Source organism: Aliidiomarina sp., from assembly GCF_047920995.1.
Classification (GTDB): Bacteria; Pseudomonadota; Gammaproteobacteria; order Enterobacterales; family Alteromonadaceae; genus Aliidiomarina.
Genome location: NZ_JBLRWZ010000009.1, coordinates 1 through 57187, shown reverse-complemented (window position 1 = coordinate 57187; position 57187 = coordinate 1). Strand labels below are relative to the sequence as shown.

Annotated in this window: 56 protein-coding genes (1 of these 56 cut by a window edge); 41 read left to right on the top strand and 15 right to left on the bottom strand. The window is 48.0% G+C overall.

What is annotated here, in order from left to right:
- From ACNA7P_RS03940 to ACNA7P_RS03930, 3 genes are all read right to left on the bottom strand, one after another.
- Positions 1 to 1130, bottom strand: partial view of a DUF294 nucleotidyltransferase-like domain-containing protein gene (locus ACNA7P_RS03940; RefSeq protein ID WP_416257312.1) — the 5' portion only. Its footprint begins 745 nt before the window's first position; the window shows 1130 of its 1875 coding nt (coding positions 1-1130); the start codon lies at positions 1128 to 1130; its stop codon lies beyond the left edge, outside the window.
- The gene (locus tag ACNA7P_RS03935; RefSeq protein WP_416257311.1) at positions 1130 to 2776 is read right to left on the bottom strand and encodes a BCCT family transporter; all 1647 of its coding nucleotides are present in this window, start codon (positions 2774 to 2776) and stop codon (positions 1130 to 1132) included. The genes ACNA7P_RS03940 and ACNA7P_RS03935 overlap by 1 nt, the downstream gene beginning before the upstream one ends.
- 150 nt (positions 2777 to 2926) lie before the next feature.
- On the bottom strand, positions 2927 to 4015 hold the full coding sequence (locus ACNA7P_RS03930) for a ketoacyl-ACP synthase III (protein WP_416257310.1): 1089 nt from the start codon (positions 4013 to 4015) through the stop codon (positions 2927 to 2929).
- A 130-nt stretch (positions 4016 to 4145) separates the two neighbouring features.
- Here ACNA7P_RS03930 and ACNA7P_RS03925 point away from each other — a divergent pair, with 130 nt between their 5' ends.
- From ACNA7P_RS03925 to ACNA7P_RS03805, 25 genes are all read left to right on the top strand, one after another.
- Positions 4146 to 4712: a YajG family lipoprotein gene (locus ACNA7P_RS03925; RefSeq protein WP_416257309.1), complete on the top strand. Its 567-nt coding sequence runs from the start codon at positions 4146 to 4148 to the stop codon at positions 4710 to 4712.
- A 109-nt stretch (positions 4713 to 4821) separates the two neighbouring features.
- A complete protein-coding gene (locus tag ACNA7P_RS03920) occupies positions 4822 to 5445 on the top strand; it encodes a peptidylprolyl isomerase (RefSeq protein ID WP_416257308.1) in 624 nt (207 codons plus the stop codon).
- A 5-nt stretch (positions 5446 to 5450) separates the two neighbouring features.
- Positions 5451 to 6872 carry an AmpG family muropeptide MFS transporter gene (locus ACNA7P_RS03915; protein WP_416257307.1) on the top strand — a complete coding sequence of 474 codons (1422 nt, stop codon included), beginning with the start codon at positions 5451 to 5453 and terminating at the stop codon, positions 6870 to 6872.
- The gene (locus tag ACNA7P_RS03910) at positions 6865 to 8127 is read left to right on the top strand and encodes a ketopantoate reductase family protein (RefSeq protein WP_416257306.1); all 1263 of its coding nucleotides are present in this window, start codon (positions 6865 to 6867) and stop codon (positions 8125 to 8127) included. Before ACNA7P_RS03915 ends, ACNA7P_RS03910 begins: the two co-directional genes overlap by 8 nt.
- A complete protein-coding gene (locus ACNA7P_RS03905; protein ID WP_416257305.1) occupies positions 8114 to 9199 on the top strand; it encodes a tryptophan 2,3-dioxygenase family protein in 1086 nt (361 codons plus the stop codon). Before ACNA7P_RS03910 ends, ACNA7P_RS03905 begins: the two co-directional genes overlap by 14 nt.
- Positions 9200 to 9496, top strand: coding sequence for a primosomal replication protein PriC (gene priC / locus ACNA7P_RS03900; protein ID WP_416257304.1), 297 nt, complete (start codon positions 9200 to 9202; stop codon positions 9494 to 9496).
- Between the two features lie 307 nt (positions 9497 to 9803).
- On the top strand, positions 9804 to 12575 hold the full coding sequence (locus ACNA7P_RS03895; RefSeq protein ID WP_416257303.1) for a TonB-dependent receptor domain-containing protein: 2772 nt from the start codon (positions 9804 to 9806) through the stop codon (positions 12573 to 12575).
- A gap of 109 nt (positions 12576 to 12684) precedes the next feature.
- Entirely contained in the window at positions 12685 to 13665 is a 981-nt protein-coding gene (locus ACNA7P_RS03890) for a class I SAM-dependent methyltransferase (protein WP_416257302.1), read from the top strand.
- A gap of 362 nt (positions 13666 to 14027) precedes the next feature.
- Positions 14028 to 14816 (top strand): DUF3450 domain-containing protein, encoded by a 789-nt coding sequence (locus ACNA7P_RS03885; RefSeq protein ID WP_416257301.1) that lies wholly within the window; start codon positions 14028 to 14030, stop codon positions 14814 to 14816.
- Complete coding sequence (locus tag ACNA7P_RS03880; RefSeq protein ID WP_416257300.1) at positions 14813 to 16186, top strand: MotA/TolQ/ExbB proton channel family protein; 1374 nt, start codon at positions 14813 to 14815, stop codon at positions 16184 to 16186. The genes ACNA7P_RS03885 and ACNA7P_RS03880 overlap by 4 nt, the downstream gene beginning before the upstream one ends.
- Before the next feature lie 3 nt (positions 16187 to 16189).
- The gene (locus tag ACNA7P_RS03875) at positions 16190 to 16717 is read left to right on the top strand and encodes a MotA/TolQ/ExbB proton channel family protein (RefSeq protein WP_416257299.1); all 528 of its coding nucleotides are present in this window, start codon (positions 16190 to 16192) and stop codon (positions 16715 to 16717) included.
- 12 nt (positions 16718 to 16729) lie between these two features.
- Positions 16730 to 17131 (top strand): ExbD/TolR family protein, encoded by a 402-nt coding sequence (locus ACNA7P_RS03870; RefSeq protein ID WP_416257298.1) that lies wholly within the window; start codon positions 16730 to 16732, stop codon positions 17129 to 17131.
- 1 nt (position 17132) lies between these two features.
- The gene (locus ACNA7P_RS03865; RefSeq protein ID WP_416257297.1) at positions 17133 to 17747 is read left to right on the top strand and encodes an energy transducer TonB; all 615 of its coding nucleotides are present in this window, start codon (positions 17133 to 17135) and stop codon (positions 17745 to 17747) included.
- Between the two features lie 3 nt (positions 17748 to 17750).
- Positions 17751 to 19058, top strand: a complete 1308-nt coding sequence (locus ACNA7P_RS03860) for a hypothetical protein (RefSeq protein ID WP_416257296.1) — start codon at positions 17751 to 17753, stop codon at positions 19056 to 19058.
- A 267-nt stretch (positions 19059 to 19325) separates the two neighbouring features.
- Entirely contained in the window at positions 19326 to 19451 is a 126-nt protein-coding gene (locus tag ACNA7P_RS03855) for a hypothetical protein (protein ID WP_416257295.1), read from the top strand.
- Between the two features lie 63 nt (positions 19452 to 19514).
- Positions 19515 to 19895 carry a response regulator gene (locus ACNA7P_RS03850; RefSeq protein WP_416257294.1) on the top strand — a complete coding sequence of 127 codons (381 nt, stop codon included), beginning with the start codon at positions 19515 to 19517 and terminating at the stop codon, positions 19893 to 19895.
- Positions 19896 to 19905: 10 nt separating this feature from the next.
- A complete protein-coding gene (locus ACNA7P_RS03845; RefSeq protein ID WP_416257293.1) occupies positions 19906 to 20463 on the top strand; it encodes an adenine phosphoribosyltransferase in 558 nt (185 codons plus the stop codon).
- A gap of 49 nt (positions 20464 to 20512) precedes the next feature.
- Entirely contained in the window at positions 20513 to 22531 is a 2019-nt protein-coding gene (dnaX, locus tag ACNA7P_RS03840) for a DNA polymerase III subunit gamma/tau (RefSeq protein ID WP_416257292.1), read from the top strand.
- 118 nt (positions 22532 to 22649) lie between these two features.
- Positions 22650 to 22982 carry a YbaB/EbfC family nucleoid-associated protein gene (locus ACNA7P_RS03835; protein ID WP_416257291.1) on the top strand — a complete coding sequence of 111 codons (333 nt, stop codon included), beginning with the start codon at positions 22650 to 22652 and terminating at the stop codon, positions 22980 to 22982.
- A 9-nt stretch (positions 22983 to 22991) separates the two neighbouring features.
- Positions 22992 to 23597 carry a recombination mediator RecR gene (recR, locus tag ACNA7P_RS03830; protein ID WP_416257290.1) on the top strand — a complete coding sequence of 202 codons (606 nt, stop codon included), beginning with the start codon at positions 22992 to 22994 and terminating at the stop codon, positions 23595 to 23597.
- Between the two features lie 96 nt (positions 23598 to 23693).
- Entirely contained in the window at positions 23694 to 25610 is a 1917-nt protein-coding gene (gene htpG / locus ACNA7P_RS03825) for a molecular chaperone HtpG (RefSeq protein WP_416257289.1), read from the top strand.
- 246 nt (positions 25611 to 25856) lie between these two features.
- On the top strand, positions 25857 to 26501 hold the full coding sequence (gene adk / locus ACNA7P_RS03820) for an adenylate kinase (RefSeq protein WP_416257288.1): 645 nt from the start codon (positions 25857 to 25859) through the stop codon (positions 26499 to 26501).
- Between the two features lie 5 nt (positions 26502 to 26506).
- Positions 26507 to 26899 carry an MAPEG family protein gene (locus ACNA7P_RS03815; protein WP_416257287.1) on the top strand — a complete coding sequence of 131 codons (393 nt, stop codon included), beginning with the start codon at positions 26507 to 26509 and terminating at the stop codon, positions 26897 to 26899.
- Positions 26900 to 26978: 79 nt separating this feature from the next.
- Positions 26979 to 27842: an alpha/beta fold hydrolase gene (locus tag ACNA7P_RS03810; RefSeq protein ID WP_416257286.1), complete on the top strand. Its 864-nt coding sequence runs from the start codon at positions 26979 to 26981 to the stop codon at positions 27840 to 27842.
- 85 nt (positions 27843 to 27927) lie between these two features.
- The gene (locus tag ACNA7P_RS03805) at positions 27928 to 29295 is read left to right on the top strand and encodes an MATE family efflux transporter (RefSeq protein WP_416257285.1); all 1368 of its coding nucleotides are present in this window, start codon (positions 27928 to 27930) and stop codon (positions 29293 to 29295) included.
- Between the two features lie 15 nt (positions 29296 to 29310).
- Here ACNA7P_RS03805 and hisIE read toward each other — a convergent pair whose 3' ends face one another.
- From hisIE to ACNA7P_RS03760, 9 genes are all read right to left on the bottom strand, one after another.
- A complete protein-coding gene (gene hisIE / locus ACNA7P_RS03800) occupies positions 29311 to 29940 on the bottom strand; it encodes a bifunctional phosphoribosyl-AMP cyclohydrolase/phosphoribosyl-ATP diphosphatase HisIE (RefSeq protein ID WP_416257284.1) in 630 nt (209 codons plus the stop codon).
- Positions 29941 to 29949: 9 nt separating this feature from the next.
- The gene (gene hisF / locus ACNA7P_RS03795; protein ID WP_416257283.1) at positions 29950 to 30723 is read right to left on the bottom strand and encodes an imidazole glycerol phosphate synthase subunit HisF; all 774 of its coding nucleotides are present in this window, start codon (positions 30721 to 30723) and stop codon (positions 29950 to 29952) included.
- On the bottom strand, positions 30705 to 31442 hold the full coding sequence (hisA, locus tag ACNA7P_RS03790; protein ID WP_416257282.1) for a 1-(5-phosphoribosyl)-5-[(5-phosphoribosylamino)methylideneamino]imidazole-4-carboxamide isomerase: 738 nt from the start codon (positions 31440 to 31442) through the stop codon (positions 30705 to 30707). The genes hisF and hisA overlap by 19 nt, the downstream gene beginning before the upstream one ends.
- Positions 31436 to 32113, bottom strand: coding sequence for a glutamine amidotransferase-related protein (locus ACNA7P_RS03785; RefSeq protein ID WP_416257281.1), 678 nt, complete (start codon positions 32111 to 32113; stop codon positions 31436 to 31438). The genes hisA and ACNA7P_RS03785 overlap by 7 nt, the downstream gene beginning before the upstream one ends.
- The gene (gene hisB, locus ACNA7P_RS03780; protein ID WP_416257280.1) at positions 32110 to 33183 is read right to left on the bottom strand and encodes a bifunctional histidinol-phosphatase/imidazoleglycerol-phosphate dehydratase HisB; all 1074 of its coding nucleotides are present in this window, start codon (positions 33181 to 33183) and stop codon (positions 32110 to 32112) included. The genes ACNA7P_RS03785 and hisB overlap by 4 nt, the downstream gene beginning before the upstream one ends.
- Entirely contained in the window at positions 33183 to 34388 is a 1206-nt protein-coding gene (gene hisC / locus ACNA7P_RS03775; RefSeq protein WP_416257279.1) for a histidinol-phosphate transaminase, read from the bottom strand. The genes hisB and hisC overlap by 1 nt, the downstream gene beginning before the upstream one ends.
- Entirely contained in the window at positions 34385 to 35755 is a 1371-nt protein-coding gene (gene hisD, locus ACNA7P_RS03770) for a histidinol dehydrogenase (protein WP_416257278.1), read from the bottom strand. The genes hisC and hisD overlap by 4 nt, the downstream gene beginning before the upstream one ends.
- A gap of 4 nt (positions 35756 to 35759) precedes the next feature.
- Positions 35760 to 36656: an ATP phosphoribosyltransferase gene (gene hisG, locus ACNA7P_RS03765; protein ID WP_416257277.1), complete on the bottom strand. Its 897-nt coding sequence runs from the start codon at positions 36654 to 36656 to the stop codon at positions 35760 to 35762.
- Between the two features lie 404 nt (positions 36657 to 37060).
- Complete coding sequence (locus tag ACNA7P_RS03760) at positions 37061 to 39070, bottom strand: YfiR/HmsC family protein (RefSeq protein WP_416257276.1); 2010 nt, start codon at positions 39068 to 39070, stop codon at positions 37061 to 37063.
- A 63-nt stretch (positions 39071 to 39133) separates the two neighbouring features.
- Here ACNA7P_RS03760 and ACNA7P_RS03755 point away from each other — a divergent pair, with 63 nt between their 5' ends.
- The 10 genes from ACNA7P_RS03755 (at position 39134) to ACNA7P_RS03710 (ending at position 49192) form a co-directional block, all read left to right on the top strand.
- Positions 39134 to 41173, top strand: coding sequence for an ATP-dependent DNA helicase (locus tag ACNA7P_RS03755; protein ID WP_416257275.1), 2040 nt, complete (start codon positions 39134 to 39136; stop codon positions 41171 to 41173).
- 18 nt (positions 41174 to 41191) lie between these two features.
- On the top strand, positions 41192 to 41926 hold the full coding sequence (gene tsaB, locus ACNA7P_RS03750; protein ID WP_416257274.1) for a tRNA (adenosine(37)-N6)-threonylcarbamoyltransferase complex dimerization subunit type 1 TsaB: 735 nt from the start codon (positions 41192 to 41194) through the stop codon (positions 41924 to 41926).
- A 59-nt stretch (positions 41927 to 41985) separates the two neighbouring features.
- Positions 41986 to 42678 carry a Slp family lipoprotein gene (locus ACNA7P_RS03745; RefSeq protein ID WP_416257273.1) on the top strand — a complete coding sequence of 231 codons (693 nt, stop codon included), beginning with the start codon at positions 41986 to 41988 and terminating at the stop codon, positions 42676 to 42678.
- The gene (locus ACNA7P_RS03740; protein WP_416257272.1) at positions 42671 to 43582 is read left to right on the top strand and encodes an alpha/beta fold hydrolase; all 912 of its coding nucleotides are present in this window, start codon (positions 42671 to 42673) and stop codon (positions 43580 to 43582) included. The genes ACNA7P_RS03745 and ACNA7P_RS03740 overlap by 8 nt, the downstream gene beginning before the upstream one ends.
- Before the next feature lie 146 nt (positions 43583 to 43728).
- Positions 43729 to 45387, top strand: coding sequence for a long-chain-fatty-acid--CoA ligase FadD (gene fadD, locus ACNA7P_RS03735; RefSeq protein ID WP_416257271.1), 1659 nt, complete (start codon positions 43729 to 43731; stop codon positions 45385 to 45387).
- A 2-nt stretch (positions 45388 to 45389) separates the two neighbouring features.
- A complete protein-coding gene (rnd, locus tag ACNA7P_RS03730) occupies positions 45390 to 46520 on the top strand; it encodes a ribonuclease D (RefSeq protein ID WP_416257270.1) in 1131 nt (376 codons plus the stop codon).
- Positions 46521 to 46538: 18 nt separating this feature from the next.
- Entirely contained in the window at positions 46539 to 46796 is a 258-nt protein-coding gene (locus tag ACNA7P_RS03725; RefSeq protein ID WP_416257269.1) for a YcgL domain-containing protein, read from the top strand.
- A gap of 147 nt (positions 46797 to 46943) precedes the next feature.
- A complete protein-coding gene (locus ACNA7P_RS03720) occupies positions 46944 to 47891 on the top strand; it encodes a lytic murein transglycosylase (protein WP_416257328.1) in 948 nt (315 codons plus the stop codon).
- Between the two features lies 1 nt (position 47892).
- Positions 47893 to 48666, top strand: a complete 774-nt coding sequence (locus ACNA7P_RS03715; RefSeq protein ID WP_416257268.1) for a fumarylacetoacetate hydrolase family protein — start codon at positions 47893 to 47895, stop codon at positions 48664 to 48666.
- Positions 48659 to 49192, top strand: a complete 534-nt coding sequence (locus tag ACNA7P_RS03710) for a YcgN family cysteine cluster protein (protein ID WP_416257267.1) — start codon at positions 48659 to 48661, stop codon at positions 49190 to 49192. Before ACNA7P_RS03715 ends, ACNA7P_RS03710 begins: the two co-directional genes overlap by 8 nt.
- Positions 49193 to 49218: 26 nt before the next feature.
- Here ACNA7P_RS03710 and ACNA7P_RS03705 read toward each other — a convergent pair whose 3' ends face one another.
- The gene (locus ACNA7P_RS03705) at positions 49219 to 49779 is read right to left on the bottom strand and encodes a disulfide bond formation protein B (protein WP_416257266.1); all 561 of its coding nucleotides are present in this window, start codon (positions 49777 to 49779) and stop codon (positions 49219 to 49221) included.
- Positions 49780 to 49915: 136 nt separating this feature from the next.
- On the opposite strand from ACNA7P_RS03705, the gene fadR reads away from it, so the two are divergent.
- The 4 genes from fadR (at position 49916) to ACNA7P_RS03685 (ending at position 54227) form a co-directional block, all read left to right on the top strand.
- Entirely contained in the window at positions 49916 to 50626 is a 711-nt protein-coding gene (gene fadR, locus ACNA7P_RS03700; RefSeq protein WP_416257265.1) for a fatty acid metabolism transcriptional regulator FadR, read from the top strand.
- Between the two features lie 51 nt (positions 50627 to 50677).
- Positions 50678 to 52738, top strand: a complete 2061-nt coding sequence (locus ACNA7P_RS03695) for a S9 family peptidase (RefSeq protein WP_416257327.1) — start codon at positions 50678 to 50680, stop codon at positions 52736 to 52738.
- Positions 52739 to 52825: 87 nt separating this feature from the next.
- Positions 52826 to 53170 carry a DUF6627 family protein gene (locus ACNA7P_RS03690; RefSeq protein WP_416257264.1) on the top strand — a complete coding sequence of 115 codons (345 nt, stop codon included), beginning with the start codon at positions 52826 to 52828 and terminating at the stop codon, positions 53168 to 53170.
- A gap of 196 nt (positions 53171 to 53366) precedes the next feature.
- Positions 53367 to 54227, top strand: a complete 861-nt coding sequence (locus tag ACNA7P_RS03685; RefSeq protein WP_416257263.1) for a PA2778 family cysteine peptidase — start codon at positions 53367 to 53369, stop codon at positions 54225 to 54227.
- A 143-nt stretch (positions 54228 to 54370) separates the two neighbouring features.
- Here ACNA7P_RS03685 and sodB read toward each other — a convergent pair whose 3' ends face one another.
- A complete protein-coding gene (sodB, locus tag ACNA7P_RS03680; protein WP_416257262.1) occupies positions 54371 to 54952 on the bottom strand; it encodes a superoxide dismutase [Fe] in 582 nt (193 codons plus the stop codon).
- A gap of 388 nt (positions 54953 to 55340) precedes the next feature.
- Here sodB and grxD point away from each other — a divergent pair, with 388 nt between their 5' ends.
- Positions 55341 to 55700 carry a Grx4 family monothiol glutaredoxin gene (gene grxD / locus ACNA7P_RS03675; protein WP_416257261.1) on the top strand — a complete coding sequence of 120 codons (360 nt, stop codon included), beginning with the start codon at positions 55341 to 55343 and terminating at the stop codon, positions 55698 to 55700.
- A 171-nt stretch (positions 55701 to 55871) separates the two neighbouring features.
- Positions 55872 to 56477, top strand: coding sequence for a peroxiredoxin (locus ACNA7P_RS03670; RefSeq protein ID WP_416257260.1), 606 nt, complete (start codon positions 55872 to 55874; stop codon positions 56475 to 56477).
- A gap of 121 nt (positions 56478 to 56598) precedes the next feature.
- Here the strand turns inward: ACNA7P_RS03670 and rnt are convergent.
- Positions 56599 to 57187: ribonuclease T (rnt, locus tag ACNA7P_RS03665; RefSeq protein ID WP_416257259.1), on the bottom strand; the 589-nt coding region annotated here is incomplete at its 5' end.

The following is a 57187-nucleotide window of genomic DNA, read 5'->3' as shown; positions in this document are numbered from 1 at the left end:
TCGTGCAATACCATGGCGTTATCTTGATCGGTAACAACGCTTTGCTCATCACGCGCCATAGAGCCCAGCGCGAGAAAACAATAAGGCACCGGTGGTGGGCCAAACTTCTCTTCCCCAAGCTCGAGCAGCCGCTGTTTAAAGCTGCGGCCAATAACGGCCATAGATGAACCGATCATGCGTGAATTGGCATCTTCATTTACCATGCGCACAAAACTGGCTTGTACATCGGGCACTAGGGTAGCGAGCTCTGCAATTGAGTTTTGCCGGAAGATGCTACTTACCACAAACAAGCTGTTCTTTGATTCGTGGCGCACCACATCGGATAACGAAAGTACGCCAATGGTGCGGTTTTTCTTCAGTACCGGCAAATGATGCAAGTTTCGCCTAAGCATAATAAGCATGGCTTCAAAAACGCGTTGGTTGTGCTCTACAAACACTAACCCGGTAGACATTACTTCACGCACTGGGGTGCTATCGGCCAAGCCTACGGCCAGCACGCGTTTGCGCAGATCCTTATCGGTAATAACACCGCTTGGTGGCGCATCTTCTGCTGTGGAAGCCTCTGTATCGAAAATAAGCAATGAGCTTACTTCTTCGTTGGTCATTTTCTCTGCTGCTTCGCGAATACTTGCATCGGCAGAGATACTTACAGGTTCTCGGCTAATGAGAGTTTCGATGGTTACCGACATTAAATCGTTGGCGTTTTGATTACGCCGCATGGCGCGCTTTAAGCGTTGGCGATCTTCGGTTTCTACCGCATCGGCAAACTCTTCGTATTCATCATAAAAACGATTGAACAGTTCGCCGGGTAGGAAATAGAGCAAAGTATCTTCAATGGCATGAGCCGGATAGCGAACCCTGCCGTTGCGAAGTAACCCTGCTTCGGCAAAAAAACCGCCATCACTGAGGCGGTTATAGAGCTCGCCGGTGCGGTGAAAAACTTCCACCGCACCGCTGCGAATAATATGTAGATCGGCTACTTGCTGATTGTGTTCAAGAATTTGGCTGCCAGCTTTAAAGTAACCTACTTCAATGCTTTGTGCCGCTGCAGCGAGCTCCTCTTCAGGGAGCTCGGTGAAGGGCGAATACTGGCGAATAAACTCCAGAACCTCAATGTGCTCAGCTTCCATTAAACCCCTCTAGGTTCGCTTAATAACCCCTTCACTAAGGCCACACAGGAAGCGAGTAGCACAATGGTGAACGGGAAGCCCGCTGATACCGCCATCGCTTGTAGCGCAATGAGGCCACCGCCAAGAATTAGTGCGATAGCCACTAAACCTTCGAAGGTACACCAGAACACACGTTGTGCAGTTGGTGCATTTACTTTACCGCCAGCGGCAATGGTATCAATTACCAAGGAACCAGAATCGGAAGAGGTTACGAAGAAGATGATTACTAAGAGAATACCAATGAACGAGGTAACTTGTGCCCACGGCAATATGCTCAACATCGAGAATAGCTGCACTGGCAATTCTGAATTCGCTGCATCGGTAAAGCCACCTACGAATTGGGTAATGGCGGTGCCACCGAATACCGTCATCCACAATACACAGGCGAGTGAAGGAATAATCAACACGGCAATTAAGAATTCACGTACGGTACGGCCACGTGATACACGGGCAATAAACATGCCTACGAACGGTGACCAGGAAATCCACCATGCCCAGTAGAAGGCTGTCCAGCCCTGCGAGAAGTTAGCATCTTCACGGCCCATGGGGTTTGCTAGTGCCGGTAAATTCTGCAGGTAAGCACCAAGGTTGGCGAAGAATCCGGTAAGAATACCGATGGTAGGGCCAACAATGATAACGAATAGCATGAGTAATGCGGCGAGGGTCATGTTAATTTGTGAAAGCCGTTTAACCCCAGCCTCTAATCCGGCAATTACGGATACCAATGCGATAATGGTAATGCCCACAATTAGCACTACCTCCATGGTAATGCCTTCTGGTGTGCCAAATAGATAACTTAAACCAGCAGCGGCTTGCGAGGCCCCTAACCCGAGTGATGTGGCGAGGCCGAATAAGGTAGCGAGTACGGCAAGAATATCAATTACGTGCCCAGGCCAGCCCCAAACGCGCTCACCTAGTAATGGATAGAAAATAGAGCGTACAGTAAGCGGCAGGCCTTTGTTGTATGAGAACAATGCCAAACCAAGCGCTAACACGGCATATATTGCCCATGGGTGCAGTGCCCAATGATAAATGGTAGCTGCCATGCCAAGCCTGCGCGCTGCTTCAACATCGCCTTCAGCACCACCTAACGGAGCCCAATCAACGCGCCCGGCATCGCCCATTTCGGTACCGCCGTAGGCCGCGGTAAAGTGGGAAAGTGGCTCGGAAACCCCGTAAAACATGAGGCCGATACCCATCCCGGCGGCAAACAACATGGAAAACCAACCAAAATAGGAGAAGTTGGCTTCTGCTTCTGTGCCACCAAGCCTTACTTTACCTAATGGCGAGAAAATCAGCACCAAACATAAGATAACGAAGATGTTTGCGGCACTGATAAAGAACCAATCCAAGTTGGCGGTAAGCCAATTTCTGATATTTGAGAAAACTGGTTCTGCGGAGGATTGAAACAATAAAGTAAAAAATACAAATAAAATGATACCAATACCGGAGATAGCAAATACGCGGTTATGAATATCAAGACCGATACCACCGAGTTTAAAGGCGATGTTATCTTGGCCTATTTTATAATCGGTATCGATAGGATTTACTTTGCCATCAGGTTTCATTGGATCTGGTTCATGGGAATCGTTGTGCTTGTCGCTCATCGGGGTACCCTTTTTTTGTGATTGTTTTTTATTAGACTAGTGGCAGAGAAGCCGAAGTGCAACCGTGAATAACAATAAAGCCGCTTCTTGTGGAAGCGGCTTTTTGGTACAGTAATTGCGGTGTGTAAGTGCTGGTGGGCGTTAGAGCATTCACTCGCTGCGATTTTTAGCGGCTCGTTGAGCACCTTCAAATAACGGCAAAATTAAATCGAGGGCACTTTGGTTACTGCTATCTTCGAGTTGCATTTGGTTGTTCTGCAGGGGTGTTACGCGCTCACCCCATTTAATTAAACCAGCGCCACAGGTGAGGCCACCACCAAATACCGCGCTAATAATTGAATCGCCTGGTTTTACCATGCCGGTTTCTAGCGCTTCGGTGTAGGCAATAGGCAGGGTAGCTGAAGAGGTATTACCATATTTTTGGATGTTCACCATGGTTTTTTCTTCCGGCACTTTGCACATTTTCGCCAGAAAATCGATCAGGCGCTTGTTCGCCTGATGCGGGATGAGCACATCGATATCATCAACGCTTAAACCGGTTTCTTGGAATACACCTTCTACCGCAGCGCTCATGCCTTTTACGGCGCGCTTGAATATTTCTTGGCCGATAAAGTTGAATGGCATTACGCCATCGAAGTTGTAGCGATCGAAGCTCATGCCGAAATCGAGTGAGAGCACATCACGGGCATCGGCATCACAACTTACTTTTGACGAGAGTAAGCCAGATTCAAGATCAGATGCTTGCAATACCATGGCTCCTGCACCATCACCGAATAACACGGCACTTTCGCGCTTGGTCCAATCGAGAATGCGGGTTAAGCGTTCGGCACCAATTACCAATACGTTTTTATGCATACCCATGCGAATGCTTGCGGTAGCAAAGTGCATCCCGTAGAAAAAGCTGCTGCAGGCGGCATTTAAATCGAACGCAGCAGCATTCTTAGCACCAATTTCTTGTTGTACTTTTGAAGCCACGTTAGGAATGATTTCGTCTGCTGTGCAGGTACCTACAATGATTAAATCGATTTCTCGTGGATCGAGATCAGCGGCAGCAAGGGCGTTGCGTGCTGCTATTGCGGCCATCGCTGAGGTACCCACGGCGCTTACGCGGCGCTCTTCAATGCCGGTACGGCTACGGATCCATTCATCAGAAGTATCCATAAACGTGGCCAAATCGTTATTGGTGAGGATTGCTGGCGGTACACACTTTCCCCAACCGGTAATTTCTGCAAATTTCATTCAACGAACCTTAATTTAATCTGTTTTGAACAGTATGCGCATCGCATGCGTGACTGATAACTAACAATCGTATACCTTTATTGGCGATAATTGAATTAAAACAGTTACTGCATTAAAAGGACAAAACATAATGCGCAATTTAATTGCTACGTTAATGCTAGGAAGCGTGTTGCTAACGGGCTGTATGAGCACGCCGAAAACCCCAGAACATTTAGTGATTCAGCAGCCAACTGCCGGCAGCTTGCAAGCACCTACCATGCAAGCAGTAAACTTGCAGGTACGAGATCAACGCACTCAAAACCACATATTACGTGTGGAACATACTGATGATAAAGCCGAGTTTGCCACGAGCACTGTGCCTCTGGCTACTCTGATCAGTAGAGCAATGGCAGATTTCTGGCCAAATGATGAATCTGCGGCAGTACAATTTACGGTGTATTTAGAAGAAGCATTGATTTTAGTGTACCCAGATGGTGGCAACTATCGAGCCGAGCATGAGATGGCCACTCGCTTGGTGGTGCGCAGCGGCGATCAATGGGTTTCTCGGCGTTACGTAACTCGGGTTGCAGGCGGTCCCTACAAGCGTTTAGATTACGGACATCTGAATGATACTTTTAACAAAGTTGTGCAAACGAACGTGCGCGATATGTTTAAAGATGTAATTCTGCAGGAATGGCTTGCGGAGCACGCGCATTGATTAATAGAGCGGCCAATAGAGCGGTAAGCAGCTCTCGTAGTTATTCGCTATTCATTATTTGTGAGCAATGAACAAAACATCATAGTTAGTAATGTTATTGGAGTGGAACATGAACGTAAAAGGGTTAACGGTAATCTGGGGTTTGGTGATAGCAGCTACGTTGGCCATTAGCCCGCTGGCTTCAGCAAGCAGTGCAGATGATGCTGCGATACAAAAACAAAATTTGTATCCAAGGGTAAAGTTTGTAACCAGCATGGGTGACATGGTGGTGGAGCTGAATCGCTGGCGCGCGCCGTTAACCGTAGATCATTTTTTGCGCCATGTGGTGAGTGGTAGCTACAACGATACCTTGTTTCATCGCGTGGTAGAGGATTTTGTAGTGCAGGGCGGGGGCTATAAAGCAGACGGCACGCCATTACCTGAGGGCGATATGGTAGTGAACGAATCGGGCAACGGTTTAACCAATAAATTCGGCACGATTGCGTTGGCACGCCAGAATGAGCCGCACTCGGCGCGGGGCCAATTTTATTTCAATGTGAAAGACAATGATACTTTGAACCCAAGCTCCCGCCGCTGGGGTTATGCTGTATTTGGTGAAATTGTTGAGAATGCGGAGTTATTGCACGAACTCTCTGCGGTAACAACTGAGGTAAGTGAACAGCTAGGGTTTCCTGATGTTCCGGTTGAACCGCTGCGCTTAATTTCGGTTGAATTATTGCCTGAAGCGCAATAATTGCCGTGGCAAAATTATTAAACCAAGCCCCGGTGGGTTTCGGCAATGTTGTGCGGTTTTATCTGCAACGGCGGCTGCTTACTATATTTTTACTCGGGATGGCGAGCGGCTATCCGTGGGTAATGATCGGTTCTTCAATGTCGGCTTGGCTGAACGAAATGGGGTTTACCCGCGCCACTATTGGCTTCTTTGGCGCTGTATTTGCCGTATATTCGGTTAACTTTTTGTGGTCGCCATTAGTGGATAGGGTGCGCATTCCTGTTCTTAGTAACTGGTTGGGGCATCGGCGTAGCTGGGTGTTATTTTGTCAGCTGGGTGTTGCTGCCAGCTGTTTCTTCCTTGCCCAAATCGATTTTACTACGCAGTTGCGCTTCGCTGGCATGGTGGCATTAACCATCGCCATATTCTCGGCAACCCAAGATATTTCTATTGATGCATATCGAATTGATTCAATTGGCGAGCATGAAGCACGCTTGCAATCCGCGGGTGCGGCGATGGCCACCGCAGGTTGGTGGACCGGTTTCGCTGGGCTAGGTGCAATTCCGTTTTTCTTATCCGATTTACCCGGCTGGGATTGGCCCCGCGTTTACCAAGTGCTGGCGGTAATGATGCTGTTTTTAAGTGCCGGGGTGTGGCTGGCGCGGGAGCCGAAAACTGATCGCCGTGTATTGCAGCGAGAAGCAGAGTTGCGTTATCAGCAAGTGTTGGCAGGTGCCGGTAATACTATTCGTATGGGCCATAAGCTTACCGCATGGCTAGGGGTTACCCTGGTAGAACCGTTAGCGGAGTTCTTCCGCCGCAATGGTGTGCGTTTTGCCTTGTCAATTTTGTTGTTCGTGCTGCTGTTCAAGGTTGGCGAAGCCTTCTTGGGGCGAATGTCGATTGTTTTCTACCAAGAAGTTGGTTTTACCAATTCAGAAATAGGTTTGTATTCGAAGCTGGTGAATTGGTGGATTACCATTATTTTCTCGCTGTTGGGCGCATACGTAACTATGCGCATTGGTATCTTGAAAGGCCTGTTTATTGGCGGCAGTGCCATGGCGTTGAGTAATTTACTGTTCTCGGCGTTGGCGGTTGTAGGGCCCAGTAAGCCCTTGCTATTGGCTGCGGTGATCTCCGATGGTTTCACCTCAGCTTGGTCTACTGTGGCCTTTGTGGCGCTGATTTCACTGTTGGCGAACCGCGCGTTTACCGCTACTCAATATGCGTTGATGGCCTCCGTGGCCACATTTGGCCGCACCGTACTTGCCGCGTATAGCGGTGTAGTGGTGGATTGGCTGGATGGCAACTGGGCGGTGTTCTTTCTGTTAACCACCTTGATGGTAATCCCTAGCTTGCTATTCTTATGGACAATTCGTAAGCCTATTCAAGCACTAGAAGATGAAGGCCGTGCCAAACAAGCGCGGTGGGATGAAGAGAATGGCTAGTTCTGCGGGAATTAAAGATTTACAAAGCAAGCTACAAAGCGATTTGCAAAAGAATGCACCAGATACGCAGCCAACTTGGGTAGTGGTTGGTACTGGTGCCTTAGGTTCACTATGGGCGCATGGTTTGCAGCAAGCTGGCGCGCCGGTAATGGTGTACTCCCGGCATGCTAGTGATGGGCCCGAGGTAGAGCTTAACGTTGTGCCTGCCGCAGGCGCAGCGCCGCAGGCCGCACAAACACCTAATTCCGCTGCAGCAAATATCACTCAGAAATCGATACGAGCACGTTTTCCGGTAATTCATTCAGCCGCCGCAGCGCCTTCTGGAGCGATTTGGCTGATTATGGTGAAAGCATGGCAACTAGAGCCCCTGTTGCGGCAAATATTGCAGCAGTTCTTCCCGGAACAGGGGGAGGAGCAGGGAGAGGAACAGGGAGCGGAGCAGGTTATAAGTAAGGGCGCAGCTAACTGTATAGGTAAAGCCCCTATGCAGCTGGTTTTAAGCCACAATGGCATGGGCGCGGCCGATACGATGTTGGCACAAGCAGCGCAAGCAGGCCACGTACAAGTATATGATTTAGTAACTACCCATGGTGCGTGGCGGCAATCGCGATTAAGCACAGTGCATGCGGGCTTGGGAGAGAGTTGGCTAGGGCTCCGCAGTGCAAAAGCCACAGGCGCTGAGCATGCAACCGATACTGCAGAAACTAGCACCGCTGCAATGAATTCGCTAATTGATGCAGAACGGAATGGCCCACAACACGCGCTTACCCGCTATGCGGCGCTTGCTGAATCGAACGATAAGCCACAACAGCCAGCTTGGTTTCACACCTTAGCGCAAGCATTACCGCCCTTACATTGGGAGGCAAATATTAGCGCTAGGCGTTGGCACAAACTTGCCATTAATTGCGTGATTAATCCGCTGGCAACCATTGCCGGTGATGTGAATGGTGTGTTAAGAAAGAACGAATACCAACCCAAAATCCGCGCCATTTGCGAAGAGATTGGTAACTTGAACCCGTACCTTGATGCAGATGTGTTAGTAGCTTCGGTACAACAAGTAATTCGTGCTACGGCAAACAATCGCTGCAGCATGTTGCAAGATAGTGAGGCCGGCAAGCCCACTGAAGTAGATTATTTAAACGGTTTTATCTGCCAAGAGGGCACGCTTTTACATGTGGCAACACGGGTAAACTGCGAACTTTGGCACCAGCTAGCGAGCTCGAATACGAGCAAGGACAAAAATGAAAAAGAATAAAGAACCAGTGTATTACGGCGATTACCTTGGTTTAGATAAATTACTGAGTGCGCAACAACCGGTTGCACCGAACTACGGTGCTGAAGCGCATGACGAGATGCTGTTTATTATTGTGCATCAGGCCTATGAGCTGTGGTTTAAGCAGATGATGCATGAGCTGCGCTCGGTGTTGGCTATTTTCCGAGAGCCGCATATTCCCGATGAACAACTGATGACCATTGTGCATCGGCTGAAGCGGGTAGTAACCATTCAAGAGCTGTTAAACCAGCAGATTAGTGTAATGGAAACCATGACGGCGCAAGATTTTCTCGAATTCCGTGATTATTTAGTGCCCGCTTCAGGCTTTCAAAGTATTCAGTTCAAAGAAATTGAAATTAGTTTAGGGGTGCGCCGTGATAAGCGTATCGCTTTTGATCAAGCCTCGTTTTATAACCGCATTAACCCGAGCGATCGAGCCTATCTAGAAGAGTTGGAGCAACAACCTGATTTATTTACTCGGGTGGATGCTTGGCTGGCGCGGATGCCTTTTTTAGAACAGGACGAGTTTACCTTTTGGCAACACTATCAACAGGCCATCGATCAGCAATTGTTGCATGATGAAGAGATTGTGCGCGCGAATACGCTGTTAAGCGAAGAAGAACTTACTACTGAGCTAGAGGAATTAGCAACAACACGCGATAACTTTTCGGCGCTGTTCGAAGCGGATAAATATGCCGCGATGCAGGCGGATGGCAGAGTGCGTTTATCGCAGCGAGCAATGCAGGCCGCGTTGTTTATCAATTTGTACCGTGAAGAACCAGTGTTTAACTTACCCTACCAGGTGTTAAGTGCCCTTACCGATATTGATGAGAACTTAACAATTTGGCGGTATCGGCATGCCATGATGGTGCAACGTATGTTAGGTTCGAAGATAGGTACGGGGGGCTCTTCTGGCCACGAATACCTTAAACGCACAACGGAGAAGAACCGGATCTTCACCGATTTTATGAATTTGGCCACGTATTTATTGCCAAAAGGGAGTTTGCCACCGTTACCGGCCTCTGTAAGGGCAAGTTTACGCCGGGAGTTATAAATGAGTGACATGGAATCTGTGGCTGCAAGTATTAGTGAATCTGAAGCCAAAACCGCCGCTGTGTTCCGCGCGTTGCGTGAGCGTGCCCAGCGGCGCAGCCCTGAATTAACCCGCGAGTGGTTCGCCCAATCGGTGTTCAAAACCCGCAGCGATAAGGTTGTAGCGTATTTGGATGAAGCTGAGAAGAATGCTCGTATGCTAGCGGAAATATCCCCGAGTTCGCCTACCTATCCATTTGTGCGCGATGTAGTAGAGCAACAACTGAACGCACTAGTGCAAGCTCTGTATAAAGATTAACCAGTGTGCGCGTTAGTTTGCGTAAAACACGAAAAGTTCACATTTGTTGCGTAAAATAGCCCTATAAGGCTTGCAACCCTTATACGTTTTGATATAGTCAGGGTGTTGGGCGTTAAAATCTAACAACATCTTGGGATAAAGTGCCCGTATATGTTGGGTGGGTTGTGTAGAGCGAACCACTAAGATTTCTCAACAGTTTGTTGATTTGTAAACAAAAAGTTTTAAACAAAACACTCAAGATAAAGCAGCAATTTTCTGCTGCATAATAAACCTAAAAATCACCACGAGTGATCCAGGGAGATACTACATGTACACAAATAGCAAAGTAGCTAAGTCCGTTCGCTTAGCATTGATGTTTGGTGCTTCAGCTACAGCATTCGCTGGAATTGCGCAAGCGCAAGAGCAGGAGCAAGAAGAAGAACAGGCGGAGCGCGTTGAGCGTATCCAAGTAACTGGTTCGCGTATTTCTCGTTCAGAGATGGAAGGCGCGCTGCCGGTAACAACTATTAGCCGTGAAGACATCGATCTTTCTGGTGAAACTTCAGTTGCCGATTTACTTCGTGGCACAACTTTTAACACTTCTGGTTCATTCCGTCCGCAATCTGGTAGCGCGGCGCAGGGTACTGCAACCGTAAGTTTACGTGGCTTAGGTGCTTCTCGTACGTTAGTTCTTTTAGATGGCCGTCGTTTACCAACGTCTCCATCAACTGGTTCTAGCCAAGATTTGAACATCGTGCCAATGGCAGCGGTAGAGCGGATTGAAATCCTTTCTGACGGTGCATCTGCAGTATATGGTTCAGATGCGATCGGTGGTGTAATCAACATCGTAACACGTCGTGATTTCAACGGCGTTGAAGCGCGTTATGGCCGTTCAACTGTAAGCTTGCCAAGTGATGGCGGTGATCGTGAAGAAGGTTCAATCGTATTCGGTTCTTCTAGCGATACTACCCGGGTAATCGGTGGTGTTTCATGGAACAACCGTGACATCATTTTTGAAAACGCCTATAAGTGGGTGCAACCAGGTACTTCAATTTACGGTAATAACGTAACTGAAACTGATAACTCTGGTGGTTTCCGTGCTGCAGATCCAAGCACTTGTGCGGATACAGTGAACTTCCGCTTAACGGGTGCAGCAAATACTTGTGCTTACAACTTTAACGCAACAAATGCGAACGAAGCATCTACTGGTAACCAAGGCTTGTTCTTGAAAGCTGACCACGATATCAACGATGATTGGAACGTGTTCATGAATGCTAGCTATGCGCGCGCCAAATCGTTTGGCCGTTATGCTCCTTCATTGAATGATCCAGGTTCAACGCTAAATGCAAGCAGCTTGAACAACCCAACCAACCCTGATAGCCCGTTCTATAACCCAGGATATGCTGCAGATGGCCGTAACATCGGTGTTGCTGCATACAACAGCTGGTTAGCTGGTGATACAGTGTTTGCTGGTGATAACGCAGTAACTCCGCGCTTCAATGATGAAGATGAGCTGATCGGTGGTACCGTTACGGGTAACCGTGACATGAAATACTGGCATCGCTTCGCTTCAATCGGTAACCGAGATAGTTATGTAGATAACACTTCTACAGATTTACTATTCGGCGCTCAAGGCCGTATCGGTGAAGTAGATGTAGATTTCGGTGCGCGTACCAGTAGTTCAAAAACCTTTGATATTGGTTACAACTACTTATTGCGTACCCAAGCTGACAACCTGGTGAACAATGCATCGTTCACGGGCATCTACTATGATTTACGCGATCCATTGGGTTCACGTTACACTTCTGAAGCTGATCAAAATGCTTATGCGCAATTGATTAACAGCATGAACGTAACCATTTCGCGAGTTTCGCAGTTTGATCAAAGAGAAATTTTTGGTTCTGCTAGCTTCGATGTAATGGATACGAATGCAGGTATGATTCAAGCGGCAGTAGGTTTCGAGTACCGCGAAGAAGATTATGTGGATCAGTACGATGCGCTTTCTGAAGCCGGTTCTGTAGGTGGTTCTGCGGGTAACTCTGCAGGTGGTGGTCGTGATGTAACTTCAGGTTATTTCGAAGTACTTGTGCCAGTAACCTACGATTTTGAATTGAACTTCGCAGGCCGTTTCGATGAGTATTCTGACTATGGTTCAGATTTCTCGCCAAAAGCAAGCTTCCGTTGGACCCCAACTGATACGCTATTGGTTCGTGGTTCGTGGGGTGAAGGTTTCCGTGCACCAAGCTTGGATATCATCACACAAGCACCGTCTTCTGGTAACCCATCAGTTTCTGATCCAGCAACTTGCTTGAACTTCTCGCAAGCTGCAAACTGTGCAGTGCAGGTTCGCCAAGAAACGCGTGCAAACCCAGATTTAGAATCTGAGCAATCAACGCAAATGTCATTGGGTGTTGCATATCAGCCAGCTGATTGGTTCAACTTCTCACTTGATTACTGGAAAGTTGAAATTACCAATCGGATCGCATCGTTTGGTGCAGGTAACTTGTTAACCCGTGAGCGTTTAGGCCAGAATATTCCAGCTGGTTTAGGTATTATTCGTAACACGAACGTTGATTTTACTGGCCAAGTACCAGCAGGTAGCCCAGTAAATCCAATCGTTCTTGTAAACGGTGGTTTCGGTAACGATGGTTCAATCGATATCGAAGGCTTTGATTTCAATGCACGTACTAACTTTGATTTCGGCCAGTACGGTCGTTTAAACCAGAACTTACAAGTAGCTTATACTCGTTCATTTAAAGTGGATGGTGGTACTAGCTTCGTAGGTGAAATTGGTGACCCGAAATACCGTGCAACTTTACAAAACGTGTACAGCATTAGCGATTTTGATATTGCTTGGAACATGAATGTAATCGGCGATCAACAAAGCACCACTAACCCAGATGATTATATTGCTACTTGGATCACTAACGATATCCAAGTAACTTATAACACTTCTTGGAATGGCCGCTTAACTGTTGGTGCTCAAAACGCGTTCGCTAAAGAGCCGCAACTGCGTGCATTCGGTGGCCGTAGCTACAACTTCAACCTTTACAATGCGTTTGGCCGTGTAACTTACTTCCGTTACACGCAAAAATTCTAAGTAATTGAGTTGAGTTAAATTTGGTTGTTAATAACCAACATAAAAACCGGCCTTAGGGCCGGTTTTTTTTCAGCCACTATTTTCAGCCACTAATAGAGATAAAGAAACTATGCAACATTGGAGTGATTATTGGCGCAATTCAGGCGCGTTAAACAGTTTTGCCGAATCAGGGGCGGCCTCAGGCTATGCCGGTGAAATAGCCGAGTTTTGGCAGCAGCACCTCAGTAAATGTGCGAAAGATGCTTGCGTGGTAGACGCTGGTACCGGTAATGGTGCTCTTGCAGTATTGATAACCGAGTACGGGGAAAAACATAAGCGTGCTTGGGAGGTTATCGGAGTTGATGCGGCGGCGATTAATCCAGAAGCGAGCTTGCAGGGCAAACCAGAGCTACAGAAAAAACTGCAGGGAATTAGCTTTCACGGTGAAACGCCTATCGAGAAAATGCCCTTTGCGGATGGTTCTATCGATTGTGTAACTAGCCAGTTTGCCTTTGAATATGCGGATACAAAACCGGCGCTGCAAGAGATTTTTCGAGTGTTGAAGCCAGGCGGTGAACTGGTGGTAATGGCGCATCATAGCGAATCGGCATTAGTGCAGGATTCCCAACGTGGTTTACAAATTTTCGATTATATCTTGAATAACTCGCCACTTTTTATGCAACTTGATTTGCTCTTTAATTTGGCCTCGGGAGCGCTAGATAACATGGATTACACGAGTTGGAATCGCACGCAAGAATGTATCGCGGTTACCAAATCAGTGCAGTGGACCATGACGATCATCAATGAGCGTTTTAACCAAGCAGGCGATGGAGAATGGGTGAATGATGTATTTGGCCAGGCCATTGGTTTAATTAAATCAGTGCAGGATGCACAAACTGCCAAGCAAGCTTTGCAGGGCTTGGGAGGGGTTTATAATGCGTTGCAGAATCACGTATTACGCATCCAAGAACAGGTTTCTGTGGCTTTGAATAAAGAAAAGTTAATGGCACTTCAAAGCATAGTTGAAGATTTGCAAGGCGAATTTTCGTATGCAGATTTTACAATTGAAGATGAGTTGTTCGCTTATACTTTCACGGCGAAAAAGCGTTAGCTTTAGCTAACTAATTAGTTTTCGAAGCCTTTTTTTTCTTGCTAAAAAATAATGCAGTAAATTTGCTACTAGCGAGGCATGGCGCATGATCTGGTCGGATGATTTGCTCTCATGTGCCTTTTGTATATGAACTTTTTGTGCACGCATACATTCTGAGAAGAAACCTCTATTTGCTCGGTTGACAGGCTCGCCGTGTTCGTGGGAGTATTCGAGGAATGCTATTTCTGCGAGATAGCTATTTTGGTGTAGAAAACTTTTTCATCACTCACACAACTGGGTCCCGAGCATTACCAGGTGACGTTCGCACTTCTGTTCACGCCTCGTAAGCGAAGGATAAAGTTAAGTCAAATTGGTTGGGAACTATGACCACAGTAATTAAACGAAGCAAAATCGCTGCCGCCGTGGTAGGTGTGATGGCGCTGACAGGAGTAAGCTTGGCCTCAGCTCAAGATACGTCCTTGTCACAGTTACAGGCTGAGCAAACGCAAACCAATCGCGCCAATGCTGCCTCTCAAGAGCGTATCGATTCGTTGTTCGAACAGAGCAGCGATCTTCTAGGTGAGTACCGTTCGGTAGTTGCCGAGTTCGAAGCGCTTAGACTATACAACAACCACGTTCAGCGTCTTGTAGACGATCAGAACGCGACGCTTGATTCGTTACAAAATCAAATTGATGGTATCGAAGAAACGCGCCAAGGTGTTGTGCCACTTATGTACAAAATGATCGATTCACTTGGTGAGTTCGTTCAGCTGGACATTCCAATTCACCGTGAACAGCGGGAACGTCGAGTTGAGCGTTTACGTGAGTTGATGGTTCGCTCAGAAGTTACTGATTCTGAGAAGTTCCGTCAGATCATCGAAGCATACCAAATTGAAATGGATTACGGCGTAGGCCTTATCTCTTATCAAGGTACGTTGAGCTTCGAAGGCCAAGACATTGCAGTAGATTACTTGCATGTAGGTCGTATCGCGTTCTTGGCACAATCGTTAGATATGCGTAATGCATGGGTATGGGATAACGAAACCCGTTCTTGGGGTCGTGTAGAAGACAACTTCTTAAGCCCGCTTACTCAAGCAATCCGTATGTCTCGCCGTCAGACCGCCTTTGATGTAGTGCGTCTGCCAATCTTTGCCGCGGAGAATGCAGAATGAAACAAGTAGTGAAAAACCTCATGGTAGCCGCGGCAGGTATTACCCTTGCGGCAACAGCTGCGTTTGCTGTGAATGCACAGGAAACTGAAGCTAGAACTCTTGACGAACTTTTACAGCAAGTTCAACAGCAACGCGCAGCTGCGCAGCGTATTGATCAGGCTCGTGAACGTCGTTTCCTAGATGATCGTGCTGACAAGCAACAATTGTTACGCCAAGCGCAGCAAGAACTGCGTAATGAGCAAGCACGTAGTACTCGTTTGCAAGAAGAGTACTCGCAAAACGAAATTAGCATCGCTAACAAAGAAACCGAACTTGACAACATGGTTGGTACTTTGGGTGAGATCTTCGGTGTAATTCGTGGTGCAGCATCAGACACTATCGGCCGTATTTCTACCTCGATCGTTAGTGCACAATATCCAGATCGTGAAAAAATCTTGGGTAGCCTTGCGGAAGCACGTGAACTTCCAAATATCGCTGAATTAGAAGAGCTTTGGTTAGCGCTTCTTACCGAAATGACTGAATCAGGTAAAGTTGCTCGTTATCAAGGCGAAGTAACCTTATTAGATGGTGGTTCTGAAGTTCGTGACGTAATCCGTATTGGTGCATTCAACCTGATTTCTGAAGGTGAATACTTAATCTACAATGATTCAACTCAGCAAATTCAGCCTATCGCTCGTCAGCCTTCTGGCCACATCTTGCGTGCAGCGGCTAACTTTGAAAATACAACTTCAGGGTATGCTGGATTGTTCATCGATCCGTCACGCGGGCAAATCTTGAGCTTGTTAACCCAGAAAGCAACACTTTCTGAGCGTTATCATCAAGGTCAAACCGTTGGTTATGCGATTACCTTTGTGTTGTTCCTCGGTTTCGCTATCGCGATTTACAAGCTGGTAACTCTTACTGCTGTAGGTGGAGCAATTCGTCGTCAGTTGAAAGATCCTCAGAACCCTTCAGATAAGAACCCATTGGGCCGTATCTTAAAGGTGTATCATGAGAATCCAAATACGGACATTGCCAACCTTGAGCTGAAACTTGATGAAGCGATACTTCGCGAAACACCGTCAATTGATTCGGGTGTGAATATTATCAAGATCTTGGCAGCTATTGCGCCGCTAATGGGTCTACTAGGTACGGTAGTTGGTATGATTGGTACCTTCCAATCAATCACACTATTCGGTACTGGTGATCCACGTATCATGGCTGGCGATATTTCAATGGCACTTGTAACCACGGCCTTGGGTTTGATTGCAGCACTGCCGCTTATCGTTATTCACTCAATTGTGGCTTCGAAGAGCAAATCAATTCTCCATATTCTCGATGAGCAGTCTGCCGGTATCGTAGCTACTCATGCAGAGAAGAAAGGAGCGTAAGCCATGCAATTGTACCTGATAGGACTATGGGAATCTGTCAGGGATTTTATTGGCACAGGTGGTGACGTTTTATACATGGTGTTCGCCGCGCTGTTAATCATGTGGATAGTTATGATTGAGCGTTGGTGGTATCTACTCGGCGTATTCCCAAAAGAACGGGAAAAGATAGTTGCCGAGTGGAACGCCCGTAAGGACACCACCTCCTGGTACGCACATAGAATCCGTGATGCATGGATTTCCGAAGCGTCCGATAAATTGACAGCGCGGATGCTCGTGCTGAAGACGATGATAGCCATTTGTCCGTTAATCGGATTACTTGGTACGGTTACGGGGATGATCACTGTTTTTGAAATTATGGCAGTGCAAGGAACCGGTAACCCTCGTTTGATGGCAAGCGGTATCTCGATGGCTACGATTCCGACTATGGCGGGAATGGTTGCAGCTCTGTCAGGTATGTTCTTTGCGCAGCGTTTAGACGCACGTGCTAAAGCTGCAAAAGAACGCCTTATTGACAGTCTGCCACATCATTAAGAGAGAAGAATTATGGCACGTAAACGTTTACGCGAAGAAGAAGAAGCAACACTAGACATGACTCCGATGCTCGACATCGTATTCATCATGTTGATCTTCTTCATCGTTACAACATCGTTTGTGAAAGAAGCTGGTATCGATGTAAATCGTCCAGAAGCTTCACAAGCGACTCAGAAGCCTTCGGCCAACATCTTTATTGCTATCCGTGAAAACGGTGAAGTATGGATGGACCGTCGCCAGGTTGATGTAGAGCGGGTTGCCGCGAACTTGGAACGTCTCCTTGCTGAACAACCTACCGATATGGTGGTTATTCAAGCAGACGAGGGCGCCCGTCACGGCGTTGTTGTTAGAGTGATGGACCAAATTAAAGAAGCCGGCATTGCCCAGATTTCAATAGCAGCGGAGAACGACTGATATGGTGCGCTTAATAGTATCGATATTACTAGGCGCTGCGGTCACCTTCTTACTGTTTGTCTTCATGGCATTCTTAATCAGTGGCGGTGAGGGGCGGAATGAACCACCTCCGCCTCCAACCACCATTGATATAGTGTCAACACCACCGGAATCAGATGAAGCGACGCGCAGAAGAACGCCGCCGCCTCCTCCGGAGCCGCCAGAGCAACCACCTGAATCGCCGCAAAGCGAACCAGATGCCTCTGACGACGCAGTGTCCTTTAACTTGGATATTGGCGGTGTAGATCTTGGCGGGGCCGATACTGGACTAGGTGATCCTAGTGCTGGTTTAGGTCGGGATGGCGATGCTCAACCGATAGTTCGGGTAGAGCCACGTTATCCTCCTGCTGCGGCACGAGACGGTATTGAAGGCTGGGTGCGGTTACGCTTTACAATTGACGAAACTGGTGGCGTTACTGATATTGAAGTAATGGAAGCGCAACCTCGTCGGGTGTTTGACCAAGAAGCACGACGTGCTTTAGCCCGGTGGCGTTATGCTCCGAAGATCGTTGATGGTCGCCCACAGCGTCAAGAAGGCCTTACGGTTCAACTCGACTTTACAATGGACGGGAGTTAATTCATGAAAGCTATCACATCTATAGTTTGTGCTGTGGTTGTAGCCATGGGTGTAGCTTTTGCTCCAGCTAATGCACAGCAAAACACTGATGTTGGATTCACGATTCCAACGGCAGAAGAGCTTCAGCGAGCGAAGGATAATCGTCGCTCGCAAGCTTTAGCTGAGCGGGTTGCCCGTCGTGTTATGTCTGCGTTTGAATTGTACGAAGAGAACGATATTCGTGGCGCAATCGCCGAGCTAAACGAAGCACCAGCTCGTACTGATTATGACCGCGCTTATGTTGCTCGCTTTAAAGGTTCGATGTACGCAGCACTCGAAGATGACGATACTGCAGCAAGACAAGCAATTCGCTATCTCGGCGAAGCAGTGGAAGCCAATTTATTAAGCTTCAACGACCATGCGGCATCGTTACAAGTGTTGGGTAATCTTTATTTGATAGAAGAAGATTACCAGCAGGCGCTTGTAACAATGCGCCGTTACCTGCAATTTAAGGGTGAATGGGAAGCTGATGTATTGGTTCGAATGGCTTCTGCACACATGGAATTAAAGCAGTATGATCGGGTAATTCCATTTGCGGAGAAAGCGCTTCAGGAAATGGGCGAACCGCATCGTAATCCTTACGTTTTAATGATTGCGGCAAACTACGAAGCCGGTAATATTCCAGAAACGTTGCGTGTTTTGGAACGTGGTTTGGAAGCTTTACCTGGTGAGCGTGGCTGGTGGGTGCAGTTAGGCATGATCTATATGCTTAACGAACAGTACGAAGAAGCCTTGGCTACACTTCGTATCGCCTACGATGCAGGTTACTTGCGTTCTTCGAATGATTACCGTGCATTAGTGCAGTTATACGCGAATAATTCAGTTCCGTATTATGCCGCTGATATCATGGCAAGCAACATCGAAGCAGGCAACATTGAGAGAACCGATCGTAACTTGGCTACTGCTGCACGCAGCTTTAACTCTGCGCGTGAGTTCGCTAGATCTGCGGAAATGTATGGTAAAGCGGTAGAATTCGCAGCAAGTGATGCGGACCGCCGTGATTACTATCGTCGGCAAGGGGAAGCATTGCTTCTGGCGCAGCAATATCGTAATGCTGTAGCACCTTTTCGTGCGGCTATTGATTTAGCCAGTGGTGAAGATCTTGGGCGTTTGTATATGTCTCTAGCGGAAGCTTACTTTTACAGTAATCAGTACCGCCAAGCATACCAAGCAGCACAAAGCGCAACGCGTTTTGCTGACACGCGCCGCAATGCAGAAGGCTGGTCAAGATTCATTAAAGATACAGCTGAACGCCGCGGTTCAAGCATCTAAAACATGTACTGTTTTAGTAAACAAAGCCCTGCTCTTGAGCGGGGCTTTTTGCTGTGTGCATGCTTGCATATGGGGGTACATGGTGGTGCATGGGTGTGCATGAGAGAGTAAGGATGCGCATAGTAAAGCGCCACTGCCAGCAAACTAATCGGGTAACTTTAGCGTAAATAGGATCGGTTTAGTCTGTTTCTAATGAATGGAACTTTCTAAACGTTTAGGGATCATATATGATCTGCACCCCTTTATTTGTTGTACTGAGGAACTCGCATGGCGAATAACGAATCATTTAAAGACCAATCATCAGTAATTCATTTAGTGTTAGCGGTACTTGCGTTTGTTGGTATTGCGTTGCTGATGCCGGTTTTACAGTTGATTAAATTGTTCACGGGCTAACGCGCACCGTTTTTACATTGGCACGCGGATCAGCATTCAAGTTGCTCTTTTGAGGTAGTTATTATGGCATTATCTTTGCTTTTGGTAGAAGATAACGAACGGACACGAACGCAGATATTGAATATTTTGCAAAAAAGCGAATTTCACATAACTGTTGCGATTGATGGATTAGATGCACTTAACCAAGCAAGAATGCGTTGCTTCGATGTGGTATTACTAGACCACAAGATGCCACTGATGGATGGCTTAACGCTATTGAAGAACTTGCGTGATGAACCACTGTACGCAAATACGCCTTTGCTGTTTATGACCACAGACGAACCAAAACAAATTAGCAAGAAAGCTGAACGTTTAGGTGCTAATGTAGTGCTCGGCAAGCCGTTAGACGCGGATCTTTTACTGACTAAATTACGCCACTTTGCGCGCGATCGTGTAGTGGCCTGAGTGAATACGAATGACCCATTATGTAGCTGCGGATATGCGCGGCAATTATATTTCTCGGTTAATTAAACCGGTTGCAGATTTCCCAAAGCCTGGCCTTACATTCCGCGATATTACCCCTGCGCTGCAAGATCCTAAAGCACTGCGTAATAGCATTGATTTGTTTGCTGAGCGTTATGCAAGCTCAGGGTTAACGCAAATTGTTGCAGTAGAAGCTCGAGGCTTTATTTTTGCAGCGGCGTTAGCTGATCGTCTCGGCATCGGCCTTACCTTAATGCGGAAAGCCGGTAAGTTGCCTAGAGAAGTGTTTTCAACCAGTTACACTCTTGAGTATGGTGATGATATTCTTGAGTTGCATAAAGATGCTCTGAAGCCACGTGATAAAGTAGTGGTAATGGATGATATGCTAGCCACTGGCGGTACTATGAGTGCGGCGATTCATCTTCTGCAGCGTACGCCAGCCACAGTGGTAGAAGCAGCCTTCGTATGCGAATTGCTGTATTTGAATGGCCGCAAGGCGATGGATAAATTAGGTGTGAATAGCTATGCCATCTGTGCGTTTGATGAGTGAGCGTAAGCCTAATTACTAAAGAATTTTAATAATAATTATTGGAGGTGGCATGAGCTATCAGGTGCTAGCAAGGAAATGGCGGCCGCGTAACTTTTCTGAAGTTGTTGGCCAGCAACATGTGTTGCAAGCACTTACCAACGCATTAACGCATCAGCGTTTGCATCATGCCTACCTGCTTACCGGCACCCGTGGTGTTGGTAAAACTACAATTGCCCGAATTTTATCGCGTAGCTTAAACTGTGATAAAGGGATTACCGCCACACCTTGTGGTGAGTGTTCTGCGTGTGTTGATATTGAAGCTGGCCGTTTTGTGGATTTAATGGAAATCGATGCCGCTTCTCGCACCAAAGTAGAAGACACTCGGGAAATTCTTGAAAACGTACAGTACCGGCCAACTGCTGGGCGCTATAAAGTTTACCTTATTGATGAAGTGCACATGCTTTCGCGGCATAGCTTTAATGCGTTATTAAAAACGCTAGAAGAGCCACCTCCCCATGTTATTTTCCTGCTGGCCACTACTGATCCAGAAAAGCTTCCGGTTACTGTGCTTTCCCGTTGTTTGCAATTTAACCTGCGGGCACTTACCCGTGAGGAAATTAGCACGCAATTACAGCATATTTTAACTGCAGAAAAAATCCGTTTTGATGAATCGGCATTGGCGCTTTTAGCCCGCTCTGCCAATGGCAGTATGCGCGATGGGCTAAGCCTTACAGATCAGGCTATCGCCCAAGGCAATAATGAAGTACTCGAAGCTTCGGTTGCGCGCATGCTGGGTAGAATCGATCATGCCAACTTACTCGATTTACTGGCATCGGTAGCCGATGGTAACGTGGATGCGGTACTGCAATCGTTGCGCGAATTAGTAGATAAGATTCCAGATATCGCAGGTGTGCTTACTGAGCTACAAACCATGCTGCACCAGTTGGCATTGGCCCAGGTTGCTCCAACGCTATTAGATTCCGAACTGTTAGCGCGCAGCGAGCAACTAGCTGCATTAGCACAGAAGATTGACCCGGCTACGGTGCAAGTGTATTACCGTACCGTGCTCGATGGCCGCCGTGAGTTGCCTTATGCACCAGATGCCTTTAGTGGCGTTGAGATGACCCTGTTGCGGATGTTGGCGTTTCGGCCCGCGGCAACAGACACTGCAAGTGGTTCGGGAGTACCCATTGCGGGAAAGCCTGAAGCGGTAACTAGCGCGCCGGTAAAAGCGGCTGAACCCGATAATGTGGTTGAAACTAAAGCCGAAGCGGCCCCTGAGCGTGCTGAGAACACACCTCAGGTGCAGACGGAAGCAGTGGAAGAGCACGAAGTACCTGCATATTTAGATGATGATGAAGATGATGATTCGGCTGCTTTGTTTGCGGAACAATTGTTTTCTGAACAAGCGAGCATTGAGCAGCAAGCTTCTGCGGTGCGCCCAGCGGCTGAGCCTGAAGTGCAGCCTGCGGCATCTTCGGTACATGCAGCAGTATCTGCAGCGCCTGCACCTGAAAGCATCGCTGCGCCTTCGTTAGAGAGCGCTGATTTAACTTCATTGATGGCAACCCGCAAGCGTTTAGCGGCCAAAAAAGGGTTTGAAGCAGCTTCTGTGGTAGCGGATGTAGAGCCTATAGTTTTGGAGCAAGAGCCATCAGCGCGGAAGCAAGAGCCAGCCGCCGATGCGCAACCAACAAGTAACGGTAAAGTTATTGCGGCTGCGCAAGTTGATGCTTGGGCGGCGCAGATTGAAAAGCTGGCAGTGGTAGGGCGTACACGGCAAGTATTGTTGCACTCGCAGTTGCATGAGCAGCCGCAAGGCTACGTACTAGAAGTAGCTGCAGACATGCAGGCGCTGTTATCGGGGCATATGAACGCGAGTATTAAAAATGAATTGGCGACCGTGATTGCCAACAAAGAGCTGGAAATTAAGCTTGGTAACCCGCAGCGGACACCATTTCAAATTCAGCAAGAAATTAATGCAGCACTGCAAGCTGATGCGGAAAAACGGGTTGCTGAGCATCCGGGTATTCAACAACTGCAATCGTCTTTAGCAGCTGAAGTGAAGCAAGTAACTGTGTTGCACTAGTGTTGCTGCCCTTGTGCTGTGATAAAATTAGCGTATACGAGCCACTTGTAATTTAAGAGCCAAATTTAACTAAAGCCAAATTTAACTAAAGCCAAATTTAATTAAAGAGAGAAAAGCGATGTTCAAAGGCGGAATGGGTAACATGATGAAGCAGGCGCAACAGATGCAGGAAAAAATGCAGCAGGCGCAAGAAGAAATTGCCAGCATGGAAGTAACCGGTGAAGCGGGTGCAGGCTTGGTAAAAGTTACCATGTACGGAAACCATAACGTGAAGCGTGTTGCGATTGATGCCAGCTTGTTCGGTGATGAAGATGATCGGGAAATGCTGGAAGATTTAGTTGCTGCGGCAACCAACGATGCGGTGCGTCGTGTGGAAGAATCGAGCAAAGAGAAAATGTCTTCAATTGCCGGTGGCATGGGCCTTCCTCCGGGCATGAAACTACCATTTTAATGAAAGTTAATGAAAGCGTTTAGCCCCGCAATTGCAGCTCTAATCGAAGCACTACGAGTGCTTCCTGGAGTAGGCCAAAAAACCGCCCAGCGCATGGCATTTCAGTTATTGGAACGCCATCGTGATGGTGCCGGTAAACTTCAGCATGCTTTAGCGCATGCCTTGGAGGTTGTGGGGCGCTGTAGTAAATGCCGAACCCTGAGCGAAGATGATATTTGCGGTATTTGTGCCGATGAAAGCCGTGTGGCTGAAGGCTCATTATGTATTGTTGAATCGCCTGCAGATGTATTAGCGGTGGAACAAACCGGCCAGTATAAAGGCCAATACTTTGTACTTATGGGTAGGTTATCGCCGCTGGATGGCATTGGCCCTGGGGATATTGGCCTTGATTTACTCGAGCAACGTTTTCAACGCGATGCGATTCAAGAAGTGATTTTAGCTACAAATCCAACCATGGAAGGCGATACTACCGCGCATTTTATTGCTGATTTAGCTGCCCGCTACCAGATTCGCGCGAGCCGAATCGCCCACGGCGTGCCGGTGGGTGGTGAGCTTGAATATGTAGACCATACTACTCTTGGCCACGCTTTTTCCGGCCGCAAGAACTTCTTGTAACCCCACAAATTTCTCTGTTTACCCTTGAATTCCTGATCCTGTATCCCCATAACTTAAACCAGGTTATTAACACGATACTTCAGGAGAGTAATCACCATGGCTGACCATCAGCATGCTGAAAAACACGGTTTTCAAACAGAGGTAAAGCAGCTTCTGCACTTGATGATTCATTCGCTGTACTCGAATAAGGATATCTTTCTTCGTGAGCTTATTTCCAACGCTTCGGATGCAGCCGATAAGCTACGTTTTAAAGCGTTAGAAAATAATGCACTGTTCGATAATGATGCTGAGTTACGGGTGCGGATTAGCATTAACAAAGACGCGCGCAGCATTACCATTAGTGATAATGGCATTGGTATGAGCCGCGATGATGTAATGAGCCACTTGGGCACCATTGCTAAATCGGGTACCAAAGAATTCTTTAGCCAACTTTCTGGCGACCAAAGCAAAGATTCACAGATGATTGGCCAATTTGGGGTGGGTTTTTACTCGGCCTTTATTGTTGCCGATCAAGTAACGGTGCGCACTCGCGCAGCCGGGCTCGGCAAAGATGAAGCGGTAGAATGGCAATCTGCAGGCGATGGCGAATTTACCATTGCACCGATTAGCAAAGAGGGCCGTGGTACGGAAATTACCCTGCATTTGCGTGAGGGTGAAGATGAATTTTTAGATAATTGGAAGTTGCGCGAGATTGTAACAACGTACTCTGATCATCTGAGTATTCCGGTGCAGATGTGGAAGGATGAGCAGCCTGAGCGCGATGGCCCTGATGGCGAGAAAATTCCTGCGCAGCCGGGTGAATGGGAAACCGTAAATGCTGGTAAAGCCTTGTGGTTGCGCGAGAAAGCAGACATTAGTAAGGAAGAGTACCAAGAGTTTTATAAATCGGTAGCGCATGATTTTGATGATCCGTTGCTGTGGAGCCACAACAAGGTTGAAGGGAAGCACGAGTACACTAGCTTGTTGTTCATTCCAAAGCGGGCGCCTTGGGATTTGTGGAACCGAGAAAATCAGAAAGGCATTAAGTTATATGTGCAGCGCGTGTTCATTATGGACGATGCGGAACAGTTTATGCCTACTTACCTGCGCTTCGTGCGTGGTTTAATTGATTCTAATGATTTACCGCTGAATGTTTCGCGGGAGATTTTACAGGATAATAAAGTAACCCGAGCAATGCGCAGTGCGAGCACGAAAAAAGTGCTGCAAAGCTTGGTGAAATTGGCCAAAGATGATGTTGAAGCATACAACAGCTTCTGGGATAACTTTGGTAACGTATTGAAAGAAGGCCCAGCGGAAGACCAAGCGAACATCGAACGCATTTGTGAACTGTTGCGCTTTACTTCTTCTCATGAAGATAGCGCTGAGCAGCGTGTTTCTTTAGACGCCTACATTGAGCGCATGAAGGAAGGCCAAGAGGCGATTTACTATATTGTTGCTGATAGCTATGAAGCGGCGAAAAACAACCCAGCATTGGAAATCTTCCGCAAGAAAGGCGTGGAAGTGTTGTTACTTTCAGATCGTATTGATGAATGGCTAATGAGCCACTTAACCGAGTACAAAGAGAAGAAATTCCAATCGGTTACCCGTGGTGATTTAGATTTGGGCGATTTGGATGATGAACAAGACAAGGCTGAGCATGAGAAACTGGAGAAGGATTTCGAAGGTACCGTGCAACGCTTTGAGAAAACCTTAGGCGATAAAGTGAAAAAGGTTCGGGTAACGCACCGGCTAACCGATTCACCTGCCTGTATTGTTACCGATGATAACGATATGAGCACGCAAATGGCGAAGTTAATGGAAGCGGCAGGGCAAAAAGTACCAGAAACTAAGTACATTTTTGAGCTGAATCCTGAGCATCCATTGGTGCAGCGTGTGGCCGATGAGCAGGATGAAGAACGCTTTGGTGAGTGGGCGGAATTGTTGCTTGAGCAGGCTACGTTAGCGGAACGCGGTAGCTTGAAAGATCCAAGCACCTTTGTACGCCGCTTGAACAAACTGATGCTAGCCCTGTAATGTTCGCTCGCTAGCTGCAGGGAAAGTTAGCGCCCGGTGCGGTTGATAGCATGATATTTACCGTATAGGGTGGCCGCTTTGTAACCTGCGCAAGTAAGCACATTCGTTATTATTTAAAAAGCTCGATTTCCTCGGAAATCGGGCTTTTTTAGACTATGGTCGGCCTTGTTATTTCGGCCTTGGAGGGGTAAAGTTGGGCGCATAAATTTTACATCTATCCAACACTACAAACTTAGGGGATTAACCATGCGGATCATTCTGCTGGGTGCGCCAGGCGCAGGGAAGGGCACACAAGCCCAATTTCTGATGAATACTTATCATATTCCACAGATTTCGACCGGGGACATGCTGCGTGCTGCGATTAAAGCAGGTACAGAGCTTGGCAAGAAGGCGAAAGAAGTGATGGATGCAGGCCAATTGGTTTCCGATGATATTATGATTGGCTTGGTGCAAGAGCGCATTACCCAAGAAGATTGTAGCAATGGCTTTTTACTAGATGGCTTCCCGCGCACTATTCCGCAAGCGGATGCGATGCAAGAAGCCGGTATTAAAATCGATTATGTGCTGGAATTCGATGTGGCTGATGACGTGATTGTAGAACGTATGGCTGGCCGCAGAGTGCATCCGGGTTCTGGCCGTGTGTATCACGTGAGCTATAACCCACCGAAAAAAGATGGTAAAGACGACGTTACCGGTGAAGATTTGGTAGTGCGTGAAGATGATAAAGAAGCCACGGTTCGCAAGCGCTTGAAGATTTATCATGAGCAAACCGAACCTTTGGTAGCGTATTACAGCAATCTTGCTGAGCAAGGCGTGGTGGCATGCCACAAAATCGATGGCACCCAGAAAGTGGATGACATCAACCATCAACTGCAAGAAATTCTAGGCTAATTACTATGCTACTACCGATTACGAGTTTATTTGCAGCAATCTTAACCTTGCTTTACATGGTGTTGGCGTTCCGCATTATTCGCTTACGTTGGCGCGATAAAGTAGGCATAGGTACTGGCGAAAGCCCTGATTTAAAAGCCGCTGTTCGTGTGCATGGTAACTTTGCGGAATATGTGCCGTTGGCACTCATTTTGCTCGGTTTAATGGAGCTGAACGGTGCTAGCCCATTATGGTTATATGGCTTGGGCGGGCTGTTATTTGTAGCGCGTATTAACCATGCGATTGGCCTTACTAAAACGATCGGTGTTAGCCCTTATCGCTCGATTGGCGTATTAGGTACGTTCGCGATGTTATTGCTCGCGGCAGGTTACTTAATTGGCTTTGTTTTAGGTAGCTAATAGAATGCGCCTAGCGGGGCAGGGAACACTTGCCTTGTTAGGTGCTGATAACGTTTTTTCTGTGTAGAGATTTAAGTGCATGACCAAGATTGTTGCGCTGCATAGCTCGCAAAGCCATAGCGGGCAGTGGCGGTTTCTAGCGAAGGCGCTGCGTACGTTGCGCGCCGGTAGCGAAAACGATAACACTAACGCCCGCCCTTCATTGGCGGGCGTTGCTTTTCCAATGCCTGAGTTTGTGGCGGCTGATTTAGTTGGCTATGGCAAAGGCGCTCCATTAACCAAGCCTGCTGCTGAGTTTCGCTTAGCTAATGAGCTAGCGATGTTGCAGAATGCGCACCAGTTCGCTGAGAACCCTTTTGCTGCACATACTAGCTGCGCTCCGGGAGGCCCTGAGCCAGTATTTCTAGTAGGGCACTCGTATGGTGGCGCGGCGGCGTTACGCTGGGCATTAACTTACCCTGAACAAGTACAGGGATTGGTGTTATATGAGCCGGTAAGCTTTCATGTGCTAGCAAAGCATACTCCTGCTCGCCAAGAAATTGTGGATATAGCGCGGCAAATGGATGAGCGTTCGAACGCCGAAGCGGCAGCTGCTTTTGTTGATTACTGGAATCAACCCGGCTATTTCGCCAAGCTGCCTGAGGCAGCACGCACTATGATGATCGCACAGCAAACGAAAGTGCAGGCGGATTTCCATGCGTTGATTGATGAACCCACTGCGTTAGCAGAATATGCGGCTATCCAGTGCCCGGTAGTGCTGTTTCACGGTGTACAATCGCCACTTTCTAGTCGCACTGTGGCTGAGAATCTAGCCAACACCTTGCCCAACTGTATTCACTTAGATGTGGATGCAGGGCATATGGCGCCGTTGGTTGCCGCCGATAAAATTACACCTTTATTGATTAACGCCTTGCGCTCCATGCAAGCAATTCCTGAGTATTGATACTCGTAGTAGGAACCCGGTGCTAAGCTTTATGTTGGCGATTTGCCACATAATAAACTTAACGCGCCAGATGTGAGAACCCGATATGCGCCACTTATGGCCTGAAACGAAAAAGCTTGGTTTACTAACCGGCCCAATTTTAATTGCGCAACTTACGCAGATGCTGATGGGAGTGGTAGACACCCTGATGGCGGGGCGCGTAGGCGCAACTGATTTGGCTGCTGTTTCTGTGGGCGGCTCGGTGTGGGTGCCACTTACCTTGCTAGTTTTTGGCCTTGGCCTCGCCCTGGCGCCAGTTATTTCTCATTGTGATGGCGCTAATGAGCGCAGCCAAGTGGCGCGGCACTTCCAACAATCATTGTACACCTGCATTATTGGTGCAGTACTTACCGGTATTTTGTTGTATTTAGCGCCGTACTTTTTAGGTGTGCTGGATGTGGAAGAAGATTTCCGCGATAAAACCATCGCTTATTTGCGTTATATCATGTGGGGCCTGCCAGCCTTTGTATTGTATGTAGTGTTGCGTAACCTCTGTGAAGGTTTATCGCATACCATGCCATCTCTGGTGATTGGGATTATTGGGTTGCTGATCAATATTCCTGTGAACTACATCTTTATTTACGGCAAGTTAGGTATGCCGGCTCTTGGAGGCGCTGGTGCTGGTGTGGCTTCAGCTATTGTACTTTGGGGTATGGCATTAAGCTTGTTGGGCTATGTGTTGGTGGCCAAACGTTACAAGAAGGTAGCACCCTTTGCGAAATTTTATCCGCCGAACTGGGATGATATTACCCACTTTGTGCGCTTAGGCTTTCCGATATCGATGGCTCTATTCTTTGAAACCAGCTTGTTTGCCGCGGTGGCCATCCTTATTGCGCCATTGGGCGCTATCGTGGTTTCGGGCCACCAAATTGCGCTGAATGTTTCCTCGTTGGTGTATATGTTCCCGTTGAGTTTGAGTATGGCGGTAACCTTACGGATTGGCTTTGCTCTGGGTGCCCAACGCTCGGAAGACGCCATGAATGCATTTAAAGTGGCGTTGCTGCTTGGGGTGAGTTTTGCCACGGTAAACGGCTTAGGGATGTGGTTAGGGGGCCGTTGGTTGGCTTCGTTGTACACTACCGACGCCGAGATCATTGCGCTGGCTAGCACGTTATTGGGTTTGGCCGCTATTTTCACGATATCCGATACGTTCCAAGCGATTTCGATTGGCGCTTTGCGGGGCTATAAAGATACCCGGGCTTCCATGATTGTTACCCTTATTGCCTACTGGCCTTTTGGTTTAACCGTGGGTGTAGTGCTGGGGCTTACGGATCTGATTGTGCCACGGATGGGCGCTGCAGGGTTCTGGATTGGCTTTATTTCCGGCTTAAGTGTGGCAGCGGTAATGCTCACGGTACGCTTGTACCGTGTACATCACAATTGGGAACTGCAGGGCAAAGCGCACGCGGATTAGCGTTAGCGCTCTGGATTAGCGCTTGCGCTGGCGCAGCACAGCCACTACATCGGCAAGTGATAAATCACGCGCCTGCAACACTACTAACAAGTGATAGAGCAAATCGGCACTTTCGTTTAGTAAGGCTTCATCGTTCTGTACAACTGCGGCAAGTGCCACTTCAACACCTTCTTCGCCTACTTTTTGGGCACAGCGGCGAATACCATCATTGAGCAATTTTGCCGTGTAACTGGAACCCGGGTTTCCCGCGGCCAAATCTGCTTTGCGCGCAGCAATCGTGCGTTCCAATTCAATCAGCTCACTGGCAACAGGTTGTGCGGCCGGTAGCCAACAGGTTTCATTACCAAGATGGCAGGTTGGCCCTTGCGGCCGCGCTTGCACTAGCAGGGCGTCGGCATCGCAATCACCGGTAACTGAATCGAGTAGCAGTTCATGGCCTGAACTTTCGCCTTTCATCCATAAACGCTGCTTGCTACGGCTAAAGAAGGTAACTTTGCCAGTGCTGAGGGTTTGCGCAAGCGCTTCTTGATTCATGTAGCCTTGCATGAGCAAACGGCCACTTTCGCTATCTTGCACCATGGCTGGCAATAAACCATCCATTTTTGCCCACGCAAGTTCAGTGCTATTTTCGTTGGTAATGATCATGCGTTTTCCTTAGTAGCGAATAGGTACACCGCTATCGCGCAAATTTTCTTTTAGTGTGTTGATGGCAATCACGCCTTTGTGAAATACCGATGCCGCTAGTGCACCATCAACATTGGCTTGCTGGAATACTTGGGTGAAATGTTCTATCGCGCCGGCACCACCGCTAGCAATCAAGGGTACATTGCAAATTTGCCGAATCGCTGCGAGCTGTTCGATATCGTAACCTTGGCGCACGCCATCTTGGTTCATACAGTTGAGCACAATTTCGCCAGCACCGCGGTGGATTACTTCGCTCACCCAATCGGCGGTTTGCCACGTAGTTTTCTGGGTGCGGCCTTCATCGCCAGTGAATTTATATACTTCATATTCACCGGTTTCGGCGTTGTAGAAGCTATCTACACCAATCACCACACACTGCTGGCCGAATTCATCCACTAGCTCGTTAATCAAATCTGGGCGGCGCAGGGCAGGTGAGTTCACCGAGATTTTATCGGCGCCCATGGCTAAAATTTCCCGCGCTTGCTCTACGCTTTGGATGCCGCCGGCAACCGCGAAGGGAATATTAATTACTTCCGCTACCCGGCTTACCCATGATTTATCCACCACGCGGTTATCGGCGCTGGCGGTAATATCATAAAATACCAGCTCATCGGCGCCTTCGGCGGCGTAGCGGGTGGCTAAGGGTACGATATCACCCACAATTTCATGATTACGAAACTGTACGCCTTTCACCACTTGGCCATCGCGAACATCTAAACAGGGAATTATGCGTTTTGCCAGCATGCGAGTGCCTCCTCGAGGGTGAACTTCCCGGTAAGCAAGGCTTTCCCGAGAATCACGCTATCGCAATTCTGTGCTTTTAGCTCGGTTAAATCATTCAGCCCAGCAACACCGCCAGAGGCTTGCCAAGCAATGCTTGGATATTGCTTCTTGAGCTCGCTATATAAGGCCACATTGGCGCCGGTAAGCGTACCATCGCGGCTAATATCGGTGCATAACACATGGCGCAAGCCGGCAGCGATATAGGCTTGCAGCACGGCATCGAGGGTAACATTACTTTGTTCTTGCCAGCCTTCGGTAGCGAGCCAGCGTTGGCCATCTGCATCGATGTGGATATCGAGCGCCAAAACGATGGCTTCGGGACCAAACTCGTGCAGCCAGGCTAATACTTCGGCTGGATCTTTTACCGCTTTCGAGCCAATTACTGCGCGTTGTACACCGGCGGCAAGTAATTGCTGCACATCACTTTTGCTGCGAATGCCACCGCCCGTTTGTACCGGTAGGCCTGTTTGCTTGGTGATTTCAGCCAGTAAAGCGAGTTGCCGTTTGGCCGGGTTGCGAGCGCCATCAAGATCAACTAAGTGAATAAATTCGGCACCGCTATCGCGGTACTGGCAAGCCACTGCTACGGGATCGCTTGAGTAGGTGGTTTGTTGGGCGAAATCGCCTTTTACCAGCCGTACTACTTGGCCATCAATTAAATCTAATGCTGGAATTAACATGAAAACTCCAAGAAATTCTGTAAAACATGGGCGCCATCTACACCAGAGCGTTCAGGGTGAAACTGCACGCCAATGAAGTTGTTATGGGCAATAGCGGCAGAGAACGGCATGCTGTATTCGCATGTGGCAATCGTGCTCGAGCCGATTGGCGCGGCAAAGCTATGCACATAATAGAACCACGGTTGCGTTAAGCCTTTAAAGATTGGGTGTTGTTCGCCTTGTTCGTTCACGGTGCTGGTTTCGTTCCACCCCATGTGCGGAAGTGGCATGTTTGCCGCAGCTTGCATGCGCTCGATACTGCCGGGGATTACGCCGATGCAATTTACATAGCTTTCTGCAGCCGCAGTGATTTTTGCGGTTTGGGCGGCAATTAACGAGCCTTTACCTACTTCTGCGGAGCGCTCGGTAAGCATTTGCATACCTAAACAGATACCTAATACGGGCTGGGTTAAGGCTTGCAATACGGGCACTAAACCTAGGCTTTCGAGCGAGCGCATGGCTGCACCCGCAGTACCTACGCCGGGTAAAACTACGTGGCTAGCGGCCTTGATTACTGCAGGATCGGCGCTAATGGTTGGAGTAATACCCAAACGCCGAAAGGCAAAATCAACCGATGCCAAGTTCGCCACGCGGGTATTCACGATCACCAAGTTCACGTGTTCGAAACTCATGCCAAAACCCCTTTACTCGATGGCATTTCGCTACCACTTTTCTGAATAGCTTGGCGCAGGCCACGGCCGAACACTTTAAACAAACTTTCTACCTGGTGATGCGCGTTGCCTTCAGTGGTGCTGAGGTGCAGTGATACTTTCATGGTATCGCACAGCGAGCGGAAAAAGTGCTCTACCATTTGCGTACCCAGTTGGCCTACGGTTTCGGCAGTAAAATCGGCGCTAAACACCAAAAACGGCCGGCCGGAAATATCGAGAATACACTCAGCGCGGCACTCATCCATTGGCAGTACGAAGCCAAAGCGGCCAATGCCACGCTTATCGCCCATTGCTTTGTGTAATGCTTCGCCTAAAGCTAATGCGGTATCTTCAACCGTGTGGTGATCATCGATGTGCAAATCGCCTTGCACACTTATTTGTAATGAAAATCCGCCATGGGTGGCGATCTGTTCGAGCATGTGATCGAAAAAGCCCAAGCCAGTGTGAATTTTGATTGGCCCACGCTCATCCAAATTCACCTGAATATTAATATCGGTTTCTTTAGTAGTGCGAGTTACCTCAGCAGTACGCTGCTGTTGGGTAAGCTGCTTCACAATGGCAGGCCAGCCAAGCGCGATGCGTTCGTAACGAATGCCGGCAATCCCCATGGCCTCTGCCAGTTGCAGATCGGTATCGCGATCGCCAATTACTGCAGAGGTAGTAAAATCCACGCGGCCTTGCTGCAAATACCCTTTTACCAAGCCGAGTTTGGGCTTGCGGCAGCTACAGCTTTCGTGATCAAAGTGCGGGCAAATCAGCACATCTGCAAAGCGAATACCATGGGCGCTAAATAAATCCATCATGGCTTGATGTGGCGCATCGAAATCGGCTTGTGGAAAACTATCGGTGCCTAAGCCATCTTGGTTACTTACCATCACCAGAGTGTAACCGGCGGCTTGTAAATCTTGCAGAGCGTTAATTACGCCAGGCTCGTATACCAATTTTTCTAAGCTATCGAGTTGTTTATCGATTGCTGGCTCTGCAACGAGAGTACCATCACGGTCGATAAATAAAATCTTTTCAGCGGCCATTAGGCGAACTCCTCTGTTGCCGGTTGAAAGCTGGCAAGTACGCGCAGTAGCTCAATATTTTCTTCGGGGCTACCTACGGTAATGCGAATTGCTTGGCTAAGGCCAAGTTGGCTCGATTGATTGCGAATCAGTACGCCTTGGGCAATACAATGCTGCATTAGCGCATCTGCGTTGCGTACCTGAATAAGGATAAAGTTGGTAACGCTTGCATGCACCTGCTCTACCCACGGGAATTTTACCAGTTCTGGGGCCAGTAAGTTACGCTCGGCCACGATTTCTATCGTATCCTGCCGAGTTTTCAGCCGATCATCGAGGCGCAGCGCCTGCTGCGCAATTTGCACACTCATATCCGGCAATGGATACGGCGCCAATACCGGTAGCAAAGCTTGCACCAACGCTACAGAACCAATCGTGAAACCCACGCGAATACCCGCTAAACCAAAGGCCTTCGAAAGCGTGCGCATTACCACCAAGTTATCGAATTCCGGTAAGTAGCGCAGCATACTTACACTGGTTTGCAGATTGGGGTCAGTGAGCTTGGTGTCAGAGACAATGGGGTCAGAGACAACGGTGTCAGACACCGTGCTCACTGACCCCGATCTCTGCGCGGTTTCTTGGTAGAACTCGAAGTAGGCTTCATCTACTACCACTAGCGCGCGGCCTCGGCACATTTCGATTACGGCAAGCATATCGGCTTCTTGCAGCGGGTTGCCGAGTGGGTTCGAAGGGTTGCACAAGAACACTACTTTAATGGCGCCATTGGCGGCGTTTAGCGCTTGCTCTATAGCCGCTAAATCGAGTTGCCAATCATTGGCGCGCAGCGGCACCGCAACGGTTTCGTTGTGGTTAATTGATGCGGAAATCGCATACATGCCGTAAGTAGGGGGGCAAATCAGGATTTTATCCCGGCCCGGCTCGCAAAAGCTGCGGATCATCAGCTCAATACTTTCATCACTACCGCGGTGGCTAATCACTTGGCTGGCGGTAACACCTGCGTATTCAGCATAGGCTTGATTAAGTGGCTTATTCTGGAAATCTGGGTACCGATTCAACTCTTCGGTAGCCACTTGGTAGCTGCGGCCATAGGGCGATTCATTGGCATTTAGCCAAAGATTACCGCCGCTCATTGAGCGCCGCGCTGATGCATAGGGCGTAAATGTTTTTAAGTGCTCACGAAGCAAATCTTGCACGAATGTGGTGCTCATGGTTTGCCCTCTACTAGTGCAATATCCTGCAGAAAACGTTGGCTATCTAAACGCAATGAAACGGCACGTAAGTGCGCATCAAGGCTTTCTTCGGCCGCTAAATCAATAATACTGGTACCAAGATTTGCCAGCCCACGCGGCGTTACTTCTTGCACGGTATAGCGGCGATAGAAATCGAGCAAACCAAGGCTGCTGTAATTACGCGCAAAACCATAGGTTGGTAGCACGTGATTCGTACCGGTGGCGTAATCGCCCCCTGATTCTGGCGTGTAGTGGCCAACAAAAATGGAGCCGGCGCGGGTTAATTTTGGCAACCAAGTATTCGCATCACTAAGCTGCACACTTAAGTGCTCTGGTGCGTAGGTTTCGCTGATGGCCACCGCTTCGGTTAAATCCGCAGTAATGATTAGCGCGCTGGCTGCCAAAGCTTGGGTAGCAATTTCTACGCGCGGCAAGGCGGCTAGTTGTGTTGCCAGCTCTACGCGTACAGCATCTACTAAAGTTGCTGAAGGGCTCAATAAAATCACTTGTGAATCGGGGCCATGTTCTGCTTGGGAAAGCAGGTCTGCGGCCACGAATGCTGGCTCGGCGCTATCATCGGCAATAATTAATAATTCCGAAGGGCCAGCCGGTAAATCAATAGCAGGGCCACCGGCGCGTTGGCTTACTTGCTGTTTGGCTTCAGTAACATAGCTATTGCCGGGGCCAAATATTTTATCCACCGCAGGGATACTTTCGGTACCCAGTGCGAGTGCAGCAATGGCTTGCGCGCCGCCACCAAGATACACACCGGTAACACCGCATTTCATAGCGGCGTAACAGATAGCCGGAGTGAGCTCGCCAGAATGAACACCGGCTTTAGCGGGTGGGCTTATCAACACGCGCTCGGCACAATTAGCGATCTGGGCCGGAATCCCCAGCATCAACACAGTGCTGGGTAAGCTTGCGCTACCGCCGGGAATGTATAAACCTACTCGCGCCATCGGCGCAAATTTCTGCTGGCAAAGCACACCTGGCATGGTTTCTACCGTAATATCTTGCGGCTGTTGTGCTAGATGAAACATACGGATGTTATTGTATGCTTGATCGATAGCCGCTTTTACGTTGGCCGGTGTTTGCGCCGCTATTGCAGCTACGCGTTCTAATGGTAGCTCAGGGCTAGTAAGATCTACTCCATCAAAGCGCTTGGTAAGGGCAAGCAAGGCGTTATCACCTTGCTGTGCTACTTGGCCAATAATATCGCGTACTTGCTGTTGCAGCTTTGCGGAAACAGCTTGCACTGGGCGATCTAACAGCTGCTGTTGCTGCTCAGTTGTGGCTTGCTGCCAAACTACTGGCTGTGGAATTGCTGTATTTAACTGTGGCATACACTTAACCCATCATTTTTTCGATTGGCATAACCAAGATAGAGCTACACCCTAGAGCTTTTAGCTGCTCCATGGTTTCCCAGAATAGATTCTCGGTACTTACTACGTGCACCGCTACTTGGCTATCGCTGTGCGCAAGCGCTAATACCGTTGGCCGCTCGGCACCCGGCAAAATCGCTTCTACCTCAGCAAGCTTATCTTTCGGTGCGTGTAGCATAATGTATTTACTTTCTTTGGCGAGCTGCACGCCATCTAAACGGGCTAACAACTTATCAATTAACGCTTGCTTTTCAGTGCTTAGGGCTTCATCACGTTGTATGAGCTGCACTTGTGAGCGGAAAATTACATCTTTCTCCACCAAACCATTCGCTTCTAAGGTGGCGCCAGTAGATACCAAATCGCAAATGGCATCGGCCAAGCCAGCGCGTGGAGCCACTTCAACAGAGCCGGTGAGCATTACGGTGCGTGCATCAATGCCCTGTTTTGCTAGGTAATTTTCGAGAATTCGCGGATAAGTAGTAGCAATTTTTTTGCCCGCTAATTCGGTAATACCTTGGTAATTATCTTCTTTTGGTACCGCTACACTTAAACGGCAATAGCCATAATCTAAACGGCGTAGTGGGTTGAATGCACTTGGTTGCTTCTTGATAACACGCTCTAAGCGCTCTTCTTCGAGTACGTTTTCACCCACAAGGCCTAAATCAACCACGCCGTCCATTACTAAACCAGGAATATCATCATCGCGCACCCGCAGCAAATCTACTGGGTGGCTGGTGCTGTGCGCCATTAACCGTGCTTCATGTAAATTGAATTTCACACCACAGGCTTCGAGAAGCTTAAGCGATTCTTTACTCAAGCGGCCTGATTTCTGTACCGCGATAGTTAAGCGTTGGTTACTCATATTCATTATTCCCATTCTTTGTGAATCTAAATTTGTGAATTCGTGTGCTATTGATGGTTTGTAAAGCAACTAAAATAAGGCAAATAAAAAGCCCCGGTAAGGTACGCTTCCGGGGCTTGCTTAATGCTTTATTTGGGAAGGTACCGTGAACACGTACCTCCCAATACAGCAGAAGGCCGTTAATGGGGATGATGGTGATGATGTTTTACAACCACAGCAAACCACGGTGCACTAGTACCACCATTATTCTGCATGCTGAAGTTGTATAGAGAAAACATTATCTTGGCCTTTTATTCACGTTACAGTTTGTTGAAGTTGTATGAATTCTACGCGGCTGAAAAAAAAAGTGCAAGTAGAAATTTCAGCTTCAATGATACCGCTTAAAGGTTCGATTTAGCTTGCGATTACAAGCTACGTGGCAATGCCAAGAAGAAGCTGGTACCTTCACCGGGCTTGCTTTTCACGGTAATGTCGCCATGCAACTTCTGGCGCACTAAATTGTAAACAATAGGCATCCCTAATCCTGTACCACCTTCATTACGCTTAGTAGTGAAGAAGGGATCGAAGATTTTTGCCAGAACTCGTTCATCCATACCCGCGCCATTATCGCTGAAGGTGATCCGCACCTGATTGCCAGCAATGGTTTCGGCTGAGAGGGTTATTTCCCCACCGGGTTCGTTAAAGGCGTGGCGAATCGCATTGGTTACTAAATTGGTAATGATTTGTGCCATCGCCCCGGGAATAGTAACCATACGAATATCACTAGGTATATCGATACGATAGGCTACGCCTGCGCGGCGCATTTCAATCGATAGGGTAGACATCACTTCTTCTAGGTAACCGCGTAAATCAATTTCGCGTTTCTCGGCCACCATTTGGTCTACGGCGATCTGTTTAAAGTTACTAATGAGCGCGCCCACACGCTGTAAGTTTTTTTGCGTAAGGCTTAAAGAATCGGCGCCACGCTCAACAAAACTGGTGAGCTGTTCGCGGGTAAGGGTGCCTTTCTCTAAGTTTTCTTTCAGTACCACGATGCGATCGTTTACCATGCTGGTACCGGTGATAGCAACGCCAAGAGGCGTATTTACTTCGTGGGCAACACCGGCAACCAAGTTACCAAGGGCGGCCATTTTTTCTGATTCCACCAGTTTATCTTGCGCTTCATTTAGATCATTGAGGGTAACCATTAGCTGGGCCGCAGTTTTCCGCTTATTCAAGAACATGCCCACTGTGGTAAAGGCCAGCACCAGCGCTACTAAAAATGCTAAGCCAATAGCCCATAAGTAAAGGCGTTGGCGATCAATGGTACGTTCACGAGATGCAAGCAAAGCAAGTTGTTCCGCTAGGGCGTTACGTTGATCACGGAGCTGCTGTTGTTGCACCGATAACACGCTACGGTTGGCGGCAATGCGATTGGCAAGTTCATCGGATTCCAATTGCTTTTCTTGCAATTGCAGCTCTTTCTCATTTAGCTCACGTTCCTGTGCTGCGAGGGCAAGCTCGCTGCGCCGCAAGGTTTGTTGAATTTGCTGCAGTTGTTCTTCACGTTGCACTAACAATTGCCGCTGTAAATCCAGTTCGCCAAGCAGATCGCGCAGCGCTTGCTGCTGCGAATCTAACACTTGTTCTTTATCTTCCAGCGTGCCTTGTTGCGCGCGCAGCACATTATCGCGTTCGCGGATAGTTTGCTCGAGAATATCGATACGGTTCAGTAGCTGCCGGTTTTCGGTTGCAGCGGTGGCTAGTTCCTCAGTTGTTGCGGATAGCTCGTTTTGTAATAGCGCAAGGCGTTGGTAGGCTCTGCGCGCATACACAGTGAGTTCTAGCTCGGTACCGCGTAGGGTGAGTAAATCGGTGTTAGTGCGCAAGCCACTATCTTGGATACGCTCGTTGTTCACTTGGAAGGCGAGGCGATTTTGATTACCGCTGATGAGGTTAATCATCATTTCATCGCGCACTGGCGAATGTTCACTCACAATTAGAATTGCTCGAGCGCGGGTGGCATTGAAGGCACTGTTTAGCTGATGTGATGCACCTGGGGCGATATAGAGAATGTCTACTTCACTGGCCATGTTGGGCCGCGTAAGTAAACGCACATCTACGCGTAACCCTCGCACTGGCAGTAACGGTGCGGCCAGCAGTTGCTGATACACGGATTCATTACCAAGTACCCCGATGGTGAGTTGCTCACGAACCGATTCATTCGGCCAAGTAACATAGTTTGCTAGGTTAGCGAGATACGCTGCGCGTAATTCGGTGCCAGTAATTGGGGCGGCGGTATCATCATGCTGTAGGTTTGCTGATACAGGCGTTTGCTGCGCGGCATGGGCATAGCTAAACGGGCCGTTGATCAGCGTGCTGAACAGCAAAGAAGAAAGCAATAGTGAACAAATCAGCAATAACCGACGCATCATAACATTCGGCATCCTTAGTAACTTATGGAATAATGGCCATAGCATATCGCAAAGGACGTTAGGATGTCAGAGGTTACCGCAGTTTTTCGCTCGGGTGGGGCACTCAGCAAAGCGTTGCCCGGATTTCAACCCCGCCCAGCCCAGCAAGAAATGGCTGCAGCTATTGCCGCGCTTGATAAAGCAGGCGATCAATTGGTGGTGGAAGCAGAAACCGGCACGGGTAAAACCTTCGCTTACTTAGCTCCGGCTTTGTTACGCTGCCGAGCTGGTAGTGGGGCAAAAGTGATTCTTTCCACGGGCACGCGTAATTTACAAGAACAGTTGTTTCATAGAGATTTACCGCAACTGCGTGATGCGCTGGCGCCACAAGCAGTTGCCGCCTTGTTAAAAGGGCGCTCCAATTATTTATGTTTAAACCGTTTAGAGCAATCCATTCGCCATCCTGCAGATGCTGATAGTAAGGTGCTGGCACAACTGCAAGAAGTGCGCGATTGGGCGAATAGAACCAGAACGGGTGATTTAGGTGAGCTCGCCACCTTGCCCGAAGATGCGCAAGTGTTACCACGGGTTACCAGTACCATTGATAACTGTTTGGGGCGTGAATGCCCGCAGTATGAAGATTGTTATTTGGTGCAGGCCCGCAAAGAAGCCTTAGAAGCCGATATTGTGGTGGTGAATCACCATTTGTTTTGCGCCGATTTAGTGCTAAAAGACACCGGTTTTGGCGAGCTAATTCCTGCCGCCGATATTGTGGTATTTGATGAAGCACACCAACTACCCGATATTGCCAGCCAATACTTTAGTGATACCGTATCTACGCGCGCCATTGTGGAGCTGTGCAAAGATTTGCAGTTTCTCTACAAAACCGTGGTGCGAGATGCTAAAGCGCTTTCACAAATTGCCGATCAGCTGGATCGTGCGGCGCGAGATTTGCGGCTGAATTTTCCACTTGATCCGGAACGCAGCAATTGGCGCGATGCGCTACACCATGATGAAACGGCGAAAGCGAGCACTCATTTAGCCGAGTTAATTAGCCGTGCCCAGGCGATTTGTAAGGGCCTAGTGGGGCGGGATAAGGATCTTGATCAGTGCTTAGAGCGTTTGGAGTTGATTCGTAAACGCTGGGATTTGCTGCTAAATACGCAAGTTACCGGTTACAGCTATTGGTACGAAACCTCGCAGCGGCACTTAACTGTGCATCGTACACCGCTTTCCGTAGCCGAGCCTTTCGGCCGCCAACTCGCCGAGCAAAACGCGCGCTGGGTGTTTACCTCGGCAACGCTTACGGTAGAAGGCTCATTCGATTATTTTAATGAACGGTTGGGCTTACAGAAGGCTAAAACATTGATTTTAGATAGCCCATTCGATTTCCAGAAGCAGGCCATGCTGTGTTTGCCACGTTATTTACCAGAACCGAATTCGCCGGCCATGGCGGATGCATTGGCTGATATTGTGCAGCAAGTAGTAGCAGTGAACCGTGGCGGCACCTTTGTGTTGTTCACAAGCCACCGTATGCTGCAGAAACTGGCCACGAATTTATTGGGTGTAATTGATAGGCCGCTGTTGGTGCAAGGGCAAAGTAGTAAACGCGAACTATTAAACCAGTTTGTGGCAGCGGGGAATGCCGTATTACTTGGTACTAGTTCCTTCTGGGAAGGGGTGGATGTGCGTGGTGATGCGCTTAGCTGTGTGATTATTGATAAACTACCTTTTACATCGCCCGACGAGCCATTGCTGCAAGCGCGGGTAGAAGATTGTAAAATGAAGGGCGGTAATCCGTTTGCGAGTATTCAGATCCCACAGGCGGTAATCGCAATGAAACAGGGTGCTGGGCGCTTGGTGCGCGATGTTACCGATCGCGGTGTGCTGATTGTGGGTGATAACCGCTTAGTAACCAAAGGGTATGGCACTACCTTTTTAGCCAGCTTACCGGATATGGCTCGCACTCGCTCGCTGCAAAAAGCGCTGGATTTTTTAGCTGCGGTGCCAGAGCCTTCAGCGCATGGCAAAGAGCCCTCAGCGCATGGCAAAGAGCCTTCAGCGGCTGGGAAAGAGCCTTCAGCTTTAGATAAAGAGCCGCCCATTACCTGTGAAAATAATTAACTTAGGCAAGAGTAACGCATGAAAAATACCCGCCTGTTGGCAATTGATAGTGCAACCGAATACTGTTCTGTTGCGTATACAGATGGCACACGATTAATTTCTCGTGGCCAGGAAGCCCCGCGAAAGCACGCCGATTTGCTCTTGCCTTATGTGCAAGAAGTGCTGCAAGACGCTGGCGTAACGCTGGCGGATATTGATGCCATTGTGGTTGGCCATGGCCCCGGAAGCTTCACTGGTGTGCGGATTGCAGCAGGTATTGCGCAAGGCCTAGCGTTTAGCCAGCAGATTCCAGTAATCGGCATTTCTAGCTTGGCGGCGATGGCGCAACAAACGTTGCGTTTACATGGCGCAAAAGCGGCTGCGGTGGCAATTGATGCGCGCATGGGCGAAGTATATTTTGGAACCTATGTGGCGGAAAATGGTCTGATGTTGCAGCTGGGTTCTGGGCAAGAGAACGAAATTGTATGTACGCCAAGCGTGGTACCGCAGTTATCAGCAGAGCATGAATGGCACACGGCTGGAACGGGTTTTGTAACGTACGCAGAGGCCTTGCCGGAGCGCTTAACTGGCGCTGAAAATGGTGAGAATAATGTAAAGCTAGTGGCGAGCAAGGTGCGCTTCCCCCATGCTGAAGATATGTTAACCTTGGGCTTGCATGCATTCTTGCACGGCCAAGGAGTGATGGCAGAAGAATTTGATGTGCGCTATGTGCGCAATGAAGTAACATGGCAAAAATTGCCAGGGCGGGAGTAGCGTTAGTAGGGATGTAGTAACATCACTACTAGGCGAGCCGCTAACCGGAGGTACTAAACATGAAGATTCAATGGTTGTATAAAGCCTGTTTACTTGGTGCAGCTGCCCTTGCACTCTCGGGCTGTGCCTCGCAATTACCGGAATCTATTCGTGGTGATGGTAGTACACTTACCACCTATGATCAGGTGCAAGCCGCCAGTGCAGAAAAAATTGGTGAGCAAGTGCGCTGGGGTGGTGTAATTGCAGAAGTACGCAATCGCGAAAATGCTTCAGAGTTAGAGATTGTTGGTTTCAGAACCCGTAGTTTTGGTCGGCCAGAAGTGAATGATAATTCCTATGGTCGTTTCCGCGTGATTATCAATGGGTTTATAGACCCAGAAGTGTATGCCAAAGGCCGTATGATTACCGTGCTAGGTACGTATACGGGCATGGAAAGTGGCACCATTGGGGAATATAATTTTGATTTTCCGGTAGTACAAGCTAGCGGCACCGAGTTATGGCGAGAACCGCAGCCGCGGGCCGATGATTGGCGCTATGATGTTTATTCACCGCGCTATCGTTGGTACATGTACGGAGCGGGGCCATACCGGGTGCACCCTTATTATTATCCCTACACGCCGATAATGCAGCCGGCGCCACGTTACCGCGGCACGCCCCGCACCCAGCAACAACGCACTCAGCAACAACGTAGTGATCGTGAATCACGGCCACCCATAGAAGCGATTAGGCCAGGAAGGGAACAGATTGATTGAATTTGTGGTTGATTTAGAGCATATCCAACTTGCGGGCCTGCATACTTTTACGAGTGGCGGCCCGCATTCTTTTGCGCGTTGCGAAACGTTGTTACCGGGCACAAACAGTGTAAACAGTGCTAACATCGACAACATTGTAGCCTTGCATGGTTGGCTTGATAATGCCAATAGCTTTTTGCCGCTGCAGCCATTTTTAGGGCAGCATTTGCCGCCTACCCACTGGCGCACGCTGGATTTTGCCGGCCATGGCCTATCTGGCCATCGGGCGCCGGGCACGTGGTATTATTTTCTTGAATATGTTGCTGATGTTGTGGCATTTCTAGAACAAGAAAACTTATCTAATGTGCATTTAGTTGGCCACAGCATGGGTGGCTATGTGGCTCAGTTAGTAGCTGCCGTTTGCCCTGAGCGAATAGAGAAGCTAACTTTAATAGAGGCGTTTGGGCTTTGGGTAAGCACGGAAGGTGATGTAGTTGACCATTTAGCGCAAGCTCTGAAAGACCGCAAACGCCTTGCAGAAAAGCGGGCTCCTATTTATCCAGATACTGAACGATTAGTAAAGTTACGAGCAGAGAAAAGTGAACTGAGTGAGCCGCTGGCGCGTTTAATTATTGAACGCAATATTCAGCATGTAGAAAATGGTGTTACTTGGCGGATAGATCCGCGTGTGCGAGTAGCATCTGCGTTTCGCTTTACAGAAGCGCACGCAATCGATATGTTGGAGCGTATACAGTGCAAGGTGCAGCTTATTATGGGTACTGAAGGTACAGAAGCGTTAGCACAAGCCGTAGCGATGTGGCGCAAACATGTTCCGCAATTGCTGGTGCACCATCTTGAAGGTGGCCATCATGTGCATATGCAGCAACCTGAGCAAGTTGTTGAATTAATCGCCAACTTGCGATGAGTTGCGGTGAAAAGGTAAGGTATTTCGGTGAAATGCCGCAGAAAATGCCTATAAATAGCCAACTGGCTCTAGGATATACCTTACTGATATGCGAACATTGCGTGTTAACTAATTTTAAGAATAACAGCTAATCAGGAGCATTCACGGTGGAAAAAATTTGGCTAGAGCGTTATCCAAACGGGGTTGCTAAAGAAATTGACCCGGACCATTATGCCTCGCTTGTTGAAATCTTCGAAGAGAGCGTAAAAAAATATACCGATCATGTTGCGTTCCATAACATGGACAAAGACATTACCTATGGTGAGCTTGATCAATTAAGTGAACAGTTTGCTGCTTATTTGCAGGAAGAATTAGGGTTAAAGAAAGGCGATCCAGTTGCGGTGATGATGCCGAACCTGCTGCAGTATCCAATAGCCTTGTTTGGTATTTTGCGCGCTGGCATGACAGTGGTAAACGTAAACCCACTATATACCGCACGTGAGTTAAAGCACCAACTAAACGATTCCAAAACGAAAGCCATTGTTATTCTCAAAAACTTTGCGCACACGTTAGAAAAAGTAGAGAAAGACGTAAACCTAGAGAAGGTAATCGTTACTGGTATTGGCGATATAATGCCAACACCGAAGCGCCAGATCGTGAACTTCGTGGTGAAATATGTGAAGAAGATGGTGCCAGCGTATAGCTTGAGTAATACCATTGAATTCAACGAAGTATTAGCTATTGGCAGCAAGAAAAATTACTCGCGTCCTGAAGTGAAAGGCGAGGATTTGGCATTCTTACAATACACCGGTGGTACAACGGGTGTATCAAAGGGAGCAATGCTTACGCACCGCAACATGGTGGCCAACCTTGACCAAATTTCTGCCTTTATTTTGCCGCGTTTGAGCGATGGTAAAGAAGTAGTGATTACTGCACTACCGCTTTATCATATCTTTGCGTTAACCTCGAACTGCTTGGCCTTCTTGAAGTTTGGTGGCAAAAACATTTTGATTACCAATCCACGTGATATGCCAGCTTTTATTAAAGAATTAGGCAAGCACAAGTTCACCATGATTTCTGGTGTGAATACCTTGTTTAATGGCTTATTACACAGCCCTGGCTTTAAAGATCTCGATTTCTCACACCTAAATATCGCTCTTGGCGGCGGCATGGCAGTGCAACGCGCAGTTGCAGAGAATTGGGAGAAAACCACCGGCTCGCCATTATTGGAAGGTTACGGTTTAACGGAGTGTTCGCCAGTAGTTACCGCGAATCCATTTGATATCGAGCATTATACCGGCAGTATCGGTATTCCATTGCCATCAACCGATTGTAAAATTGTTGATGAAGATGGTAATGAAGTGCCTATGGGTGAACCTGGCGAGCTACTCGTAAAGGGCCCGCAGGTAATGGCTGGTTATTTAGGGCGCCCTGAAGATACCGATAAATCGATTAAAGATGGCTGGTTTGCTACGGGTGATATGGCCACAGTAGATGAGCATGGTTTCTTCCGCATCGTAGATCGTAAGAAAGATATGATTCTTGTATCTGGCTTTAACGTATACCCGAATGAAATTGAAGATGTAGTGGCAAGCCATGAAAAAGTGCTAGAAGTTGCAGCAGTTGGCGTACCACATGATGCATCGGGTGAAGTAGTGAAAGTTGTTGTGGTGAAGAAAGATGAATCGCTTACCGAGAAAGAGTTGATTGATTATTGCCGCGAAAACTTAACTGCTTATAAAGTGCCGAAATTAGTAGAATTCCGCGATGAATTACCGAAAACAAATGTTGGTAAAATTCTTCGTCGGGAATTACGGGATGAGTAAAATTGAGTAAATTTCGGATGATTAACGCCACCGGGGAACTGGTGGCGTTTTGCGTTGCGGCGCAAAAAAATGGTTGGGTTGCGTTAGATACTGAATTTGTGCGTACGCGCACCTTGTATGCGGATTTAGGGTTAGTGCAAGCCCGCAGCGGCAATGATGTGATTTTAGTAGATCCGCTAAATGGTGTTGATCTGCAGCCCCTATGGGATTTATTGAACACGGATATTCGTACTGTACTGCATGCGGCTGGCGAAGATTTAGAGATTTTCCATCGTTATAATGCGGTATTGCAGGATATGTTTGATACGCAAATCGCTTATGCCTTTGTTACCGATGGCTCGCAAATTGGCTATGCAGGGTTAGTGGAGCAGATGCTTGCGGTAGTGGTAGATAAAACTCAAAGCCGCACAGATTGGTTGCAACGGCCGCTTAGTGCAGAACAGTTAGCCTATGCTGCTGCCGATGTTGAGTATTTAGCCGAGCTTTACCCAGAACTGCAAAAGCGTGTGCAAGATGCGGGTATGGAAGCGCTAGTGCGAGCTGAATGTGCGGAACAAGTAGCCAAGCGGGCGCGAGAAACGAACCCTGCCTTAGCATGGCGTGATGTGGGCGGACTAAGCTTATTAGATGGTGCTGGCCGTGCAGTGTTGCGCGAGTTGGCTGCTTGGCGATTACGCTTGGCGCGAGAGCAGAATATTGCCCTGCCGTTTATCGCTCGAGATCATGTGCTTACGGATATTGCGCGCAGCCAACCGGCGAGCCGCAATCAATTAAGCCAAATTGATGAGTTGCACCCGAAATCATTGCGTTTATATGGTGATGCGATTTTGGCGTGTGTGCAGCGCGGCCTAGATGAACCAGTTGAACAACAACCAGAAGCTATTCCTCGTTACGATCAAGATGGTGCTTATAAACGCTTCTTTAAAGCTGCGAAAGCGTTAATGAAAGATGTAGCTGAACAGGAAAAAATTCCAGCACCACTTATGGGATCTCGTAAGCAAATTAATGAAGTGTATGTGTGGCACCACTTTACCGCTGAGAGTACCAAGCAATTGTTACCAGAGCCGGATTTGCTATGTGGTTGGCGCGGTGCTTTGTTGGGCGCTAAATTGAATACGTTAGTAGCAGGATAACTGCCAGCTGAGGAAATTATGTTAGTACGCGTATTACGTTCGCCGAAAAAAGCGGACACCTATCTTTATATGCCTCTTACTGCTGTGCTTAGTGATCTTCCCGAGCCATTGCAACCACTATTTTCACCAGAAATACTGGTAACTAAGCTGAATATTACCCCAGCACGCAACCTCGCGAGTATAAGTGGTGTAAAGCTGCTGGAACACCTGGAAACAGAGGGGTACTATCTACAGATACCGCCACCGGTAGAAAGCTTGTTGAAACGGATAGATTAACAATAATAACAACAGCTTGAACCGTTATCCTATCGTTGTGATTATCGAGGAAGAACTATGCGCCAGTTGTATCTTAAAAGTAAGCACGTTGTTGGGCTTATCGCTTGTAAATTAACCACCATACTCACGTTAGCTGTGTTCACCATGATGCTGTTGTGGATGCCTGCGGTGCACGCCAATGATGTTGATGAAGCAGGCTACCCAGCTTATGTGGAGCAGTTAAAGGTAGAGGCGTTAGAGCATGGCATTTCTGCTTCTGCAATTGAACGCGCCTTCGAAGATGTGCGTTTTTATGAGCGCGCTGTGTCGGCAGATCGCAACCAACCAGAATTTACCATTACCCTCGATACTTACTTGCCGCGAGCAGTGCCAGATTGGAAGGTGCAGCAGGGAATTCGCAAATACGAAGAGCATAAAGAATTGCTGGATCGGATTGGTGCTGAGTATGGCGTGCAGCCGCGCTTTATTGTGGCGTTGTGGGGTATTGAAACAAACTATGGCGGTTATACCGGTAACTTTCGAGTAATTTCGGCATTAGCCACCTTGGCTTATGAAGGGCGCCGGGAAGAATTTTTTAAGCGCCAATTAATGCAGGCATTAGAAATTATTGATGCGGGCCATATTGAGCCGGAACAAATGCGTGGTTCATGGGCCGGTGCAATGGGGCAAACTCAATTTATGCCGAGCTCGTTTTTATCCTATGCCGTAGATGGTGATGGTGATGGCAAAATTGATATCTGGAATAGCTATGCGGATGTGTTTTCCTCAGCAGCAAATTATCTTGCCTCGGTGGGTTGGGATGAAAGCAAAACCTGGGGCAGACAAGTACGCTTGCCAGAGAATTTTGCTACTGATTTAGTGGGCTTAGGCACTAAAAAGCAACTCAGTGAGTGGCAAGAATTAGGTATCCGCCGGTTTGATGGTAGTGATTTGCCAAGCCGCGATATTCCTGCTTCGGTGATTATTCCTGATGGTGTTGATGGCCGCGCTTACTTGGCCTATCACAACTGGGATGTATTGATGCGTTGGAATCGATCCAACTATTTTGTAGTGGCCGTTGGCCATTTGGCAGATCGCATCCAAATGGGCCGGTAACATGGCAAGTGATAATTGGTTGTATCGAAAAGTTGGCGTAGGGGCTCCGGATGTAACCACTGCGGTGGAGCGGGGCCTATATTCGGTAAGTGGTAAGCTATTGCATTTGCAACTTGGCAAGCTGGTGTGTGTAGGCCGCAATTATGCCGACCATGCGAAAGAGCTTGGCAACAGTGTGCCCAGCAAACCTTTGCTGTTTATGAAGCCAGCGCACGCAGTACAACCGTTACAACATGAACGGATTTATATCCCTACTCAATTTGGCGCCTGCCACCACGAGCTCGAGTTGGCGGTACTGATTTCTGCGCCAATGCGCAATGTGAGTGCCGTTAAAGCGCTGGATTACGTTGCTGGATATGGTTTAGCGCTCGATTTAACCTTACGCGATGTACAAAATGAATTGAAAGTAGAAGGGGCGCCATGGGAGCGCGCGAAGGCATTTGATGGCAGCGCACCGCTTGGGCCATTTGTAGCGGCTACAGTATTTGGTGATCTGGGTAAAGCGAGCTTTCAGCTGTATAAAAATGATCAGTTGCAACAAGATGGCAAGGTGAGCGATATGATTTTTTCAGTGGCTGAATTATTGGCGGAAATATCTTCCGTATTTACCCTAGAGCCGGGTGATGTAGTGCTTACAGGTACACCTGCCGGCGTTGGCCCGTTGCAACCGGGTGATAATTTAAAGATGCAACTTACCAGTGGTAATCAGCAGCAATGGGATTGGCACACTAGGGTAGCTGACGAGGCGGAGCATAAAGGCCGCAGCAATGCCTAAGGCAAGTAATTCACCGCAACAGCAGCATCAAGGGTTAGCTACACAGGAACCCTTTTGGCAGCGGCTAGCACTTACTGAAATGGATGCTGTGCAATGGGAAGCCCTGTGTGATGGGTGTGGCAAATGTTGTTTGCATAAGCTTTTAGATGAGCGCGATGATTTACCCGCAGATGCGCCCATGGAACTTGGTGAAGATTTACATTACACCAATGTGGCCTGCCAGTTACTAGACCTCAAAAATGGTGGCTGTAGCAATTATGCGAATCGCCACCAGTATGTGCCCGATTGCGTACAGTTAAGCATTGACGATTTGGGTGGCATTCACTTTATGCCGCCAAGTTGTGCGTATCGGCGTTTGTATGAGGGGAAAGGATTACCTAATTGGCATCCACTGCTACACAACGGCTCACGGGTGCCAATGGAAACAGCAGGAATGGCGGTAACGAGCCACTCCTGTGTGCATGATACGCAGCTAGCACCAGAAGATGGGCTTATTGTGCTCTGGCCGCTCTTTTCTGGTAAATAGTTATTGAGCGAACAAGCAATACGCGGCTAAATCCTCCGCGCATACACGATACGAATCAGCAATGTAATAACGCCAATCGCCAAAAATATAGCAAAAATAATGCGCATCCACTCGGGCATATTTAAGCTCAGAAAACGCCAACCATCATCACCACACACGCCGGTTATTGCAAACACACTTGGCAACCATTCATGTAACGGCGCCCAATTGGGAAAGCTGGGAATAGCTGCGCAGCTATGAAATAGTGGATTCGCATCGCGTTGTAACCATAAATGGTGTGCTGCAGAACCATAGCCCGCCCACGCACTATATAGCCAACCCGCATACGCCACGATTCGTACCAGTATCCATTGCGGCATTAGAAAACCTAGCCAAGCGAACAAGGCAATGCTAATCATGGCTGTGCGTTGGTAAATGCACTGCTCACATGGGTTCAATTCTTGTACATGCTGCATAAATAGAGCGGCAAGAACTAGCCCGGTAGCTGCTAAAGCGAGCAGTAACCAAGGCCAACGAAACTCTGGCCAGCTGGCAATTTTATGCAGCGGAGTGGCACCTGCAGACATTTTATTTTTATATAGTTTCATCGTTGTTCCAGCACCAAGGTATAGTTACAAAATGGGTATACTAATTTGATGTTATCATAAAACTTGTCCGACCATTATCGGCACGTTACAATTCAATGATCTCCTATTCTGAATGATTTAGCGAAGAAAGGCACTTATGTTTATAAAAGCAAAAAGCCCAGCTGGGTTTGCCGAAGAATTTATTGTGAAATCGATCTGGAAAGGCGATTTTGCGCCGGGCTCGATCTTGCCTGCAGAACGTGAGTTGTCTGAGTTGATTGGCGTTACCCGAACTACGTTACGGGAAGTGCTGCAACGTTTGGCGCGCGATGGCTGGTTAACGATTCAGCATGGTAAGCCCACTAAAGTGAATAACTTTTGGGAAACATCTGGGTTGAATATCCTAGAAACATTAGCCCGGTTGGATGAAGATGGCATGCCAGATTTGGTAGATCAACTTCTCTCGGCACGAACCAATATTAGTGCTATCTACATTCGCCAAGCGATTCGGCAGAATAAAGAGCGTGCTGCAGAAGTGTTGCGCGGTGCACAAACGTTGGAAGACACGCCAAAAGCGTTCGCTGACTTTGATTATCAATTGAATCATGAGTTAGCCTTTGCTTCTGGTAATCCTATTTATGTATTAGTATTGAATGGCTTCAAAGGATTGTATGCGCGCATTGGCCAATTTTATTTCTCCGAGCCAGTAGGGCGCGAACTCGCACGGAAGTACTATGCAGAAATGTTGGCATTAGTAGAAGCCGGTGACCATGCAGGAGCAATGAATTTAGTGCGTCAATACGGCTATGATTCAGCGGCTATCTGGAAAAACCTGCGTGATTCTATTCCTGAAAACCTAGTGGATTAGTATGTTGGTAAAAACATCATGCTAATCTTCTGATAATAAGAGAGAAGCATGATGTTTAAACCGAAACATTTTATAACCACGGCTACCGCTCTGCTCGCTTTTTTCTCGTATTCCGTTGCCGCTTTGCAAACGGAATCGGTAAAAACACCCCTGCAATATGATGATGTTTTTCTGCTTGAGTTCGCTGCTGCGCCTGCGCCACGGCCGAACTCGGAAGAGGTTGTGTTTGTGCGCACGTGGATGGATCGGCAAGCCGATCGTCGCCGCACGCGTTTGTGGACAGTGCAAACCGATGGTTCCCAACTACAGCCATTAACGGCTGCCGACGAAAACGCGCAACAGCCAGCGTGGTCGCCAAGTGGCGATCGCCTTGCCTATGTGGCCGATGGGCAAATTCATATGCATTGGCCTGATTCTGGCCGCAGTGGACAAATCTCTCACTTACAGCACGCACCTGGCTCATTAACATGGTCGCCAAATGGTGAGTGGCTTGCATTCACAATGTTTACCCCAGAAAAACGTTCGGCACCGGTATCGTTGCCCGGCAAGCCAGCAGGCGCACAATGGGCAGCCGCACCTATCTACATTGATAGCCGCCAGTATCGTGCGGATGGTGCCGGATATTTGCCTGCGGGTTTCCGCCATATTTATATTATGCCAGCTGAGGGTGGCACGCCTATTCAGTTAACCTCGGCTAATTATAATCACAGCAGTAGCCTGAGTTGGGCAGCCGATGGTAGTAAGCTGTATTTCTCAGCAAACCGCCGCGCTGAAGAACACAAACAACCGATTAATACGGAAATTTACAGCGTAACTATTGCTACGCGCGCAGTTACCCAACTTACCGATCGCTATGGCCCTGATAACAACCCGCAAGTTTCGCCAAATGGTGAGTGGATTGCTTATACCGGTGTTGATGATCGCAAGCTTGCGCAGCAAAACCAACGTTTATATGTAATGCGCACGGATGGCAGTAACGTGCGGATGCTTACCGCAGAACTTGATCAGCATATCGCTAGCTTTGCGTGGGCGCCAAACAGCCAAGGCGTATTTGTTTCTTACGTGCAAGAAGGGCATGGCCATTTAGCCTTCCAACCTTTACGTGAAGGCCGCAGCGGTGCATTACAAGTGATTGCTACCGACGTGGGTGGCTTAAGCTATAGCCGGCCTTATGCGGGTGGTGAATTTGCGGTTTTGGCGAACAACCGTTTGGTATATACCCAAGCAAGTACTCAGCGCCCAGCAGAATTGGCAGTAGTGCGCAGTGGTAGAGATGCCACCACCATTACCCAGTTGAATCGAGATTTATTGGCAAAACGTGAAATTGGCCGAGTAGAAGAAATTTGGTATTCATCGTCGGTAGATGAGCGGCCAATTCATGGCTGGATTATGTATCCACCAGGCTTTGATGCGAATGAGCAGTATCCAATGATTTTGGAAATTCATGGTGGCCCGCACACGGCGTATGGCCCATATTTTGCCATGGAATTACAATTAATGGCGGCGCAAGGCTATGTGGTGCTCTATACCAACCCGCGCGGTTCTACCAGTTATGGCGAAGACTTTGCAAACCTTATTCACCATAACTACCCCAGCCATGATTTTGATGATTTGATGGATGGTGTAGATGCGGTGCTCGCGAAGGGTTTTGTAAACGAAGATGAGTTGTTTATTACCGGTGGCAGTGGCGGTGGTGTGCTAACTACCTGGTCTATTGGCCACACCGATCGTTTTCGTGCTGCAGCAGCGGTGAACCCAGTAATTAATTGGTTTAGTTTTGTGCTAAATGCCGATATGTACAACTACTTCAGCCAATACTGGTTCCCGGCACTGCCATGGGAAAACCCTGAGCATTATCTGAAGTATTCACCCATTTCTTATGTAGGGAATGTGAAAACACCCACCTTGTTATTTACTGGTGAAGCGGATCATCGCACGCCGATTTCGGAAACCGAACAATACTATCAAGCCTTGCAGTTGTTGGGTGTAGATACCGCGATGGTGCGAGTGCCGGGCGCTTCCCACGCCCTGCATACGCGTCCGAGCAATCATATGGCAAAACCGGCGTATGTAATTTATTGGTTCGAAAAATACCGAAATGAGGATAAGTAAGCCTTTTCAGGAACTTAATATAATAAAAGCAGCAATTACTGGATTTGTGGTCTATATTAAAAGGGATAACAACCAAGGAGATAAACTATGAATAAGAAACTTGCTATTGGTACTTCCCTGTTACTGGGTACGTTTGTTCTGAATCCAGCGGTTATGCCCTTGGCTCATGCAGATATCGTGAGTACACAGCAGATTGTTGCTGAAAAGCAATCTGGCTTAAATCGAATACAATTGGCTGAGCAGTTACAACGCGCTGATGTACAAGAACAACTTGTGCGCTATGGTGTGAACCCTGTGGAAGCGCTCGCTCGTGTAAATGCGATGACCGATGCAGAAGTGCTGCAACTTACAGCAGGTATCGATGAGTTGCCAGCAGGCTCAGCAGCTACAGTTATTTTATTAGTGTTTATTATTTGGTTGTTGCTCCGTTAATACAGCCTATGTTAAATATGGTTGCAAGTTCATTAACCCAAATTCATTAAAAGGTTTGAGGATTATCTTGCGCCATATTCTTTGCTTTAATTTGCTCGCTCGCGCGAGTGATACTATTAAAAACCGCCCACTGCTGAAAGCAAGCTTTGTGGCGGTTTTCTCATTTTTATTGCTCAGTGCTTGTACAAGCATGCCGATGCAACACGAACAGCTTGAGCTGAGTGATTATCAAGCAATAGAGCTGCGCGACACCCCCTTTTTTCCGCAAGACGAGTTTCAGTGTGGCCCAGCGGCATTAGCCACAGTGCTGCAGGTTAGTGGCGTTAGTTCTGCCGATCCTGATGGCTTGCGCGAACAAATTTATATTCCTGATCGCCGCGGTAGCTTGCAAGCTGAATTACTTGCTGCTACCCGCCGCGCTGATCGCATTCCATATGTGCTGGAGCCACAATTTGCTGCCTTACTTACCGAACTGTATGCAGGCAACCCGGTGCTGGTGCTGCAAAACTTAGCGCTAGCACGTTGGCCCCAATGGCATTATGCAGTGGTAATCGGATTTAACCCGGAAACGGCAACCGTAACCTTGCGTTCAGGAACCAATGAGCGTGAGGAATTATCGTTACGTTATTTTGAATATACTTGGCGGCTCAGCGATTACTGGGCCATGGTGGTAGCGCCAGAGGGGCTTACTCCCGCCACGGCCGAACCGTTACGCTACTTTGCGGCCGTAGCCGCAGTGGAACAGCAACAACGTTGGCAAGCTGCTAAGCAAGGCTACACCGCGGCAGCGATTACTTGGCCACATGATGCAACGAGCGCGATGGGTTTAGGTAATATTGCTTATCAACAACAGCAGTTTGCATTAGCGGAAGAGCACTATTATCGGGCCACAGAATTGGAGCCCGAGCAGCCTGCAGCTTTTTTTAATCTAGCTTGGGCGCTATGGCGCCAAAATAAGCAAGCTGAGGCGCTGTTAGCTGCTGAGTATGCCCAAAGGCTGGCACCTGAACATCCCTTGTATGGTGATGCTGTAGAGCGGTTGCAGCAAGCGCAATAGCGTTTAGCTTTGCTTCTGGCTTTGATTAGAGCAGCAGACATAAAAAAGCGATGCCTTAGGCATCGCTTTTTTCTTAGTAGACATTATCCCCGTGGGGATTGCCGTCGGTATTGCTGCAGTAATTGCCGTAGTGGCAGCGTGCATTAACCGAAGTTTTTGCTCGCGAATTCCCAGTTTACTAAAGACCAGAACGCTTTCATGTAGTTTGGACGCGCATTCCGGTAATCGATGTAGTACGCGTGCTCCCACAAATCTACTGTGAGTACTGGCACGTTGTTTTCATCGGTAAGCGGGGTAGCTGCATTGCTGGTGTTTACAATATCAACACCGCCATCTTGAGTTTTCACTAGCCATGTCCAGCTTGAACCGAAGTTGTTTACTGCACTAGTGGTGAAGGCTTCTTTAAACTGCTCAAAAGAACCCCATTTTGCATTAATTGCATCTGCTAATGCGCCGGTAGGTTCGCCACCGCCATTCGGGCTTAAACAGTGCCAGTAAAATGTGTGGTTCCAGATTTGTGCTGCATTGTTAAATACGCCACCAGAAGAAGTTTTCACGATCTCTTCTAATGATTTCCCAGCGAACTCGGAACCTTCTACTAAACCATTGAGCTTATCTACGTATGTTTGATGATGCTTACCGTAGTGATACTCCAAAGTTTCTGCTGAGATATGCGGTTCTAATGCATTTTTTTCGTACGGAAGTGCTGGTAATTCAAAAGCCATAGTGTGCTTCTCCATTCATTATCAAAACGCATTCGTTATTAAAATGCGCACTTTGCAGCGTAAAGGAAAACAATATGCACGCCGCTGTAATTACGGTGGTTATTCATTATAGCGAATCATTGTAGTGAAATCATGGCTAAAAGAAATAAATGGCCATACTTCCTACTACATCTTATATACATGGTGATACTCATTTTGGATTTCAAGGGTAAATGATTGTGATTCTGTAACACGGGTGGCTTCATCCGAGGCAATGATTTGTGTTATAATCTGCCGCCTTCGGTAGCTGAACGATAGTGCTTTTCGCTAGTGTACAACTGGTTTGCAGGCAAAGTACTGTTATACGCACATGTAGCGGCTGCTACTTATCAATTTTCAAGGAGTTGTTATGCAAGATATACAACCTGAGCAACAAGATACTGAAACGCGCATTCGTCAGCAAATCGCTGAGAATCCAGTATTGCTTTACATGAAAGGCTCGCCGAAACTGCCAAACTGTGGCTTTTCTGCGCAAGCATCTCAGGCATTGATGGCGTGTGGTAAGCCGTTTGCGTATGTAGATATTTTGCAAAATCCTGATATTCGCGCTGAATTACCGCGCATTGCCGATTGGCCTACATTCCCACAGTTGTGGATTAACGGCGAACTTATCGGTGGTTGCGATATTATTTTGGAAATGTTCCAGCAAGGCGAATTACAGCCGTTAGTTGCAGAAGCTGCTCCAGAAGTTGAAGAAGGTGATGCGTAACTATAAGCTTTGATTATAAGCAAGGTTAAGTAATTGCTTGGTACACGCCAACGATAAAAATTTGTAAGCCGGGGAGCAGTTCTTGCTTCCCGTTTTAATATGTATTTTTTGATTCAGCACTTAACTTTTTAGGTGTTGGTATTTTTTTAACCAAAAACATGGAGAGACAAAATGGCTGTATTGGTTGGTCGTCAGGCCCCAGATTTTACCGCTGCTGCAGTATTGGGTAATGGCGAGATTGTTGAGAACTTTACTTTAAGTGAGCAAATTAAAGGCAAGAAAGCGGTATTATTCTTCTATCCGTTAGATTTTACTTTTGTTTGTCCTTCTGAGTTAATTGCCTTCGATAAGCGTTTAGCTGAATTTGAAAAACGTGGCGTAACGGTAATTGGTTGTTCAATCGATTCACAATTCTCGCATAATGCATGGCGCAACACCGCTGTAGAAAAAGGCGGTATTGGTGAAGTTAAGTATCCACTAGTTGCTGATGTGAAGCATGAAATTGTGAAAGCGTACGATATTGAGCACCCAGAAGCCGGCGTTGCGTTCCGTGCATCGTTCTTAATTGACGAAGCAGGTATGGTTCGCCACCAGGTAGTAAATGATTTACCACTTGGCCGTAACGTAGATGAAATGTTACGTATGGTTGATGCCTTAAACTTCCACGAAGAGCACGGTGATGTTTGCCCTGCTGGTTGGAATGCTGGTGATGAAGGTATGCAAGCAGACGCGAAAGGCGTAGCGGCATACTTGAGCAAAAACAGCGCTAAACTGTAAGCAATTGAGCTTGTAGTGCATTAGTTTATAGTAAAAGCGTAAAGCCCCAATCTCTCGATTGGGGCTTTTTAGATTCTGGGGGTTAGTATGTTTTGCTATCGGTGGTTTTGAACACAAAATGCTAGGTTTTTAACGGCCAACCGCCTAGATTCTTATAACGATTTACCATCCAACAGAATAGCTCGGCGGTGCGCTCGGTATCATATACTGCGCTATGTGCCTCGCGGCTATCGAAGGTAATGCCAGCTGCATGGCAGGCTTTTACCAGTACCGTTTGGCCAATGGTGAGGGCGGCTAAAGCGGCGGTATCAAAAGTAACGAACGGATGAAACGGGTTGCGCTTTAAACTTGCCCGCTCAGCGGCCGCCATTACGAAGCTGTGATCAAAAGTGGCATTGTGGCCTACCAATACACACCGTTGGCATTCAGCCGCTTTCTGCGCTTTGCGCACTGCTTTGAAGATGTCTCGCAGCCCCTCGCTTTCCGGAACAGCACCGCGCAATGGGCTAAATGGCTCAATACCATTAAAATCAATTGCCGCTTGTTCGATATTCGCGCCTTCAAAGGGTTCAATATGTGCATGATGGGTAGCGATGGGCACGAGCTCGCCAGCATCATTAAAATCTACAATTACAGCGGCAATTTCCAGTAACGCATCGGTTTTGGCGTTAAAACCAGCAGATTCAACATCAATTACCACTGGCAGATAA

What these genes read in the sequence shown, in the direction of transcription:
- ACNA7P_RS03935 (WP_416257311.1), bottom strand. Translation starts at nt 2,776, where the DNA reads ATGAGCGACAAGCACAACGATTCCCATGAACCAGATCCAATGAAACCT.
- ACNA7P_RS03930 (WP_416257310.1), bottom strand. Translation starts at nt 4,015, where the DNA reads ATGAAATTTGCAGAAATTACCGGTTGGGGAAAGTGTGTACCGCCAGCA.
- ACNA7P_RS03925 (WP_416257309.1), top strand. Translation starts at nt 4,146, where the DNA reads ATGCGCAATTTAATTGCTACGTTAATGCTAGGAAGCGTGTTGCTAACG.
- ACNA7P_RS03920 (WP_416257308.1), top strand. Translation starts at nt 4,822, where the DNA reads ATGAACGTAAAAGGGTTAACGGTAATCTGGGGTTTGGTGATAGCAGCT.
- ACNA7P_RS03910 (WP_416257306.1), top strand. Translation starts at nt 6,865, where the DNA reads ATGGCTAGTTCTGCGGGAATTAAAGATTTACAAAGCAAGCTACAAAGC.
- ACNA7P_RS03905 (WP_416257305.1), top strand. Translation starts at nt 8,114, where the DNA reads ATGAAAAAGAATAAAGAACCAGTGTATTACGGCGATTACCTTGGTTTA.
- priC (WP_416257304.1), top strand. Translation starts at nt 9,200, where the DNA reads ATGAGTGACATGGAATCTGTGGCTGCAAGTATTAGTGAATCTGAAGCC.
- ACNA7P_RS03895 (WP_416257303.1), top strand. Translation starts at nt 9,804, where the DNA reads ATGTACACAAATAGCAAAGTAGCTAAGTCCGTTCGCTTAGCATTGATG.
- ACNA7P_RS03890 (WP_416257302.1), top strand. Translation starts at nt 12,685, where the DNA reads ATGCAACATTGGAGTGATTATTGGCGCAATTCAGGCGCGTTAAACAGT.
- ACNA7P_RS03885 (WP_416257301.1), top strand. Translation starts at nt 14,028, where the DNA reads ATGACCACAGTAATTAAACGAAGCAAAATCGCTGCCGCCGTGGTAGGT.
- ACNA7P_RS03880 (WP_416257300.1), top strand. Translation starts at nt 14,813, where the DNA reads ATGAAACAAGTAGTGAAAAACCTCATGGTAGCCGCGGCAGGTATTACC.
- ACNA7P_RS03875 (WP_416257299.1), top strand. Translation starts at nt 16,190, where the DNA reads ATGCAATTGTACCTGATAGGACTATGGGAATCTGTCAGGGATTTTATT.
- ACNA7P_RS03870 (WP_416257298.1), top strand. Translation starts at nt 16,730, where the DNA reads ATGGCACGTAAACGTTTACGCGAAGAAGAAGAAGCAACACTAGACATG.
- ACNA7P_RS03865 (WP_416257297.1), top strand. Translation starts at nt 17,133, where the DNA reads ATGGTGCGCTTAATAGTATCGATATTACTAGGCGCTGCGGTCACCTTC.
- ACNA7P_RS03860 (WP_416257296.1), top strand. Translation starts at nt 17,751, where the DNA reads ATGAAAGCTATCACATCTATAGTTTGTGCTGTGGTTGTAGCCATGGGT.
- ACNA7P_RS03855 (WP_416257295.1), top strand. Translation starts at nt 19,326, where the DNA reads ATGGCGAATAACGAATCATTTAAAGACCAATCATCAGTAATTCATTTA.
- ACNA7P_RS03850 (WP_416257294.1), top strand. Translation starts at nt 19,515, where the DNA reads ATGGCATTATCTTTGCTTTTGGTAGAAGATAACGAACGGACACGAACG.
- ACNA7P_RS03845 (WP_416257293.1), top strand. Translation starts at nt 19,906, where the DNA reads ATGACCCATTATGTAGCTGCGGATATGCGCGGCAATTATATTTCTCGG.
- dnaX (WP_416257292.1), top strand. Translation starts at nt 20,513, where the DNA reads ATGAGCTATCAGGTGCTAGCAAGGAAATGGCGGCCGCGTAACTTTTCT.
- ACNA7P_RS03835 (WP_416257291.1), top strand. Translation starts at nt 22,650, where the DNA reads ATGTTCAAAGGCGGAATGGGTAACATGATGAAGCAGGCGCAACAGATG.
- recR (WP_416257290.1), top strand. Translation starts at nt 22,992, where the DNA reads ATGAAAGCGTTTAGCCCCGCAATTGCAGCTCTAATCGAAGCACTACGA.
- htpG (WP_416257289.1), top strand. Translation starts at nt 23,694, where the DNA reads ATGGCTGACCATCAGCATGCTGAAAAACACGGTTTTCAAACAGAGGTA.
- adk (WP_416257288.1), top strand. Translation starts at nt 25,857, where the DNA reads ATGCGGATCATTCTGCTGGGTGCGCCAGGCGCAGGGAAGGGCACACAA.
- ACNA7P_RS03815 (WP_416257287.1), top strand. Translation starts at nt 26,507, where the DNA reads ATGCTACTACCGATTACGAGTTTATTTGCAGCAATCTTAACCTTGCTT.
- ACNA7P_RS03810 (WP_416257286.1), top strand. Translation starts at nt 26,979, where the DNA reads ATGACCAAGATTGTTGCGCTGCATAGCTCGCAAAGCCATAGCGGGCAG.
- ACNA7P_RS03805 (WP_416257285.1), top strand. Translation starts at nt 27,928, where the DNA reads ATGCGCCACTTATGGCCTGAAACGAAAAAGCTTGGTTTACTAACCGGC.
- hisIE (WP_416257284.1), bottom strand. Translation starts at nt 29,940, where the DNA reads ATGATCATTACCAACGAAAATAGCACTGAACTTGCGTGGGCAAAAATG.
- hisF (WP_416257283.1), bottom strand. Translation starts at nt 30,723, where the DNA reads ATGCTGGCAAAACGCATAATTCCCTGTTTAGATGTTCGCGATGGCCAA.
- hisA (WP_416257282.1), bottom strand. Translation starts at nt 31,442, where the DNA reads ATGTTAATTCCAGCATTAGATTTAATTGATGGCCAAGTAGTACGGCTG.
- ACNA7P_RS03785 (WP_416257281.1), bottom strand. Translation starts at nt 32,113, where the DNA reads ATGAGTTTCGAACACGTGAACTTGGTGATCGTGAATACCCGCGTGGCG.
- hisB (WP_416257280.1), bottom strand. Translation starts at nt 33,183, where the DNA reads ATGGCCGCTGAAAAGATTTTATTTATCGACCGTGATGGTACTCTCGTT.
- hisC (WP_416257279.1), bottom strand. Translation starts at nt 34,388, where the DNA reads ATGAGCACCACATTCGTGCAAGATTTGCTTCGTGAGCACTTAAAAACA.
- hisD (WP_416257278.1), bottom strand. Translation starts at nt 35,755, where the DNA reads ATGCCACAGTTAAATACAGCAATTCCACAGCCAGTAGTTTGGCAGCAA.
- hisG (WP_416257277.1), bottom strand. Translation starts at nt 36,656, where the DNA reads ATGAGTAACCAACGCTTAACTATCGCGGTACAGAAATCAGGCCGCTTG.
- ACNA7P_RS03760 (WP_416257276.1), bottom strand. Translation starts at nt 39,070, where the DNA reads ATGATGCGTCGGTTATTGCTGATTTGTTCACTATTGCTTTCTTCTTTG.
- ACNA7P_RS03755 (WP_416257275.1), top strand. Translation starts at nt 39,134, where the DNA reads ATGTCAGAGGTTACCGCAGTTTTTCGCTCGGGTGGGGCACTCAGCAAA.
- tsaB (WP_416257274.1), top strand. Translation starts at nt 41,192, where the DNA reads ATGAAAAATACCCGCCTGTTGGCAATTGATAGTGCAACCGAATACTGT.
- ACNA7P_RS03745 (WP_416257273.1), top strand. Translation starts at nt 41,986, where the DNA reads ATGAAGATTCAATGGTTGTATAAAGCCTGTTTACTTGGTGCAGCTGCC.
- ACNA7P_RS03725 (WP_416257269.1), top strand. Translation starts at nt 46,539, where the DNA reads ATGTTAGTACGCGTATTACGTTCGCCGAAAAAAGCGGACACCTATCTT.
- ACNA7P_RS03720 (WP_416257328.1), top strand. Translation starts at nt 46,944, where the DNA reads ATGCTGTTGTGGATGCCTGCGGTGCACGCCAATGATGTTGATGAAGCA.
- ACNA7P_RS03715 (WP_416257268.1), top strand. Translation starts at nt 47,893, where the DNA reads ATGGCAAGTGATAATTGGTTGTATCGAAAAGTTGGCGTAGGGGCTCCG.
- ACNA7P_RS03710 (WP_416257267.1), top strand. Translation starts at nt 48,659, where the DNA reads ATGCCTAAGGCAAGTAATTCACCGCAACAGCAGCATCAAGGGTTAGCT.
- ACNA7P_RS03705 (WP_416257266.1), bottom strand. Translation starts at nt 49,779, where the DNA reads ATGAAACTATATAAAAATAAAATGTCTGCAGGTGCCACTCCGCTGCAT.
- fadR (WP_416257265.1), top strand. Translation starts at nt 49,916, where the DNA reads ATGTTTATAAAAGCAAAAAGCCCAGCTGGGTTTGCCGAAGAATTTATT.
- ACNA7P_RS03695 (WP_416257327.1), top strand. Translation starts at nt 50,678, where the DNA reads ATGTTTAAACCGAAACATTTTATAACCACGGCTACCGCTCTGCTCGCT.
- ACNA7P_RS03690 (WP_416257264.1), top strand. Translation starts at nt 52,826, where the DNA reads ATGAATAAGAAACTTGCTATTGGTACTTCCCTGTTACTGGGTACGTTT.
- ACNA7P_RS03685 (WP_416257263.1), top strand. Translation starts at nt 53,367, where the DNA reads ATGCAACACGAACAGCTTGAGCTGAGTGATTATCAAGCAATAGAGCTG.
- sodB (WP_416257262.1), bottom strand. Translation starts at nt 54,952, where the DNA reads ATGGCTTTTGAATTACCAGCACTTCCGTACGAAAAAAATGCATTAGAA.
- grxD (WP_416257261.1), top strand. Translation starts at nt 55,341, where the DNA reads ATGCAAGATATACAACCTGAGCAACAAGATACTGAAACGCGCATTCGT.
- ACNA7P_RS03670 (WP_416257260.1), top strand. Translation starts at nt 55,872, where the DNA reads ATGGCTGTATTGGTTGGTCGTCAGGCCCCAGATTTTACCGCTGCTGCA.